The sequence below is a fragment of the Gemmatimonadota bacterium genome (genome assembly GCA_041390105.1).
GTDB lineage: Bacteria > Gemmatimonadota > Gemmatimonadetes > Longimicrobiales > Gaopeijiaceae > JAGQIF01.
Genome location: JAWKQO010000001.1, coordinates 346,029 through 403,699, shown reverse-complemented (window position 1 = coordinate 403,699; position 57,671 = coordinate 346,029). Strand labels below are relative to the sequence as shown.

Sequence of the window (57,671 nt, the reverse complement as noted above, 5' to 3'; positions counted from 1 at the left end):
TCGCCTCACTGGAGAACGCTCCGGTAGGCGGTGGTCGTCAGCCACCCTTGTGGGATGGTCATGCCGCCGAGCGCATCGTCGATGTCGTCAAGGCGTTTCTGCGCGAACGCTCCGGCGCCCCTGTCAGGACGTGAGGACGCGATAGAGCGCGAAGTCGCCGCTGCGCTCCACAAGCTGGAAGCGCTCCGGGTACTCCACCACCAATCGCTGCCACTGCTCCACCGCCAGGTGCGCTTCGCCATCCAGGCTCCCCACGATCACATGCGTAAGATCGAGCGCGGCGAGTTCCTGGAACACGGCCTCGTCCACACGGGATCCGGCGAGCGGAGCGGCAGGAACGCCCACCTCCCACGTCAAGGTGCGCGCCTTGTAGAAGGCGACGCGGACGGACCTCGCTCCGGCTTCGCGGCGCACGGCCGCGAACATGGCCGCCACGTCTGCGTTCTCTCGAATCGGCACGGGTCCGGGGTCCCGAACCACGCGGCCCAACGTGAGAGCCGCCAGCGCCATCACCAACACCACGACGCCGGTCCGTGCGCGCTCCGCCCTCTGCATGGCCCAGCCGAGGAGCGCGCGCGTCCCGGCCGCCAACCCGAAGGCGATCACTGGCGCCACGGGCCAGAGGTAGCGATCGGTGCGTAGCGAGAGAAGCAACAGCATGCACACGTAGGCGAACATCAACAGCACGCCAAAGCTGCGCCACCGGCGCATCCCCCAGCGGCCCGCCCCCACTGCGATGGGCAAGGACGCGGCCAGGTGATACGCCTGGTTCAGTCGCTTCCAGGGGAAGGGATAGGCCTCCAACTCGAAAGCGCTGCGGGTGTAGAGGGAGAGGTTCTCGGAGAGTCCCACGAAGGCGGGCCCGGTCTCCTTGGGCTCCGGCGCGCGGCTGCGCGCCGTGCGCAGCGCATCCAGAACGTACTGCGGGGGCGCCGGTACGCGACTGGCACCGAAGATCAGGAAGACCCAGGCGAAGGCGCCCCCCGTAGCGACACCGGCGAGCCAGGGCTTGACCCCTTGCTCGCGCCAATTGAGCAGACCGAACGCCAGGAAGGCCGGGACCAGCGGCAGAGCCGCGATCCGGTAGAGCACGGCCATGACCGCGAGCAGCGCCAGAAGGGTCGTCCTACCCCAGCTCCAACGGCCCTCGCGGTCCGCGATCCAGGCCACAGCCCACAGCAGCGCGCAGAAGATCAAATCGGGGCCCGGAGTGGCGATGGCGTGCACCTGCACCAAAGCGACCGCCGTGACCATCATGCTCAGCGCACCGGAGACGGGGTCGATCCGACCGAAGTACAGCCCGCCGAGCAGGACGAAGGCGATGGCACCCAAAAGGGACAGCGCATCCGGAATCCAGGCCTGCTCCCCCAGAAGGGCAAACGCCGGGGCCACCGTGAGCGGATACCCCGGCGACTGTACCGGCGGGCCCACCCCCCACTGGAGCGGGGAGAACAGGTAGCCGGTATCCGCGTAGGGCCGGCCCTCGACGAGGGCGCGGGCGTGCAGCAGGTACTGGGCGTAGTCGTCCGCTTTGGCGTCCGGACCCAGCGTGGCGTCCCGGAGCCCGAAGACGAGCAGGAGCACCAAGGCCAGGACCCCGATGCGCCGAGCCAGCGCCAGCCCCCCGCTCTCGCCCCCTTCACTCCAACTCATGTCGCCACCCACACGCTGAGATCGCCCTGGCCCGGATCCAACCGGGGTACGAGACTTGCCACACCTCCCGTCCGCAAGGAGCACGCCCACGCCTGCCCAGGACCATGAGCTCGATCACGGACGCTTCCGCCGCCCTTACCGTCGTCGTTCCCTTCGTGAACCGCTGGAGCGATTTGGAGGGCTGCCTGACCGCCCTGGCAGAGCAAGAGGGCGCCGCCGTCCATGTGATCGTCGCGGAGCGCCTGGGCGGTGACGTCGCAGCTCGCATCCGTGAGCGCTTCCCCGAGACGGAGGTGTTGTCCGCGCCGCCGGGGACCACGATTCCCGACCTGCGGGCGATGGCCTTCGACCGGGCCCACTCGCCGTCGGTTGCGGTGATCGAGGACCACGTTGTGGTTCCCAGGGATTGGGCGAAGCGCATGCTGGCCGCCCGCGAGACGGCTCGCGTCGTGGGGGGAGCCGTTGCCAACGCCGCCAGCGAGCGCTGGGTGGACGAAGCGGCTTTTCTCTGCGAGTACAGCCACCTCCTTCCCCCGATTCCCGCCGGGGTCGTCGACGGCATCACCGGCAACAACACCGTCTACGACCGCGCTTTGTTGGAGAAGCACCATGACGTGACCCACGCGGGTCTCTGGGAGAACCACCTTCACGACGCCATCCGTGCCGACGGCGTCGACCTGGTGTGTCACCCGGATATCGTCGTGGGCCACAAGATGCACTACACGGTTGGCCTCTACCTCTCGCAACGCTACCTCTACTCCCGCTCCTACGCCGGAGCGCGTGCGGCCGCCAGTCCGTTCCCCAAGCGGATGGCCCTGGCCCTGGCCTCCTTCGCGCTTCCGCCCTTGCTCTTGATGCGCATCGTGCGCCGTTGCCTCGACAAGGGCGTGGATCGCGGAGTCCTGCTGCGCTCTCTGCCCCTGCTCGCGCTGTTCGTGGGCGGCTGGGCCTGGGGCGAGGTCGTCGGATCCCTGCTCGGACCCGGCGACGCACTTTCCCGGATCCGCTGAGGGCGCGTTGCCTCGTCTCCCCCCGCTCCCGATATTGAGCGTAGGTGAGCCGTGATCCCACAGACTCAGGACCCCGTGACGAACGACGGCAATCAGATCCCTCGCACGCTGGCGATGGCCTTCGCGCCCCTCCACAAGCGGGCCCTCGGCACGGCAGTGGGCTTGGCCGTCGGCCTGGTGATCTTCCTGGTCACGGCGGTGTACCTGCTGCGCTCTCCCGACCCCGGCTTCGATCTCGGGCTCCTGAACCAGTACTTCTACGGCTACACCGTGAGTTGGGCGGGGGCGTTCATCGGGGCCGCCTGGGGCTTCCTGGTGGGCGCCGTCATCGGCTGGTTCATCGCCTTCGTCCGGAACCTCGTCCTGGCCGTGTCGGTCTTCGCGGCTCGAACCCGCGCCGAGTTGACCGCGACCCGCGACTTCCTCGACCACATCTGAGTCCCCTGCAGAGAGCGAACCCGGTGTCTACTGAGCAGGATGCGCAAGAGCTCGAGCTGGCGCTTCGGAAGCTGAATGAACGGGCCTGGGGATGGGCCTTCGGACTACTGTTGAGCTTCGGGCTCTTCTTCGCGACGGTCTTCCTGGTGCTGAAGGGCGGAGTCAACATGGGCCAGCACCTCAGCCTGCTCGGGATCTTCCTCCCGGGCTATCGCGTCTCGTGGGCGGGGGCCTTCATCGGCTTCGTGTACATGTTCGTGATCGGCTACGGTCTGGGTCGGCTCGTCGGCAGCGTCTACAACCGTCTGGTCGGCTGAGGACGGCCTCCTCGCCGCCGCCTCCCCTCACCCCTCGGTTACCCGCTCGGCGATCCGCACGGCATTCGCCATCAGCGTGAAGGTGCCGTTCTTGGCAGGTAGGAACGGGAACGTGATCCCGTCCACCAGATAGAGGTTGTCCACGTCGTGGCTCCGCCCGTCCGCGGAGGAGGTGAGCGGCTGCACCTCCCGCCGCATCGGCAGCAGGCCGGCGTAGTGCACGCTGGCCCCCATGGGCCGCACGTGCATCATCCGCGCAGGCGCCACGCATCCGAGCGCCCGCAAAGCCCGTCTCACCCGACCGAGTGCATCTCGCATGCGGTCCGGCTCGTCGGCCGGGGGCGCGTACTGTAGCTCCAGCGCTGGCAGGCCGGAGGCGTCCGGGGCACCCAGTCGAGCCCGATTCTCGGCGCGGCGCGTGTCGTGGAAGTTCACGTTGACAACGCCCAGCGCCGCGTGCAGCACGTTGGTGACACGCAGAGAATGCGCGAGTGCGAACGGTAGCTGTTGAGCCACGGGGTGCAGGAGCGCGGTCTTGAGCGTCGTGATCTGACAGTGCACGTAGTGGCGCGGGTCCTCCGACGTCAGTCCCATCCCGAGCAGATGGTATTGATAGGTCTGTGGATCGTACCGACGCCCCAACATCCCCAGGTTGACGAAGGGAACCAGGACCTGGCGGTTGTCCATCAAGCCCGTGAGCTCCGGAGCCGATCCGTCTCGTTGGAACAGCGATCTCAAGAAGATCCGAGCGCTCGACAACGTTCCGGCGGCGAGCGCGACACGCTCGGCGGGGAGCCGCCAGGGCCGGCCCGTCTCCACCTCGACCCCCACCACCGCGACGGCGCGGCGACCGTCCAGCTCCAGGGCATCCACGCGAATACCGGGTCGATACTCGAAGCCTTCATAGCGCCGGCACTCCGCGAGCGTGGTCGACGGTGTGTAGAGTGCGTGTGTTGGACATCCCCACAGGCAGCGGCCCAGCCGGCCACACGCCGGCCTCTCTCCGAGCGGGCGACTGAGCGTGGCCACCCGGGTGCGCCCCATGTAGCACCGCAAGCGCGCCTGCAAACGGCCGCGACGCCGACCGTACGCCGCCATGAGGCGCGTCGAGTGCTCATCCAGCGGCAAAGGCGGCTGCAGGTGTTCATGCACAGGGAAGAAGCGGGCCAGGTCGTCGGCCTCTCCGCTGACGCCGATGCGCCCCGCCACCTCGTCGTAGGCCGCGAACATGTCGTGGGGGGCCACCGGGAAGTCCGACAGCTCCGCCTCATTCAGCGGGTAGCACCCCGCCGTCCAGGTCTCGGCCAAGCCCCCAAGCGCATATGAAAACAGTGGGTCGAAGCCCTGGCTACGAACCTCGACGCCCGGCGGCTGTGCGAAGATGTACTGCTTTCCCGGCGGGAATCCGTAGAACTCGGAATCGTCGTCCGGGAGGACCACGCCTTCGAGCCGATCCCCCAGGAAGTATCCGGCCGGATCGGGAAGCTCCTCTTTGAGCTCGACCATTCCCCGCTGCGGGAGCGCAGGCGGCGGTGCGGTGAAGCCCACGTCGAGCAGCGTCACCCGCACCCCTCGCCGAAGCAGCGTCAGCGCGAAGTGGAGCCCGCTCGGTCCGGCGCCCACCACCACGACGCCGCTCATGGCGTCGTCGCCCGGGAGCGGAGATGCGAGGGCCCGAAGCGGACGACGCCGACCGACAAGCGGAAGAGCGCCGCGACGCCCGCCCCGACGAGCGTCAACGCGGCCGGCAGCCGCCCGAGCGGTGCCTGCTCGAACACCCGGTGATGAGGGGGAAGCGTCTCTGCCAGCGCGAAGAGGAGCACGAGCTTCCTACGGAGCAACCCCCGTCGGTCGAACAGAGCGGCATAGGCGTCGGCGACCCGGGCCCAGCCCGGCCCGCGACGAGCGGTACCCAACAACGCCTGGTCCAACGCTGTCCACGGCCGCTGAAAGGAAGGATGCCCGTGGCCCAGCCTGTACTTCTCGATCAGCACCGGAGTGGCCGGCTCCCCCGTAAGGGCGAGACACAGGATCCGGCACTCATCCTCGAGGGTCGCGGCATCCTCAGCGGGGGTCATGCGAGGGCGTCCCGCAGCGTCGTATCGAGGTCACGGAAGCCGGCCATGCGGTCGGCTACCCAGGGATGGGGCTCGGCCACGGCATCCTCCACGAAGGACGAAAGCTGGGCCGCCGTGACGGGCGAGCGGTCTCCCAGCACGGCACGCAGTAGTCCCGCCATCAGCCGCAGCGGGGCCAATGGGATGGGCAACCGAGGGGCTCCCCCCTTCCCTTTGACGACTCGAATGCGGCGGAACAGGTCGGCCATGCTGACCGTTTGCGGGCCTCCGACTTCCAGGACCTGGCCGGCCGGCATCTGCTCCGCCAACAACAGCACCGCTGCCAGATCCCGCACATCGACCGGCTGTAGGCGCACCTTGCCACCGCCCGGAAGCGGGACCATCGGCAGACAGGCCAGGCCGGCCAGCTTGTCCAGGTTGGGCGCACCGCGTCCGAGGATCAGCGTCGGGCGGACGATCACCCATTCCAGCGCCGAGGCACGGACGAGGCGCTCGGCCTCGAGCTTGGAGGCAGCGTACGGGTAGTCGGCGATGGAGCTGAAACGAACGGCGATGCTCGAGACGAAGACGAAGCGACGCACACCGGCTGTGCGGGCCGCCTCCAACAGCGCCCGCGTCCCCTCGACGTTCACCTCAGCGTAGGCCTCGGGTGCGGCAGCGCCGGTCTGGGCCGCGAGGTGCACCACGGTTTGAACGCCGGACAGGGCCGCCGCACCGACGCCGCGGCGAAGGTCACCTGTGACCCAGTCGACCCCGTCGCGGGCGGGGCCCCCGGCGCGGGAGAGCGCCCGCAGGGGCGTGTGAGCGGTGACCGCCTGATCGACCAGCGCCCGGCCCACGAGACCACGGGCGCCCGTCACGCAAAGAAGGCTCACGGGGGGCGTGTCAGAACGTCCGTGGAGGCGCACCCGCCGACGCGGACTCCGCCGTCAGGTTTACGCGATCGGCCACCACGTACATGGGGCGCGGCTTGATCTCATTGAAGATGCGACCGATGTATTCGCCGAGGATCCCCAGGCAGATCAGCTGCACTCCTCCGAGGAAAAGCATCGCCACCATGATGGTGGCCCAGCCCTCCACAGTGACTCCCACGGCTTTCTGCACGAAGACACTGACGAGATACACGAAGGCGAAGGCCGACGCGGCGTAGCCCAGCCAGGTGGCCAGCTTCAGGGGGACAGTCGAGAACGCGGTGATGCCGTCGAGCGCGAACTTCAACATCTTGCCCATCGGGTACTTGGTGGCACCGGCGAAGCGCGCTTCGCGCCGGTACGGTACGCCGGTCTGCCTGAACCCTACCCAGCTCACCAGTCCACGCACAAAGCGGTCCTTCTCGCGCATCAAGCGCAACTCCAGCACCGCTCGCCGACTCATCAGGCGGAAATCGCCGACGTCGACCGGGATCTCGATCTTCACCAGACGTTTGAGCAGCCGGTAGAACGCCGCGGCGGTCCACAGCTTCAACCGGGTCTCCCCCTGCCGATCCACCCGCTGGCCGTAGATCACGTCGTAGCCCTCCTCGAGCTTCGCGACCATGTCGGCAATGACCTCAGGCGGGTCCTGGAGATCGGAGTCGATCACTGCCACCGCATCCCCGCTCGCGTGATCGACTCCAGCGGTGATCGCGATCTGGTGACCGAAGTTGCGAGAGAACCTGAGCACCTTCACCCGCGTGTCGCGCCCGGCCAAGGCGTTCAACAGAGCGAAGCTCTGGTCCGCGCTGCCGTCGTCCACGAACACCAGCTCGAGGTCCCAGCCCGGGATGGTCGACAGCGCCGTGGTGGCCCGGTCGTAGAACGCCTGGATGACCTGCTCTTCGTTGAAGACCGGCACCACGACCGAGAGGAGGCGCCCAGCGCCCTCCCCTGCTTCGGTCCTGGTCTCGGTCCGCCCGGAGGCAACCTCGGTGTCCACGTTCATGGGCGTTCCTCTCGATAGGTCCGCATCACGTCCGACATCGGCTTCCCGACCCGCAGGATGGTGTAAGGAGCACGCACCTCGCTATACCTCGCCCCCGCCCGCCGTCGTGCTGGCGAGCCGCCGCCACATCCACCAGGTCGCCAGTCCCACAAGGGTCAGGAGCACCGGTGGGAGCCAGGCACTCGAAAGCACGGGAGTGCCCTCGGGCCGGGTCATGCGCAGCACTGTGAGCCAGGGTAGCTGCACTCCGTCCCTGAACAGGATCGCCCAGGAACTGAAAGCCTGCTCCCGAACGGAGGCGATGACCCAGGAATGGATCAACGCCGCCGCAGCCACCCCCCGGAGGAGGTTGCGGGGCAGCCGCTGCAGATGATCCACCGCCGTCATGAAGAGGAAGGGCACGATCGGCAGTAGATACCGGAACCCTGTGTTCCACTGCATGCGTGAGTACTGATTGGCAGCGCAGAAGACCAGGTAGGCCAGGACGAAGGCGGCGATGAACCACCGCTCCGGGCGCGGTATCACCAGCTTGTCCCGAGCATACCGCCAAGCAGGCAGCAATCCCAACGCCAAGAGAGGCGCGAAGGGCACCATCCCCCACCGCGGGGAGAACAGGTTGAGCAGGAAGAGATCGGGCGCGGGCCAGGCGAATCCCCGCCACCCCCGATCGGTGTAGCTGACGTCCGGCATCCAGTACTGCCCGGGAAGGAACGGATTGCGGAACATCGCCCACTGCGAGAACAGCAGAAAGGCGACGGGCGGGACGCTGCCGAGCACGAACGGGATCGACTCCCGGAAGGAGCGCAAGAACCCGACTTCCTTCCAGCGTACTCCCACCAGATACCCGTAGAGCGCCAGCAACGGCACCACACCGCTGTAGTCGGTAGCCAGGGCGATGCCCGCAAGGAGACCTGCCCAGGTCCTGCGGCCCAACGAAGCCGGCGCTCCGGCCTCACGCGGCCACAACAGCCAGAACGCCCCGAAGGTCGCGTACATCGTCACCATGTTGTGGCTCAACGCCGAGGTGCGAAAGAAGATCGGCGTGGCGAACCCGAGCAGGAACGCATACGTGGTGGCTCTGCCCTCGGACAGGCCGCGGCCTCGAAGCATCTGGAAGAACAGCACCAGCATCAGCGCCGACAGGGGAGCCATGAAGAGCCCCGTCGTGATGGCGGTGGCCCCGCCAAAGCGGAGGTCCAGACCCTGTTGCGTCACCCGCTCGAAGAAGGCCTTGCGGTTGGGGTGGTTGTCGTAGGTCCGGTACTCCCCGCTCGGCGCCTCTCCGGCGCCCAGGGTGCTCCGCCGCCGAATCTCCAGGAAGTCGAGCGGAGCATCCAGGAGATAGAGTGGCACCGCTGCGAACAGGGACGTGATGACGTTGTTGCCGACGTAGGCATGCCCGTCCGTGTGGACGAAGATGTCCGGGTGGAAGCCCGCGTACTCGTCCACGCGTAGATCGTGATGGTCCACCAGCGCGAATGCAGGGTAGTGCTCGCGCTCCACGTTCGTGGCGAAGAACGCGCTGAACAGAACCCAGGCAGCCACGAAGATCTGCACCGCCCGGCGCGATCCCAGATCGATTCGATTCACTGGCATCTCACACGCTCCGTCCGGTGACCGTGCCCGTCGCTTCCCCGGCGGCCCAGGCCACGAGAAAGACCAGGATGGCGGGAGTGGCCGCGAGGAACCGTCCCAGGGAACGGCCACGTCTCTGCAGGCGCTGCACGAGCAGCCGCGTCCAGACTACCAGGGGCAGCACTGGAGCTGCCGCCGCATGAACGAGCCTGGAGAAACCGGAGTCGGTGCGCGAGCGCGTGTACCCAAACACCCGTCCCCAGTGGAAGCGTTCGGCCACCGCGGCACGAAGGCCGATGTGCACGCGGCCGTGCTCGACCACCACACTGGGATCCAACACCAGGGGCTGCCCTTCCTGCTGAACGGCCCAATGGACGACGGTCTCGTGATAGCGCTCTTCCCACAGGGAGCGGGTGGACTCCAGGATGGGACGAGCATAGGAGACGTTCACGTCGCTGACGTGGGCTCGAGGCCCTGCCGCGAAGGGGAGCTGATACCGACCGTAGTCGCAGAAGTAGACCGCCCAACCGAGCAGACCCTCCACGCGAGGCTCGACTGCACCGCCCAACGCGCCCACGGGCGACCGCCGATGCGCGCTCACCAACTGCCGGGCCCAATCGGGGCGAGGCACGGATCGGTCTTCGATCAGTGCCACGTGCGCGCCCTGCGCATGTCTCAACCCGTGAGCCCGCCGACGGTCGTACAGCTCGTGCTGTCCGCCTTCGTGCCGAGCGCTCACGGGAATGGTCCCCATGGCCAAGGCACGCACGCCTTTCCATCCCTGTACCTGCTCTTCCACCCCGGGCAGGTTGGAGTCGTAGGGGACCAGCACCTCCATGGACGGTGCATCGGCCTGAGCGGCGAGCGCGGTCAGGCAACGCCGCAACGCTGCTCCTCCCTCGACGATGGTCACGATCACCGTAAGCTCCGGTCGGTCCATGGCTCCTCAGCGGCTGGCCGCTGCCATCATGCCCAACGCCGGCAGGTGCACCGCCTCACGCGTCTCGGTACTCGTCCGCACCGCCGCTGCCACCTCCACGGCCCGCAGACCGGCGTAGCCGTCCGCGAGCGCTTCCCCGCCGGAGCCGGCAACCCTGCGATGGAAGTCGTTCAGCTCGTCCTTGAACGACATGAGGGCGGTGGACGTCCAGCTCTTGAGCTTCTCACGGATCATGATCTCGGGGTAGAGCTTGCGGACCTTCTTGCGCGGCCCCCCCGGACGCTCGTGCGTGATGAGGAGATTCTGCATGGGTGCGTAGAAGCCCCGGACCATCCCCAGGTCCCCATAGGCCTCGACGTAAAAGCCGTATCCGCGCCACTCGTTCCAGGTGGCCAGGTACCAGACCGGGACTCCCTCCGGGCTGCGAAACACCGCCACGGCATCGTCCTCGGAGCCGTCCACCTTCCAGACCCGGTTGGACATCACGCCATAGACGTCGGTGATCTCACCGACTACATAGCGCGCCAGGTCCGTCATGTGGATGCCGACGTCCATCATGGCACCCCCTCCGGACTCCGGCGCCTTGTACTGCCAGTCGGCGCGAAAGTTGTGGAGCCCGTCGTGCCCTCCAAAGACGCGCACATGCTGCAGCGCGCCGATGGCGCCACGGTCGATGGCACTCTTCAGGAACTTCATGGACGGGTAGTAGCGGTGGTTGAAGCCGACGGCGAGAATGCGGCCCGACTTCTCCGCCGCTTCGACGATCCGCCGGCACGAGTCCACCGAGTTGGACATCGGCTTCTCGCAGAGGACGTGGACCCCCGCGGACAACGCCTCGACGCACGCCTCCTCGTGGAAGTGCACCGGCGAGGAGACGATCAGCGCATCGATCCCTTCGGACAGGAGCTGCGCGACCGAGTCGGCGACCCGCCCACCACTTCCCTGCAGGGCCGCCTGCGCAGCGGCGCGGTCCGGGTCGAACACGCCGACGAGGTCCGAGCCGGGATGCTCCCGCACCGACTGGGCTCGCAGTTGGCCGATGACGCCGGCTCCTACCACTCCAAAACGCATGTGTGCTCCTCGAGTTCGACGATCTCGGCTACGCGGCGCTCTCCGCGAGGGCCGCAACGGGGCGGCGTCTGCGCCCCAGGATGAATGCGATCAACCCTCCCACCAACCCACCACTCAGAATCACGGCCTGGAACACCAGGCCGGCCGCAAAGGCGAGGACCGGGGGAACCCCGAACGGGGCCAGCAATGCCGAGAGGGCGGCTTCACGGATGCCGATCCCTCCCTGGGTCACCGGAACCAACGCGGAGATCTTCGCCATGGGCCATGCGAAGAACCATGCGTTCAAGGCAATGTCGATGCCGCAGGCATGGCCCAACCAGGCATTCAACAGGACCAGTAGCCCCTGGAGCGTGAGCCCCAAGGAAAAGGCGACGGCGACCTGAATCGGGCGCTTGGCCAGCTCTCGGACCGCTGCCCGCACCCGAGCCAGAACCCTGCGCACTCGGAAGGGAAAGCGCCGGGCCGGAAGGAGCGCCACGAGCGCGAGTCCGGTCAGGCCCACAACGATCCCTGCTCCGGCCAGCCACCAGAAGACACGGCGCGACTCAGGAGTGAGGGCACCGGGAAGCAGCAAGCCACCGACCGCAGCCAGGACTGCCAACCCGGCCACATCGAGCATCCGGTCCAACACGCTGCCGAGCAGCAGGCCCGCCCGGCCTTTGGCCAGCTTCAGGGCCAGCCCCGCGCGCACGGCATCGCCTCCCACCAGGGACGGCAGGAAGGTGTTCCCGAACAACCCGTAGTAGTAGCACCGCACGGCATCGGGGAATCGGAAGCCGCCCCCGGCTGCGTTCACCATCAAATGCCACTTGGTCACACCCAGCAGATGCAGCGTCAGGTAGGCGCCGAGCGCGAGCGCCCAGGCAGCAGGCGGGATCCGTCCCAGCGCCTGCTTGAGCTCGTCGACGGGGAGCACCAGGAGCAGGACGGCGAGGATGACCGCGCTGCCGGTGACGCGGAACGCGAGGCGTCGCCACGCCCGCCGGGGCCGGGCTCCATCGGGGGGTGCTGAGGCCGTCACCCTAGTCCCCTTGGTCCGCCAGACCGTCACTGGCGGAGGTCTCCGTCTCGGGGCTCGCCATCTCCAACACCCGCACCCGGTACAGCAGCTCCTCGAGAATCTTGCGGCTGGAGCTGAGCAGATCGGCCAGGAGCCCGATCAGCAGCACCTGGAAACCGACGATGACGAGGATCGCCGTCAGGATCAGGGACTGGATGTGACCGGTGCGCTGTCCGGTTACGAAGAAGAAGTAGAGAAACCGAACTCCCGGGACCACGCCCAGCAGAATGAGCAGCGCGCCAGCCCACCCGAACACACGCATGGGCCGGTAGGTGGTGTAGGCGCGGACGATCGCGACCGTCGAGGTGCGGATGTACTGGCTCATGCTTTTCATGAGCCGGGACGGGCGCGTCTGCGGGTTGACGCGGATGGGCACGAACTCGACCGCACGTCGACGCGAGCCCGCCTGGATCAGGGTTTCCAACGTGTACGAGTAGCCGCCGTGCACGATGGTGTGCAGCGCGGCGTTCCGCGTGAAGGCCCGAAAGCCCGACGTGGCGTCCGGCGTGTGCAGTCCCGACGCCTTCCCGATCACCCAGCTTCCCAGGTTCTGGAGGCGGCGCTTGATCCAGGAGAAGTGCAGGAGCTCTCCGGGCCGCCGGTCGCCCACCACGATCTCCGCCCGGCCTGCGAGGATGGGGTCGATGAGCGTCTGCACGTCGCTGGCCTGATACTGGTTGTCGGCGTCGGTGTTGACGATGATGTCGGCGCCAGCTCGCAGGCTCGTCTCCAAACCCGCTCGAAACGCCGCGGCCAGGCCCAGGTTCGTGGGGAAGCTGACCACATGACGAACGCCGTGGGCGCGCGCCACCTCGGCGGTCGCGTCCCGGCTGCCATCGTCGATCACGACGACCTCGATCTCGTCCACTCCCCGCAGCTGGGTCGGGAGGTCCGCCAGCGTCGCGGGGAGCGTCTCCGCTTCGTTGAAGCAGGGGATCTGGATGACGAGCTTCATGGGGCCACGCCTCAGTCTTCCACCACGTGGGTCTTGAACACCTCACGGTACCGATCCCAGCGGGACCGGTCGAACCCGGTGCCGTCCAGGCAATCCACCGCCGCGTAGGCCATGTAGAGCGCATGGTGCGTGTTGTCGTGCGCGAACAGCCCCTGGCGTCCGTAGCTCAGGAGTCCTTCGACGCCATCGATCCAGCGGTGCAGTACGTCGAGCGGAACCTCGTACCCCAGCGGATAGATCGGATAGGCCTGACGCAGTCGCCGCGAGCGAACCGCGATCGGCGGTCGGGCAAGTCCGAGCCCGGCGATCTCCATGTCCTGCGCGACCTTCCTTCCGAGTGCCTCGTCGTCCATGCGCCAGACGTCGTCATCGGGTGTGCAGGGGATCTCCGCACAGAGGACCGTCCGGCCGCGCGGTTCGGTGGAGCGGAAGTAGTTCTTCGGCTCGGAGAGCCGGGTGAAGCAGACGTTCTCCTCGGGGAAGTAGTGGGCGTCGGTGGTCGTGAACTGATCGACATCAAGCGTCAGGTACGCCAAGACCATGGCACGATAGTCGATACGCCTTGTCGCCTCCAGTACTTCCGCAGGCGGCGGCGGGTCGATCATCCGGGCGGCCAGGCTGACCGGGATCGTGGACCACACCTGGTCGGCTTCGACGCGCGTCCGCTCCTCCCCGCGAGTGGCCTCCACCACCCATTTCGAGCCCTGCCGCGAGAGGCGGTCGACCTTCCAGCCCAGGCGTAGATCCGCCCCCAAACGCTCCGCCTCCGCCGCGTAGCCCTCACTGATCTGGCCGTACCCCCTGCGCATGTAGTAGTAGCCACCCTTTCCGGGCGGTTTGGCCAACCGCTTGATGAGCTTGGTGAAGGATCCGGCCGTGACCCGTTTGCGGGCCTGGATCCCCGAAAGCTCCTCCGGGGGCAGGCCCCACATCTTGCGGGCGTAGGGGAAGTAGAAGTGGTCACAGATGGTGGGCCCGAGATTCGCCTTGAGGACCGAAGCGAAGGTCTGGCCCTCGGGTGGACCGCCCGGCAGGGCCCGACGGACCATGTCACGGAACGCTCCCAGCGCAAAGGGCTTGTCCAGGCGGAGCAGGAGGTCGAGAGGCTTCAGTGGGAAATGAAGCCAGCGCCCACGCAAGCGGATCCGCCCGTGCCGCTCGAAGAAGCCGAAGTCGTCTCCCAGCATCGACTGGATGTCCGCCAGGATCTCACGGTCACAGGCGGCGTGTAGCCGATGGCTCCCGAAGTCCACGCGAACTCCGTCCACATCGAAGCTGCCGGCGTTGCCGCCTACGACATCGTTGGCCTCGAACAGCGTGGCGCGGCCCTTCCCGGCCCGGTGGATCTGGTAGGCGGCACCGACACCAGCCGGGCCTCCGCCCAGGATGACCACATGGGGTAGCGACACGCTGTCTCCTCTCGTTGGGTGCTGCCGTGGATCATGCTCGCCGGGCCATCCGGCCCAGCCCCGAGGTCTCTCTCGGAGGCCACTACCCGGAACGGCCCTGAGCCGCGCCAGGAAGTCGGTTCAGGGTGGCGACCTGGGTCGCCGGGCGGTGCAACCGATGTGCCGCCAGCGGCCTGGACTTCACTAACCGCGCGAGCCTCGGCACCCGGCGGCCACAGGATTTGACCGCACGCCCCGCCTGCCGACAGAATTACGGCACACCGAGGCGCGGCCCGAATGACCCCCGGGAGGCCCGCCCCCGAGTCGTCCCGCCTGTTGCGGCTGCGCACCCCTTGTCGCGGCCCCGCGACCCGATGGAGGCCCCGAGGGAGTGCCACCCTGACGGTCGAGTGACCGGTTTGACGGGGCTTTTCCGCGTTTCTGTCGAGACGCCCGGGTTGGTCCGGTCCTTGCCCCGAAGGGAGGCCCGTCGGCGATGGATCCGGCGGTTCGTCCCCTGCCCCGAAAGCGGAGAGTTCCAGCATCGATGGCCCGGCCAACTCCCACCCCCGAATCGAGTGTTGCGCCCTCGGGCGGTCCGCGCGCCGTGGCCCCCCACAAGCCAGGTGACCATACGGTGGTCATCGGCGGGGGTCCGGCGGGGCTGACGGCGGCCTACCTCCTTTCCAAGCGCGGTTGCAAGGTCACGGTTCTCGAGGGAGACAACATCCTCGGGGGCATCTCCCAGACGGCCGAATACAAGGGCTACCGATTCGATATCGGGGGACATCGCTTCTTCACCAAGATCGAACCCGTCGAAGAGATCTGGAAGGAGATCCTCGGCCCCGAGTTCATCTCCGTGCCGCGCCTCTCCCGGATCCACTACGACGGGAAGTTCTTCGACTACCCGCTCAAAGCGTCCAACGCGCTCCTGGGCCTGGGGCCCTTTCGCGCCTTCATGATGCTCGTGAGCTACCTCAAGTGGCACTTCCGGCCCTACGAGGTGGAGGAGAACTTCGAGCAGTGGGTGACGAACCGATTCGGGAAGAAGCTCTACGAGACGTTCTTCAAGACCTATACGGAGAAGGTGTGGGGATTGCCCTGCACCGAGATCCGCGCCGAGTGGGCCGCGCAGCGCATCCAGGGGCTGTCCCTGGCCAAAGCCATTCTCTCCGCCGCGTCGTTGAACAAGCGCTCCACCAAGATCAAGACGCTGATCAACGAGTTCCAATACCCGCGGCTGGGCCCGGGGCAGATGTGGGAGACCTGCGCGGAGCGCATCCGCGCGATGGGGAACGAGGTCCTGCTCGAACACCGGGCCACGCAGGTCGAAACGCAGGAGGACGAGGACGGAGTCCGGCGTGCCGTCGCTGTGCACGTGCGCTCTGCGGACGGCGAGCGTCGCATCGAATGCGACCACGTCATCAGCAGCATGCCGCTACGCAACCTGGTGTGGAGCCTGGACCCGATGGTCCCCACCGAGACGCGAGCGGCCGCCGATGGCCTGCGCTATCGGGACTTCCTGACTGTGGCTCTGATGCTGGACAAGGACGACCTGTTCCCCGACAACTGGATCTACATCCACACGCCGGGCGTGAAGGTCGGGCGCATCCAGAATTTCAACAACTGGAGCAAGCACCTGCTTCCCGTCGAGGGCAAGACCTGCCTGGGCCTCGAGTACTTCTGTTTCGAGGGCGACGGGCTGTGGGCATCATCGGATTCCGACCTGATCGAGCTGGCCACGCGCGAGCTGGGGGAGATCGGAGTTTCGAAGGGCGCCAGGGTCGAGGACGGAACCGTGATCCGCATGCCCAAGGCCTACCCCATCTACGACTCCACGTACAGCGATCACGTCGATACGCTGCGTGCCTACATCGACCCCATCGCCAACCTGCATACGGTGGGGCGGAACGGCATGCACAAGTACAACAATCAGGATCATTCCATGCTGACGGCCATGATGACCGTCTGGAACATGTTCGGCGCGGACCACGACATCTGGGCCGTGAACACCGACTTCGAATACCACGAAGAGCAGCGCCTGGAAGATCCCGAGGTCACGGCCTCTCGTGCGAGTGAGTCCGGTGCGGCCGTCCAGCGGCGTGGCGCGCGGCCATCTGCCAAGCGTCGCCACGACGGCTCGAGCGCCCACCTGGCGCACTCCTGATCCGACGGCACCCCAGCCGTGCGGATCGGCATCGACGCCACCTGTTGGGCCAATGCCCGCGGCTATGGACGGTTCACTCGTGAACTGCTGAAGCACCTCGTCGATCTTCCCAGCGATCACGAGTTCGTGTTCTTCCTGGATGCGGCTTCGGACGAACGCTTCGACCTGCAAGGGCCCCGGGTGCGCCGCAAGCGCGTGGGCCTGGCCGAGGCGCCCACCCAGGCCGCTTCGGCAGAGGGGTATCGCAGCCCCTTGGACTTGCTGCGCATGACCCACGCCGCGGCGACCGAGCCGCTGGACGTCTTCTTCTTTCCATCCGTCTACACGTATTTCCCCCTGCCGTTGGATCTCCCTGCGGTCGTCACCATCCACGACGCCATCGCCGAGCGCTTTCCGGATCTGACGTTCGCGACCCGGCGCGCCCGGCTCTTCTGGAACGCCAAGGTAGCCCTCGCCATTCGCCAGTCGCGCCGAGTACTGACCGTCTCTGACTTCTCCAGGAGGGACCTGGCCCAGCGGCTGGGCCTCGATCCGGACCGGATCGACGTCACCGAGGAGGGCGCTGCCGAAGCGTACCGGCCCGCGGACCCGAGAGACGTGGCCGACGCCGCGGCGCGTCTGGGTCTGGGCCCCTCCGACCGCTGGTTCACCTACGTGGGCGGATTCAATCCCCACAAGAACGTCGACGTGTTGGTGCGCGCCCACGCAGGGCTGTGTCGCCGCGAGGAGCATCCGCCCTTCCTCCTCTTGGTGGGCGGAGAAGCGTCCGATGTCTTCCACGGCGCCGGCGGACTGATCCGCAGCACCATCGAGCGCGAGGGTTCGGCCGCTTGGGTCCGCTGGACGGGATTCCTCCCGGACGAGGAGTTGGCCCTTCTGCATTCGGGTGCCGTTGCGGTGGTGTTGCCGTCGGCATGCGAGGGCTTCGGCCTACCCGCCGTGGAGGGAGCAGCCTGCGGATGCCCCGTCATCGCCACCACTGAGAGCCCGCTGCCGGAGTTGCTCTCCGGAGGGGGACGCTTCGTACACCCGGGGGACGAACGGTCCCTGCGTCTGGCGCTGCAGGAACTCTTCGAGGATCCGGGACTCCGCGATGAATTGGGACGAACGGCGCTACAGCGGGCCCAGGCGCTTTCGTGGCGCGAAGGCGCCCAGCGCGCGCTCGCCTCCTTGGAGGAGGCGGCAGCGTGAGCGCGCTCCGCTTCGCGTTCCTCACCACCTTCTACCCGCCGCACAACTTCGGTGGGGACGGCATCGGCATTCAGCGACTGGCGCGGGGGCTGGTGCGTCACGGGCACCATGTCACGGTGATCTACGACGCAGACGCGTTCGAGATGCTGAACCACGGTCCTCCAGGCCGGCCGGGCACTCCGGAGGACGGCGTGGAGGTCGTGCCGCTGCGTAGCCGTCTGGGCACGCTCTCCTGCCTGCTCACCCAACAGACCGGCCGTCCGGTCGTGAACGGGGGCCGCATTCGACAGCTGCTGGCCGCGGGTCGGTTCGATGTGGTCAACTTCCACAACGTATCGCTCATCGGGGGCCCGGGACTGCTGCACTATGGCGGCGACGCCCTGCGCCTCTACATGGCCCACGAGCACTGGCTCGTCTGCCCCATGCATGTGCTGTGGAGACACGGTCGGGAGCGCTGCACCGGGCGTCAGTGCCTCCGCTGCAGTCTGCACTACCGCCGACCTCCCCAGCTGTGGAGATACACGGGTGCGCTCGAGCGCGCCGCGCGTCATGTGGATGCCTTCATCGCCGTCTCGGACTTCAGTCGGGACAAGCACCACGAATTCGGGTTCTCCCAGGACATGGAGGTCCTGAACTACTTCCTCCCCGATCCCCAGCCGGATGACGCCCCCACTGGCGGTACGTCTCCCCACACCCGGCCCTATTTCCTGTTCGTGGGGCGCCTGGAGAAGATCAAAGGCCTCGACGACGTCATCCCGCTGTTCCAGTCCTACCCGGATGCGGATCTGGTCATCGCGGGCGACGGGGAGTATGGGGCCGAGTTGCGCTCCCTGGCGGAGGGGAACCCCCGGGTCCACTTCCTGGGGCGGCTGGCGCAGGACGAGTTGGAGCGGTACTACCGCAACGCCCTGGCACTGATCGTGCCTTCGGTGTGCTTCGAGACGTTCGGCATCATCATCATCGAGGCGTTCAAGTATCGGACCCCGGTACTGGCGCGCCGGCTTGGACCCTTTCCGGAGATCATCCAGCGCTCCGGGGGGGGAGAGGTGTTCGACACGCAGGACGAGCTCGTAGCGGCGATGGCCCGGGTGCAGGCGGATCCGGACCGTCGCAAGCAGCTCGGGGAGGCCGGGTACCAGGCCTATCTGGAACACTGGGTGGAGTCCGCTGCGGTTCCCCGGTACCTGGACATTGTCCGCCGGACGGCCCGGCGCACAGGGCACACGTCCATCGTCCGATCTCTGGAGGCAGGATGAGGGTCTTCATCACGGGAGGCGCGGGGTTCATCGGATCGCATCTCGCCCGCGCGTTGATCGCCCGCGGCGACGAGGTGTGGGTGCTGGACGACCTGTCCACCGGCTCGATGCGCAACATCGACGATCTCGTGCCCGCACCGAGGTTCCACTATCGGATCGGCTGCTGCACGGACGCCCCCCTGGTAAGGGAGTTGGTCGATCAGTCGGACGTGACCGTCCATCTGGCGGCCGCGGTCGGGGTGAGGCTGATCGTGGAGCGCCCGGTCCACACCATCGAGACCAACGTGCGCGGCACCGAAGTGGTTCTGGACGCCGCCAGCATCAAGCAGAAGCCGGTGGTGGTGGCATCCACGTCGGAGGTCTACGGGAAGAGCACACTGATCCCCTTCCAGGAGGACGCCGACATCACCCTGGGACCGACCACGCACTCGCGCTGGGCCTACGCCTGCTCCAAGGCGCTGGACGAGTGGCTCGCCCTCGCCTACTACCGCGAGCGCAAGGTGCCCGTCATCCTCTGTCGCTTCTTCAATACCGTGGGCCCCGGACAGACCGGCCGCTACGGGATGGTGCTCCCCAACTTCGCGCAGCAGGCGCTGCGCGGTGAACCACTGACCGTGTACGGAACCGGAGAGCAGTCGCGCTGCTTCGGGCACGTGCGTGACACGGTCGAGGCCGTTCTGCGACTCATGGAGGCACCGTCGGCGATCGGTCAGATCTTCAACATCGGCGCGGCCGAGGAGATCACGATCCGCAGCTTGGCCGAGCGGGTCCGCGAGGAGGCGGCCTCCGGATCGGAGATCCGACTCGTCCCCTACTCCGAAGCCTACGCGGAGGGCTTCGAGGACATGCTGCGTCGGGTGCCGGACACAACGAAGCTGGAGCGCACCATCGGGTTCCGGCCCTCCACTCCGCTCGCCACCATCATCCGCGACGTGGTCGCCTACGAACGCTCCCGAATGGCCTCGGCTTGAGCCACGATGCGCGCGATCCTTACGTATCACTCATTGGATGAGACAGGATCGCCTATCTCTTTGTCTCCTGAGGTCTTTCGATATCACTGCCAGTGGCTGCAGGGTGGGCCGGTGAGAGTGGTGCCCCTGGAGGAGATCCCCGCGCTGGGCGACGACGAGGACGCGGTGGCCCTCACCTTCGACGACGCCTTCGCGAACTTCACGACCGAAGCGCTTCCGGTGCTGCGGGACCTGGACTTGCCCTCCACCCTCTTCGTGCCCACCGGCCACGTCGGCGCAACGAACGATTGGGGAGGACACGCCCAGCCGGGCATTCCCTCGCTTCCCCTGCTCGACTGGGACGGATTGGAGGCCGCAGTCAGCAGCGGCGTGACCCTGGGCGCGCACACCGTCACCCACCCCCACCTGACGCGGTGCGGCGCGGCGCAAGTCGAGGACGAGCTGCTCGAGGCCCGGGAGGAGCTTGCGGCCCGAACCGGGGCGCGGCCGCTCGCGCTCGCCTATCCGTACGGTGACGCCGACGAGCGGGTGCGCGACCAAGCCCGCCGCCTCTACCGGCTGGCCTGCACCACACGCTTCGCCGTGCTCGAAGGGACGCCGGATCCTATGGACCTCCCGCGCCTGGACGCCTTCTACTTCCGGGACGCGCGCCGACTGCAGTCCTTCGGCTCCCGCAGCTTCCTCGCCTGGGTGCGCTGGCGTGACCGGTTGCGCTCGCTGCGGCGCGTGGTGGGGGGCCGGGGATGAGCGGCCCCCGCCTCAGCGTCGTCGTGCCGGCCCACCGAGCCGAGACGGTGCTTCCTCAGTGTGCCGAGGCCCTGCTGGCCAGCGACCTGCCCCGGGAGGCCTGGGAGCTGATCGTGGTGGACGACGCCAGCCCCGACGGCACGGCCGAGCTGGCCGGCCGCTGGGCGGACGACGTCATCCGGCTGGGACCCCGCCCGGGCGGTCCAGGCCTGGCCCGGAACCGCGGGGTGGAGCGGGCGCGGGCACCCGTGGTCCTTTTCGTCGACTCCGACGTGTGTGTCTCGCCGCACACGCTCGCTCGTGTCGTGGAGGACTTCGAGCGCGATCCCGCCCTGGTCGCCCTCTTCGGATCCTATGACGAGGAACCGGCCGCCCAGGGGTTCCTGTCCGAATACCGCAACCTGCTCCATCGCTATCACCACGTCCGCACGGCCGGGGAGGCCGAGACCTTCTGGGCCGGCTGCGGCGCGGTGCGCACGGAGGCATTCCGCGCCGTGGGCGGCTTCGACGCGCGCCGCTTCCCGCGACCGCAGATCGAGGACATCGAGCTGGGCTATCGCCTGCGGGATGCCGGCGGGAAGATCCGGCTGGATCCGGCGGTCGAGTGCAAGCACCTGAAGCATTGGACCTGGTCCGGGATGCTGCGGACGGACCTGCGGGACCGGGGCATTCCCTGGATGCGGCTGCTTCTGGAGAGAGGGAACTCCAGTCGCGCGACCCTGAACGTGGACGCCACCGAAAAGACGCGCACGGCGCTGGCCGCCGGTTCCTTACTGGCGCTGGTGCTGGGCACGATCCTCCGCCTGTGGCCCCTGGCGGCCACCGGGCTCGCTGGCCTGGCCGCCCTGACCCTCTGGAACCACGCGCTCCTGCGGTGGTTCGCCGGCGTGCGCGGCTGGGGGTTCGCGATGCGGGTGATCCCCATGCAGATCCTCTACTATCTCCTCAACGCGGTGGCGGCTGCCCTCGGAATCCTGGGCCATCTGCGCCATCGCTCCGCCGCCCAGCGGGAAGCCGACCGACCCACCCCCGCCTGAGGCCGGCGCTTCTGGCATGGAGTCTGCCCCATCAACGGGGAGTGCGTGCCCAGGGCGGGCGCGCCCAACGTCGTGGGGAGACCATCCCCGACTCGGGGTAGGATGCGAAACAACGGAGATGAAGCGCCGCGGGCGGCGGGTTTCGTCGTCCTGTCACTGCTCGCATTCTTGCTCCCCCCGGCGCTCGGAGCGCTTTCTCGGCGAGGCGTGCCTGACCTGGAGCCGATCAGCGGCGCGCTGGTCATTCTCCCCGCCCTGCTGCTCGGGTACCTTAGGGGGCCCCGCGGCACGCTCCTGGGGGTGTTCGCCGCCCTTCTCTCCGGTACCGCCACCAACGTCGCCTCCGGCGGCGCCCTGTTTTCCGAAGCTGCAGCCTGGCTGGTATCGCTGGCCACCCTGACGGCGGTGCTCACGGTCCTGGGCGCCCGCTTCCGGCAGGACCTGGTCCGAGCCGAGACCATGGCCCTCACGGACAACCTGACGCGCCTGCCCAACCGGCGGCACGCGCTGACCTTCCTGGAGAGCCACTTCGCCGCGGCCGAGCGCGGCGCGGTGCTCTGCGTGGTCCTCTTCGACCTCGACCACTTCAAGCAGTTCAACGACGAGTTGGGGCACGGCACTGGAGACCTGGCGTTGAGGGCCTTTGCCGACGTGCTGCGCGACAACACGCGCCGGATGAACCTCAGCGCCCGGATGGGCGGCGAGGAGTTCCTGTGCGTCCTCTGCGATTCCTCCGCCGAGGGCGCCTCCACCTTCGCGCATCGCGTGCGACGAGCGCTGGGGTCGGTGCGCTTCTCGGACCATCCGCTGACGGCGTCAGCCGGCGTGGCCGTCTACCATCCGGCCATGAAGGACGTCGACGACCTGTTGGCGGCCGCCGACCATGCCCTGTACCGAGCCAAACGGGACGGACGGGACTGCGTACGGGTCTTCGGATCGGAGGTCGAGCCGACCCGGACCGGCGAGGATGCCCCCAACGTACCGCCGCCGACGTTGGGCCCCGTGGGCGCCGACCGCTCGGTCCTGGTCGTCCACACCGAAGGCGAGCGGCGGCGCGCCCTTCTGGAGATGCTGAGAGAGGACGGGTTCACGGCCCTCCCGGCGGAGACCCGGACCGACGCCATCGGCGTCATCGACGCCCCGCCGGATCTGGCGATCGTGGACCTCAAGCTCGGTGAAGGGAGCGGGGCCCGGCTCTGCCAGACCCTCAAGGCCCGCTGGCCACACGTGCAGGTGCTCGCCCTCTCGGAGCCGCTGGACGAGCACTCGATCGTCATGGCAGTCGAAGCCCAGGCCGACCGCTACCTGATCCAGCCCGTTGCCGCCGTGGCTCTGCGGCAGGCCCTCTCCGAGATGCTCGCGGCCCGTCGCCCGCTCCATGGGCGTCGGCAAGGCGAACGTCTCGGAGCCCGGCAAGGCCTCCTCCTCCAGATGGCGGACGAGATCGAGGCCCGGGAGGAGTACGGGTGGGGGCATGGGCGCCGCGTTGAGACCGCCGCGAAGATCCTGGGAGACCACTGGGTCGAGGGCGGCGCCCCCCCTCCCGACCCCGACGCCCTGGGCCTGGGCAGTCGACTGCACGATCTGGGGCGCGCCTCCGTGCCAGCGGCCCTCCTGAACAAGGTCCTGCCCCTCACCGTCGAGGAGGTTCGACTGATCCACCGCCATCCAGTCGTGGGCCAGAGCCTGGTGGCGACCTTGCTCCCGGGTTCGCCTGCAGCTGCCGTGGTCCGCTGGCACGCCGAACGCTGGGACGGCAGCGGGTACCCGGATGGCCTGGTGGGCCGCTCGATCCCCCTGGAGGCCCGCATCTGTGCGGTGGCGGACGCCCTGGACGCCATGACCACCTATCGGCGCTACCGGCCGCCGCTGACGTTCGCCGAAGCTGTCCAGACGATCCGGGAAGAGGCCGGCCGCCATTTCGACCCGGCCGTCGTAGCGCTGTTGGAGCGGGCCGCCCCTGAGATCGAGAGGCGTTTCGAGGCCCTCCGCGAGCCCGCCGTGGCGCTCCCCGCCGGCTGAGCACCGGGCCCGGTTTCCCCAAACCGTTGACACAGCGTCATTTTCGCCGTATCAATGGTTCGTCGTCGTAGTTTTCCTGGTTTCGTCGATCCGCCCCGGCGCCGATGCCCCGAACGGGGCCGACCACGGGCCGGATCGTCGTGTCTCCCCCGAAGTGAGTTCGGCTCGTGCTGAGCGCCCAAGAACGGACCCTCGAGCCCCGCCCCCGTGGCGGTTGGTTCCCAGAGCGCCCTCCGATCGTCCTTCCCCGGCCCCGGGAGAAGGACCGTGTGGCGCGTAGCGCACGGGAGTCCCGCCGTCGCGCTGCGTTCCGCGAGCGCGCTCGGCGAGTCCTGAACGTCGCCGCTGCGAGCACCCTCCTCCTGCTGACCGCGCCGCTCATGGTGCTGGTGGCGGTGCTGGTCAAGCTCACCTCCCCGGGACCGATCATCTTCACGCAACTCCGGGTCGGCCTCGACCGCAGAGAGCGCGAGCGCGACTGGCATACCGTCGTGGACGGACCCGGTCGGGCTCGACGGCGCGTCGACTACGGTGGGAGGCTGTTCCGGATCTACAAGTTCCGGACGATGCGCGTGGCGGAGGCCGCTCCACAGGTGTGGGCCACACCGGACGACCCGCGCATCACCCCCGTTGGCCGGATCCTGCGGAAATACCGGCTCGACGAGTTGCCGCAGCTGTTCAACGTCTTGCGTGGCGACATGAACCTCGTGGGCCCGAGGCCCGAGCAGCCGGACATCGCGGTGGCCCTGCGCGCACGCTTGCCACGCTACAACGGCCGCCACCGCGTGCTCCCGGGCATCACTGGATGGGCGCAGGTCAACCACTCGTACGATCAGTCCCTGGACGACGTACGACGCAAGATCCACCTCGATCTCGAATACATCGAGCAGCGCTCCGCAGGCCAAGATCTCCGGATCATGCTGCGGACGATCCCGGTCATGCTCCTGCGGCGAGGCAGTATCTGAGCGTCGGCCTTCCGCTTGGATCAAGGGGCCGTGGCGCCCTCATCGCAGGGTGACACCCTCCACCTGAGAGCCACCAGCCAGCACATCGATGACCCGTCCCCCGACCTCCCTCCGCACGCGGGATTTCACGGAGTCCGTCATCCGAGAGATGACCCGCGTCGCCCGCGAGCACGACGCGATCAACCTGGCCCAGGGGTTCCCGGACTTTCCGGCGCCTCAACTCCTCAAGGACGCGGCCTGCGCAGCGATCCAGGCGGACGAGAACCAGTATGCCATCACCTGGGGAACTCCCCGGCTGCGACAGGCCCTCAGCCGCAAGTACGCCGAGTCCTACGGCATGGAGGTCGACCCCGAGCGCGAATTGACCGTGACCTGCGGCGCCACTGAAGCGATGGTCGCGGTGCTCCTCGCCGTGGTCGACCCCGGGGACGAAGTCATCGTGCTGGAGCCGTTCTACGAGAACTACGCCCCGGACGCCATGATCGCCGGAGCAAAGGCCGTGATGGTTCCGCTGGAGCCGCCGGACTTCCCACTCGACCTGGAACGACTCGGCGCGGCCTTTTCCGAACGGACCCGGGCCATCGTGCTCAACACGCCGAACAACCCGACCGGACGAGTATTCACGCGCGCGGAGCTGGAGGGCGTGGCCGAGCTCTGCCAGCGATGGGACGCGCTCGCCATCACTGACGAGATCTACGAGTACATCCTGTATGAGGGCGAGCACATTCCCATGGCCACGTTGCCGGGGATGAGGGAGCGCACCATCACCATCAGCGGTCTGTCGAAGACGTTCGCTGTGACCGGGTGGCGAATCGGATCGATCGTGTCCCCGCCGGCGATCAGCCCTGCCGTCCGCAAGGTGCACGACTTCCTCACGGTCGGAGCCCCGGCCCCGCTTCAGGAGGCGTGCGCGGTGGGCCTCGAGTCCCTGGGGCCCGACTACTACGCCGAGATGGTGTCCGGCTACCGCGCGAGGCGGGACGCTTTCGTTCCGGCGCTGCGCGCCGCGGGCTTCAGGTGCAGCGTACCGCAGGGCGCCTATTACGTACTGGCTGACTTCTCCGGTCTCTCCGACGAGGACGACGACACCTTCGCGCGCCGCCTGACGCGTGAGGCGGGCGTGGCACCGGTCCCGGGGTCCAGCTTCTTCTCGGATCCGGCTATGGGCCGGTCGCTGGTGCGGTTCGCGTTCTGCAAGCGCCTGGAGACCCTGGTACAGGCGGGAGAGCGCTTGGCTCGCTTCGAGCCCTGACCTGCAACGCGCACCTACTCGCGTAGCACGTCCGTCTCGGAACGCAGCTCCACGATTCGCGACTCCCATCGGCGGAGCATGGTCACGAATGCGCGCGTGAGCTCCGCATCGAACTCCGACCCGGCCCCTTCTTCGAGGTAAGCCAGGACGCGCTCGTTCGGCCATGCGGCTCGGTAGGGTCGGTGCGTCCGCAGGGCGTCGTAGACATCGCAGATGTGCACCAGATTGCTGGCGGCGTGACAATCGCGCACATACGTACGGCGCGGATACCCCCCGCCGTCGATGCGGATGTGATGCTCATAGGCGACGACGGCAGCCATATCCAGCGACGCTTCTCTCTGGATGAGGATCTTGGCGCCCTCCACCGGGTGGCGGTTCATGACCTCGCGCTCCCGATCCGACAGCTTGCCCGGCTTGTTCAGCACATCCTTGGGAATACGGATCTTCCCGATGTCGTGCATCAGACCCGAAACGCCGAAGCGGCGCACATCGGCGGCGCCCAGGCCAATGAACTCGGCAAGGGCCATGCTGAGAACCGACACATTGAGCGAGTGCGTGGTCGTGTACTGATCGAAGTCCTTGAGCTTGAGCAGCGGGATCACCACGTCGCGGTCGCCATGCATGGCCACGGCCAACGAGCGCACGATGGTGTCGGCCTCGAACATCTGGAGTCGGCCGCGGTCGCGCAGCTCCTCGTGGAGCCAGCGTACCGTCTCCGCTTCCTCTCGCAGGGAAAACCGGAGCCTCCCGGTGGCGAGGCTCTCGCTGGCGGTCGAATCGACCCCGCCCCTGAGCCCCACCGGCCCCCAGCGAATGCTGGTCGCCGCCATCTGTCGGGCCTCGGCGCTCGGATGCCCAAGTCCGGCCATCGCCCGGTACACGTCGATCAGGAACGCCTCGAACTCCGGTCGGGTCGCCGGACCCGTGAACTCCAGACGCTCGACTCCGGCCTCCGCCAGACGAGAACTCCACTCCCAGTTCCGGAGGGTCTGCAGCGGTCGGTTCTGGAACACGACCTCCTCCCCCAGGAAGGTCAGCACCGGGCGAGGCTCGGACTCCTGGAGACGAAAGAGGGCCTCGTAGGCCGTATCGATCGACCGTTGGACGGCCGGGTGCTCTTCGTTGTAGAGCGAGAGCGCCGAGATGGCCTGCGCGAGCCCCGTCAGGAACTTGGCGGCTTGGACTTGATCGCTCATCCAGCGCTCTCCGCCACGACAGCAGACCGTACCTGCGCGCTTCTCGAGCGGCGCGCCGCCTGTACCAGTTGTCCGACTTCCCCGTCTTCCGGCCAGCGCCGCGCCAGTACGGCCAGCGCCTCCAACATCTCTGGTGTCGCCTCACGGAGCTTTCGGCGTCCGAACCATCCGCGTCCTCCGTCGACCAGCTCCCGGAGTGCCCGTTTGGCCAGCGGAGATCGCGACGTGCCCAGCAAGCGGACGGCGCTGACCCGGTGGGCACCCTCTTCGGGGCGAACGAGATGCTCGACCAGGACCGGGAGCACTGTCTCCGGGATACCCTTCTGGAGGTCCACCAAGGCGACGTTGAGCATGCGCTCGTCCCCGCTGCTCAGGGCCACGATCAGTGCCCGCGGTCGCAGGGCATCATCCGCCAGTGCCAGGGGCAGCGCCTCGCGCTGCACGCGCACGTCCGGATGACGAAGAAACGGGTCAGCCGAGAACCCCGGGGGAGCGCCGCCCACCCGGGCGAGGAGACTGAGGAGGTTGCGCACGACGTACCAGCGCTGGTCCTCCAGGTAGGGTCCGACGAAGCGCCCGACCTGGGAGCCCAGATCGATCAACCGACCCAGGACCTTCCTTCGGATGGAGCGGGACGGAGCATCGGCGAGGACACGCAACAGCGCGGGGATGGCCTGCTCAGGCCCGGCCAGGTTCACCAGCAACGCCAGGGACTCCTCACCGACATCCTCCAGGCCCACCATCGCCTCGATCTGCTTCACGTCCCCGAGCCGGGCCCGAAGCAACCGCCCCGTCTCGGTCATGTGCGCGCCCTCGATCAAGGGGATGATCTCGGGCAGATCGCCTTCGGCGATGACCGCGTCCAGCGCCTGCTCGACCATGGGACCGAAGGCATCGACCTCCAGAGCCATCTGCAGGATGGCCAGGCTGGTGAGGGACGCCTCCTCTTCCCCGAACTGCAGCAAGGGCTGGGAGCGCGAAAGCTCGTCGAGGATGCGGGTGTGAGCGATGGCGTTGGCGTCGGGGAGCGTCCAATCCGACATCAACTCATCCACTTTGGCCCGCAGGTGATCAAGCGCCACCGGCCGCAGTCGCTCCTCACCCTCTCTAGCGTGGAACGCGAGCTTGGTGAGCAAACGGACGAGCCCGTGGGAGATCTCCTGTCCAGAGGCCTCCGCAGCGGCTCGCAGCAACTTCATGATCGCGTCCTCGCCCAGGGTCTCGATCGACTGTGAGATGAAGGTGTGCCGCTGCGCGAGGTCTCCGCCCATTTCCAACAACCGGCGGAGCGTCGGGTCGTCCAGCTCTTTGATCAACCGCGAGATGTTCTCTCGGACCTTGAGCAGGTCGGAGCTCTCGCCGGTCCGCATGTTGTCCGCGAGTTGGAGGAGATAGCCCACGATCACCTGGTCGTAGGCCGCCTCGCGTTGGTGCTGCCGGATGGAATCGGCGACGTCCTCTGGCTGCGGTGCGCTCTCCCCACTGAACGCCCGCTGCGAGGCGGTGGCGGCCTGGGCCAACTGAAGCCAGAGCCGCATCGCCTTTCCCGTGCTCTCCTGCCCGCCGGCGTTTTCGAGCTGCAGCGCGTCATAGCCCACCGGAACGAGGCGGACTCCCGTGATCTTCGGTGCCTCCTCCGCAGAGCGCAGTCCGATCGGTATCGACCCACCGCGTTCGGCCTCGGCTGCCAATGCGGCGAAGAGATCCTGGAGCGAACCCACGCTGATCTCGCGATCAAAGACCAGCGCCCCGAGTTGGTGCATGTGCAGACGGCGCGCGAGATCCTGAAGGACTGGATTGCGTTGGTCGGTCGCGACGCCGTCGATGACCAACTGGCGATTGGCGATTCCCAGGGACACCGTGGGACGCTTCTCGAGCAGCCGCCGAAGGATGCGGAACAGAGCATCCGCCATGGGCGCCAGCGAGGGGTGGTCGGGCGGGTACATCGCGTAGCGATGGACCGCAATCGACAGTTCGACCAGGAAGTTGCTGACCTCCCTGGAGAGCTCCACCTCCGCGCCGGTCTTGTCGGGTCTGGCCATTCAGTGCAGGAGGAGACCTCTGGGGTCAAGGCCCGTTGACGGCAGGACGCAGGAGGACGAACCTGGAGGCCTGTCCGCGGTCTAGTCGCCTCAATCTCTTACGAAGTCGTGACTTCCACCACCCACCCTGAACCGGATAACGACCGGGCTCCGCACAGGTTGCGCGCGCCCCTTCGGTTGGCGTGGGCAGTCGTAGGCGGGCTGGCGCTCGCCGGGACCGCGTTCCTCGTGATCGGCCTTCTTCTCCCCCGACGGTGGGAGGTTCAGCGCAGCCGTGCGTTGGCCGCCACACCGGAACAGGTGTTCCCTTTCGTCTCCGATCTCGACGAGTGGCCCCGCTGGATGCCCTGGGACGACCTGGACGGCATGGGGGCCACCGACCCCCAGGTACGCACGTGGGACGACCCACGTATCGGCCAGGGCGCGCTCCGACTGACCGAGGTCCACCCCGACACCGTCGTGCGCTACGAGGTGGAGGTCGAGGGCGGACTGTCGACCGCCGGCAGCCTGCGATTGCAGGCGACGCCGGACGGGTCCGTGCTCACGTGGAGCGAAACCGGTGAGTTCGGCCGGAACCCGCTGCTCGGGTACGTGGCGCTCGGAATGGACCGTCTACAGGGCGCCGAAATGGAGAAATCCCTCGATCGGCTCGCCCAGCTGTTGCGCTGAAGGTGCCAGCGACAGCGCCGTTCGCCCCCGGCTGAGGGTCGTCAGGCTCCTGCCCGCGCCAGTGCCAGGAGGTCCCGGTTGGTCTCGGTCCGGCGCATCGCCCCCAACAACTCGCTCATCGCGTCCGAGGCGTTCGCCCCGCCGAACTGGCGGCGGAACGCGTGCGAAAGCGCCAGGGCAGCCTCATCGAGAAGGAGCTCCTCCTTCCGAGTCGCGGAGGCCTGCAAGTCGATCGCCGGGAAGATCCGTCGGTCCGCGAGCTCTCTGCTCAAGACGAGCTCACTGTTCCCGGTGCCCTTGAACTCCTCGAAGATCACCTGATCCATACGGGACCCCGTATCGATCAAGGCGGTGGCAACGATGGTGAGGGACCCGCCACCCTGTCGCGGATCGATCTTGCGGGCGCTTCCCAACAGGCGCTTGGGCTTCTCCAGCGAACCAGCATCCAAGCCACCCGACAGCGTGCGCCCGCTTCCGTCGTGCAGGGTGTTGTAGGCACGCGCCAACCGCGTGATGGAGTCGAGGATGATCACCACATCCTCCCCCATCTCGACCTGCCGGCGGGCGCGCTCGAAGATCATCTCGGCCACGGCCGCATGCCGCTCGGCGGGCTGGTCGAAGGACGAGGCGACCACTTCTCCAAAGCCACACATTTCCATCTCGGTCACCTCTTCCGGTCGCTCGTCGACCAGGAGGATGACCAGCCGGCATTCCGGGTGGTTCTTGGTGATGCCTTCGGCGATCGCCTGGAGGACCATCGTCTTCCCGGCTTTCGCCGGGGCGACGATCATGGCCCGCTGGCCTTTGCCCAGCGGGCAGAACAAATCGATGATGCGGTTGGTGGGATCGGCTTTGCCCAAACGCTTCATCCCACACTCGAGTCGCAACTGTTCGTCCGGGTGGACGGCGCTGAGGCGGTTGAAGTCCGGGCGCCCCTTCGCTTCCTCGGGCGGCCGTCCGTTGACGAGCGCGAGGTGGGTCAAGGGCGGGCTCTTGCCGTTCTTGGGGCGCTTGCCCACCGCGCCCCACAGCTCGTCGCCCGTGCGCAGGCCGAACTTCTGAATCAGTCGGCCACCGACATAGATGTCTTCTTTTCCTGGGATGTACCCGGCTTCGGCGCGGCGAATGAAACCCGACCCGCTGCCGAGGACCTCTAGGATCCCGAGCGGTTTCTCACTACTCACGTTCGCATGGGGGCTGATCCATGAAAGCTCTGCGTCCGAACGCAGCATGCGCCGTGACGCGACTCGAACCTCGATTCATTGGGGAAGACGAAACCGCGGATGGTCCGTGTGGTGCGACCGTGCGCGGGAGCCTCCGGCTGCGCGTCCGCCCGGCCAGCCTGAGCACCCGAGGAAGTGCAAATATGGGGTGCACCGAAACAACCGTCCCTGGGCTCGGACGCTTCCTAAAGAAACCGCAACCGCTGTCCTGGGGCAAGGGGCACGCGATCGTGATCCGAACGCCCCCCCGGCGCCGGTGTCCGCTCCGGGTGACCGGGGGTGTCTCCCCTCCCGGACAGCGGCGAGGGCGGGCCGTGAGGAAAACGCCGGTTTTCCGGGGATTCAGCGCCCTGGTCGCATGGCATGTGCCCTGCCCTTACATTGGCCGAACCCGAGCTTTTCAGGAGGTCGTCCCGTGCCCACGAAGTCCAAGGCCGTTGCCGCCCTGGCCGCCCTCGCGCTCGCTCCGCTCGGCCTCGGAGCCCAGTCCTACTCCACCACCGATGTCTCCTTCTCCGCCGGGATCGGATCGCTTTGGTCCGGAGTGGGCTTCGGACTCGCCCATCGCAGCGTACAGACCGGGTCGTTGTTCCAACCCGGCGATGGCGTCGGGAGCGTGTACGGCGACAGCTACTACGGGGATGGATACCAGGACCGCGGCTACTACGACGATGGGTACGACGACGACCAGTACTACGACGACGACCAGTACTACGACGACGGCTATTACGACGACGGCTACTACGACGACGGGTACGACGACAACGGCTACTACGGCGGTGCCTATCGCCACACGACCAGCTACTACGGCGGATACCTGGGCTCGTGGTTGAACTTCTCGCGCCGCTATCCCTGGTTCATTCGCGGCTTCTCCTCCTGCTGGCAGGTCCCCTGGTACGATCGCGACTGGTGCTATTCGGTCGCGTGGCGGCCCTACGGCTTCCGGTCGTATGGCTACGACCCCTACTGGAGCCTGGCCTGGTCCCCGGGCTTCAGCTTCTCGATCGGTTTCGGTAGCTACTGGGGCAGCAGCTGGTGGGGTGGCGGCTACTGGGGCAGGACCTGCTGTCGCTATGGCTCCTACTGGGGCGCTCCCCGCACCGCCATCCTCTACCCATCGCGCCTCTACCTACGCCCCCGCACGGTCTACGTAGGCGGTACGCGCTATGCAAGCGGGACGCGCTATACCTACTTCCCACGCCGCACGAGCCTCCTGGGAACCCGGTACAAGGAGTCCCCGCTCGATGCGCGGGTTGGACGCTCGGCACAGCGCCCGCAAGGCCGCGTGACGACGCGTGTACAGCCACGTGCTTCCGACGCCCGCGGCGCGGTTCGCTCTCCGCGCTCCGACGCCCGTCTACGCGACTCGTCGCCGCGCGTCGAGCCGCGTCGCGCCCGCACGTCACCGAACGTGGTTCGTTCGACGCCGGCTCCCGGCTCGCGCGTTCGCACGCCCGCGGCCGATTCCGGTCGGCCCACGGATCGGTTGCGGGGCCGTGGGGAGGCAGGCGCGGCCCCACGCGCGTCCCGTGCCGATGGCCCCCGTCTGCGGCAGGGGGATGCACGCGGCCAGGTGCGCGCACCCCGCGCCTCGACTCCGCAACGTACCCCCCCGGCCGCAGCGCCTCCATCCAGCGCCCGCAACCGAGCCGCACCCCGGTCGCAGCAGCGGCCATCCCTGGATCGGTCGCAGCCCTCTCAGCGCTCGCGACCCAGCGCAGGCGAGCCGCAGAATAGGGTTCGTTCGCAGAGCCGCAGCGATGCGCCGAGGAGCGCTCGGCCGGCGCCCCGAGCCAGTACGCCGGCGCCGCGCTCCAGCCAGCCACGGGCAAGCCAACCCCGGCCCAGTTCGCCGCGGGCCAGCCAACCGCGTACCAGCCAGCCACGCGCCAGCCAGCCACGCGCCAGCCAACCGCGTGCCAGCCAGCCACGCGCCAATCAGCCGCGTGCCAGCCAGCCACGCGCCAATCAGCCACGGGCCAGCCAGCCGCGGGCCAGCCAGCCGCGGGCGGCGCCGTCCCGCTCGTCGACGCCCAGCGCCCGTCCTTCTGCCCAGCGCGCGCCCACGCGAAGCGCCCCCTCGCGCGGGACGGCCCGCAAGCCTTCGAGGGGAGGGCGCGGTGGAGGCTCCTGACGAGCATCTCGCCCCGGTGGTCCATGCCGACAGCGACTACCGGGTCCCCTACCGTGGATCCTTTCGTGTTGCGGATTGTCCGACGCGCCCGCCTCCCGAGGCTCCGGGGGAGCGGGCGCTCGAGCGTGCACAGGCGGAGATGGTCGAGGAGCTGAGCAAGTTGCAGCGCATCCTCTACGCCCATGACCATCACGCCGTCTTGCTCGTCTTCCAGGCGCTCGACGCCGCCGGGAAGGACTCCACCATCCGCCACGTCATGAGTGGCGTGGATCCCGCCGGTTGTCAGGTCTTCTCCTTCAAGCAGCCGTCCAAGGAAGAGCTGGATCACGACTTCCTCTGGCGCACCGCCAAGTGCCTGCCCGAGCGGGGCCGCATCGGCATCTTCAATCGGAGCTACTACGAGGAGGTTCTCGTGGTGCGCGTGCACCCCAACTACCTGGGAGCACAGAATCTCCCGCCGCACCCACCGCTCGGGGAGCTCTGGCAGCAGCGCTTCCAGTCGATACGCGATCACGAGCTCCATCTGGCGCGCAATGGCACGCTCATCCTCAAGTTCTGGTTGAACGTGTCGAAGGACGAGCAGAGGAAACGCTTCCTCAGCCGGCTCAAGGAACCCGAGAAGAACTGGAAGTTCGCCGAAGGCGACCTGGAGGAGCGTCGTCACTGGGACGAGTACATGGAGGCCTACCAGGACGCCCTCGCCGCCACCTCGCGACCTTGGGCGCCCTGGTTCGCCATCCCGGCAGACGACAAGCCCTTCATGCGCTGGGAGGTCACTCGCATCATCATCGACGCACTCCGGGGGCTCGATCTCCAGTATCCGCAGGTGTCGGAGGCCGACGCCCAGCGCTTCGCGGAGTTGCGCCGCACACTCGAACGCTGATCGGGGCTCGCGCCAGCAGGGCGCCACCCACGCGATCGGACTCACGCCCCCGCGCTCATCCCTCCACGATCTCGCCTTCGACGACGCGACCGGCGCAGCGGGAGCCGCCCAGCCAATAGACCAGATCGCGAGGGTGGTCGACCGTCCACAGCGCGAAGTCGGCCCGCGCCCCGGAATCGAGGGTCCCTCGATCCGTCAGTCCCAACGCTCGGGCCGCGTTGAGCGTCACGCCGCGAAATGCCTCGAGCGGTGTGAGCCCGAACAGCGTGCAGGCAAGGTGCGCGGCCGTACGCAACGACCGCAGCGGCGACGTCCCGGGATTGAGGTCGGTGGCCACGGCCAGGGGAACGGCGCCCCCACGCAGGGCGGCAACCGGGGGCTTCTGTACCTCACCCAAGGTCTGGAAGGCACCGGGGAGCAGCACCGCCACCGTGCCCGTCCTCGCCAGCGCCTCGACCCCCTCCGAGGACGTGTATTCAAGATGATCTGCAGAGTCCGCACCAAGTCGGGCCGCCAAGGCGGCGCCCCCTCCATCGCTCAGTTGGTCGGCATGGAGTCGTAGGCCCAGACCGTGGCCGGACGCCGCGCGCAGGAAGCGTTCGCACTCCTCCACGGAGAAAGCGATGCCCTCGCAGAACGCATCCGCCTGGTCCGCGAGGCCTTCGGCCACCACACGCGGCAGCGTCTCTCGGATCACATCGTCGAGGTACTCCCCCCTCCCCTGTCCTGAAGGGAGCGCGTGCAGGCCGAGAAAGGTGGTACGCACGGAAACGGGGATGTCCAACGCGAGAGACCGCGCTACCTGCAGCTGCTTCACCTCGGTGTCCGTGTCGAGACCATACCCCGACTTGATCTCGACCGTGGTGACACCTTCCGCCGTGAGGTCCCGCAGACGCTCACGGGCCGACCGCCGCAGCTCGGCCTCGGAGGCAGCGCGCGTCGCGCGCACCGAGGCTCGGATCCCACCCCCACTCGCCGCGATCTCGGCGTAGCTCTCCCCCGCCAGCCTCCGCTCGAACTCATCGGCGCGATCGCCGCCGAACACCAGGTGGGTGTGACAATCGATCAGCCCCGGCGTGAGGCACAGACCTCCCCCGTCCACCCGCTCGGCTCCGGGGAGCGAGGGTAACTCCGCCTGGGGGCCGCTCCAGAGGATGCGCCCTCCCCGAACCGCGATCGCCCCGCGCTGCACCCGTCCCCACCCGTCGTCACCGCCGACGAGACGACACAGGTGGACATCCGTCCAGATCCGGGTCCTGCCGTCCAAGAGCCCTCCCGATTGACGTTGGCCTCCGAGCCAATCTAGTGTTGGCCCCCGTGCATACGCTCTTCTCCGAGTCCGCGCTCCTCCCGTCGGGGTGGCGCCGCGACGTGCTGTTCACGTTCGACGATACCGGCACCTTGGTGGCCGTGCAGCCCGATGCTGCCGGGGATGACCACGAACGGGCCGGCGGCCCGGTCGTTCCCGGTATTCCCAACCTGCACTCGCACGCGTTCCAATGGGCCCTGGCCGGCCGCGCCGAACGGGGCCACCCCGACGGCGACAGCTTCTGGACGTGGCGCACGCTACTGTACGACTTCCTGAACCGGCTGGACCCCGACGCTGTCGAGGCCATCGCCACCGCCCTCTACCTGGAGATGTTGGAGGCGGGCTATACCTCGGTGGTCGAGTTCCATTACCTCCATCACGGTCCCGCTGGCCGCGCGTACGAGGACCGCGCCGAGATGGCGCTGCGCCTGGGGCGCGCAGCGGACGCAACGGGCATCCGGCTGACGCTGCTGCCCGTGGTGTACGAAGCCGGCGGCTTCGGTGTCGACCTGGCCCCCGAACAGGCGCGGCTGCGACTGTCCTTGTACGATGCGCTCACGGTGCTGGAGCGCCTGGAGGCCTCGGATTTCGGGCATCGGCTGGGACTGGCCCTGCACAGCCTGCGCGCCGTGCGGAGCGAAACCATCCGTGACCTGGTCGAGGACCGGACGCTCCTGGCCCGTCCGCACACGATCCACATCCACGTCGCCGAGCAGCTCCGCGAGGTCGAGGAGTGCCAGGCACGCCTGGGGGCACGGCCGGTGCGCTGGTTGCTGGACGCCGCCGACGTGGACGAACGCTGGTGTCTGGTGCACTGCACGCACGTCGACGAGGACGAGTTGCACGGGGTGATCCGCTCGGGCGCCGTGGTGGCGCTCTGCCCCACGACCGAGGCCAACCTCGGAGACGGCGTGTTTCCTTTCGCGAACTACGAGCGCGGTGGTGGCCGCTGGGGCGTCGGCTCGGACAGTCAGGTGTCCGTCAACCCCTTCGAGGAGTTGCGTTGGCTGGAGTACGAGCAACGACTCGTTCAGCAGAAGCGCAATGTCATCACGGCAGGTACGGCCAGATCCACGGGACGCGCGCTGTTCGAAGGGGTGCTCTCCGGCGCCTGGTCGGCGGTGGCCGACAATGTAGGACGCCTGGAGCCGGGGAGTCGGGCCGACCTCCTGGTCTTCGACCGGGACCAGCCACGGCGCTGGGGGCGGGATGAAGATGCGCTGCTCGACACGCTGGTTTTCTCCGGCTCGGACAGCGCGCCCTTGCACGTGATGGTCGGAGGCCGCTGGGTGGTCCGCGACCGCGCGCACACGGCGCGGGCCTCACTGTTGCCCGCCCTCCGCGAAGCGCTACGCCGCCTGGACTGACGCGCCGGCCTGGCCCCCCGACACGACCGTCAGCGCTCCCTCATCGGAATCCGGATGTCGCACGTCTCGGCGGTACGAAGTGCCTCGTCGTAGCCGGCGTCCACATGTCGGGCAACGCCGATCCCCGGGTCGTTGGTGAGCACCCGTTCGATCCGGCGGGCCATCTCCGGAGTACCGTCCGCGACCAACACCTGCCCCGCATGCAGCGAGTTGCCGATTCCCACGCCACCGCCGTGATGAACGGATACCCAACTGGCACCCGAGGCGGTGTTGAGGAGGGCATTGAGAATGGGCCAGTCCGCCACCGCGTCGGTTCCGTCTTTCATGCCTTCGGTCTCGCGGTACGGTGAGGCGACCGAGCCCGTGTCCAGATGGTCGCGTCCGATCACGATGGGAGCCTCCACCTCCCCGTTCGCTACCAGCTCGTTGAGCGCTACCCCAAAACGAGCCCGGGCTCCCTGCCCCAACCAGCAGATGCGCGCCGGCAACCCCTGGAACTGCACCTTCTCGCGCGCCAGCGAGATCCAGCGCGTCAAGTGCTCGTCTTCCGGAAACAGCTCCAGTGCCAGCTCATCCGTTCGGGCGATGTCCGCCGGGTTCCCGGACAGCGCGACCCACCGGAAGGGTCCCTTTCCTTCGCAGAACAGCGGTCGGATATAGGCCGGCACGAACCCCGGATAGGCAAAGGCGTCCGAAAAGCCCGCGCCGAGGGCTTCGCCGCGTAGGTTGTTGCCGTAGTCCACCGCGATCGCGCCCTGCCGCTGCAACTCGACGATGGCCTCGCAGTGCGAGCGCATGGCGACCCGGGCCCGGGCGATGTACGCCTCGGGGTCCCGCTCGCGGAGCTCCAGGGCCGCCGCCAAGCTCATGCCGTTGGGCACGTATCCTCCCAGGGGATCATGCGCGGACGTCTGATCCGTGACGATGTCCGGAACCACGTTCCTGCGAGCGAGCTCGGGCAGGACGTCCGCACAATTCCCCACGAGTCCAACGGACAGCGCCTCCCCGCGCGCAGTGGCGTCCTGTACCCAGTGCAGTGCCTCCTCGAGATCGTCCGAGGCTCGATCACAGTACCCGGTGCGGACGCGTCGTTCGATCCGTGACCCGTCGACCTCCACCACCAGGATGGCTCCGCCATTCATGGTGGCCGCCAGTGGTTGCGCCCCCCCCATGCCACCCATGCCGCCCGTCAGAATCCAGCGCCCCTGCAGCGAGCCGCCGAAGTGACGCGCAGCCATCGCTCCGAAGGTCTCGTAGGTGCCTTGCAGGATGCCCTGGGTCCCGATGTAGATCCACGACCCCGCCGTCATCTGCCCGTACATCATCAGGCCCTTGCGCTCGAGCTCGTCGAAGTGCGCCCAGGTGGCCCAGCGTCCCACCAGATTCGAGTTCGCCAAGAGAACCCGGGGCGCGTACGGATGGGTGCGGAACACAGCCACGGGCTTGCCCGATTGGATCAGCAAGGTCTCGTCATTCGCGAGGGTCTCCAGCGTGCGCACGATGGCATCGAAGGCTTCCCAGTTCCGTGCAGCCCGTCCGCGCCCGCCGTAGACGACCAGTTCCTCGGGACGCTCGGCCACCTCCGGGTCGAGGTTGTTCATCAGCATCCGCAGCGCGGCTTCCTGGGTCCATCCGCGGCAGCGCAATTGTGCTCCCCGAGGCGCTGCGATCGTGCGGGTGTGAGATGTCATGCGGCTTCTCCTCCCGATGGGGATGGGTGCTCGGAACCGTCCAGGTGTCCGTCGTGAATGAGTGCGCGCAGTGCCTCGAGATCGGGGGAGAGCGGACGATCGCCCGCGAGCGCTGGAACCGCGCCTCGGATCACCGCGTGCGCGCGCTCCAGGGGGGCGGACGAGCGCAACGGCCGTCGGTGCTCGAGCGCCTCCGCGGCACTCATGAGCTCGATGGCCAACACATACTCCAGCAGCTCCACGGCCCGCGCTGCTTTGCGTGCCGCGGTCAGGCCCATGGACACATGATCTTCACGGGCCGCGCTGGTCGAGACGGAATCCACCGAAGCCGGGTGAGACAACACGCGCAACTCCGCCCCCAGGTCTGCGGACGTGACCTGAGCGATCATGAAGCCAGACTCGATCCCCGGCCTGCTGGCCAGGAAGGCAGGAAGCTCGGACAGGTCGGGATTCAGCAGACGCTCCAGGCGCCGCTCGCTGATGCTCGCGAGATCGGCCAGGGCCAGGGCCACGAAGTCCAGCGCCTGCGCAACGACTTGCGCGTGGAAGTTTCCACCGCTCACCACCAGATCCTGTTCGGGAAAGACGAGCGGGTTGTCCGTGGCGCTGTTGGCCTCGATCTCGATCACCCGTCGAGCATGACTGAAGGCGTCGCGCGCCGCTCCGTGGACCTGCGGGATGCAACGGAGACAGTAAGCGTCTTGCACCCGCGCGTCTCCGTGCCGATGCGACTCGCGAATCTCGGAATCGTGCAAGAGCGCGTACATGCGCGCGGCCGTCTCGATCTGGCCCGCGTGCGGGCGCACCTGGTGGATCTCCGGACGGAAGGCCTCGGGAGTGCCTCTCAATGCCTCCAAGGACATCGCTCCGGCCAGGTCGGCCACCGCGACCGCGCGCCGGGCGCCAAGAAGCGCGACGGCACCCATCCCCGTGGTCGCCTGGGTCCCGTTGATGAGAGAAAGCCCTTCCTTCGCCTCCAGCACCAGCGGCGGGAGACCCGCCCGCGCAAGCGCCTCCGCGGCCGGGAGGATCGCACCGTCGACCTCCATCTGCCCCTCACCCAGCAACGCCAGCGCCACATGGGCCAGGGGCCCGAGGTCACCGCTGGCTCCCACCGATCCGAATGAGGGCACCACAGGCGTGAGCCCCCGCTCGAGGAACAGCAGTAGCCGCTCGATCACCTCGGGGCGACACCCGGAGTGGCCAAGCGCCAGAGCATTGGCCCGGAGCAGCATCATCGCGCGCACCGTCGCCCGTGCCATCGGGGGTCCCACACCGGACGCATGGCTGCGAACCAGGTTCCGCTGAAGCTCCCCTCGCTGGTCCGCCGAGATGACCACGTCGGCCAGACGGCCGAAGCCCGTGGTCACCCCATAGACCTTGTCGCCGCGTCCGATGATCTCGAGCAGATAGGCTCGGCTACGCTCGACCCGGACACGCGCGCTCGGGCTCAGCCGCACCGGCGCCCCGGACGCATCGGCCACCCGACCGATCGCCTCCACCGTGAGGTCGCGACCGCTCACCTCAAGCACCGGCCTCTCCTCCCCGCTGCATGAGCCCCTGGAAGTGTTCGAAGTCCGCCCGGGGTAGGGTCAGATCCTCCTCCCTCCACGTCCGCTCCAGTTCCACTGCCAGACCCTCCGCCAGTCGATTCACGTAGTTGTAGTAGGCCGTCACATGGCAGATGTCGAGGATGGCGCGATCGTCGAAGCCCACGTTCCGTAGCTCCACCACCCCGGCCGCCGCGGAGGCCGCGGGAGACCGCGTCAAGCGCAGGCACCAATTCAGCATCGCCCGGTGACGCGCGGGTAGATCGAGCCGGCTCGCGTCCAGCGCCAACGCCCGCACCCAGGAGCGTTCCTTGCCCAGCCTACGGAGTCCCGCCCCGTGATGGTTGATTCAGTAGAAGCAGTCGTTGGCGGCCGAGACCACCACGGCGATCATCTCCCGCTCCACCCGACTGAGGGGGGACGGCCCCCGCATGGCGTGCTCGTAGAGCCGATAGTGGTGCTCGAGGCTCGGGGGATCCAGGGCGTGGATGCGGAGGATGTGATCCGACGGGGGCTCCGACCATCCGAGCCGGTCCAGGGTGGGGCCGAAGCCGGGATCGTCCGGCTCCGGATCGTAGGGGACATGGGCCATGGAGCCACTCCGATGGAGCCAGGGTACGGGGAGGAGCCCCAGTTTTCCGCCGTTTCTCCTCGGTGGCAAGACGCGCGCGGTGGCTCTGGCGCGCGGAGAGGGTCCGCTCCTTGCGTAGCTCCCACGGAGACCGTAAACGTTCTGTCAGTCCCGTAAACATCCAACGTCACGAGCGGCCTCGGCTCGCTCGCAGGGTCGGAAGGAGTCACTCGTGTACGCCCAGGCCCCCAGCCCCCCCCGGGCTGCCGCGTCTATTCCCCCCCATGGGGTGTCTCGCCGTCTGGAAGAGGTCCGCATCCGCACGGGCCGCCGAACGCTCAGGGACTTCTGGCGTGAGGTCACGGGAGACGGCGAGTTCCGGGTGAGCTACGAAGCGGTCCGGAACTACCACACGGACCGGGATCCGCCGGTCGACTACCTGGTGCGGGTCGCGGATCGCTTCGGGGCCAGCCTGGACTGGCTGGCGACCGGCCGCGGGCAGCCCTGGCCCTCCGATCCCCAGATCCGCAAGACCGCCGAGTCCGCCCCGGAAGGGGCCGGAATCGCGGAGTTCGAGGGGGCGCTCCGGGAGGTGTTCTGGCACTACGCCAACCTCCCCCCGCTGGCGATGGCCATGGTGCTCAAGACCTGTGAGCGGCTGCATCGGGACGCCGAACTCCGGGCCCGACTCAACGGCAAGGGCGGTCCCACGCGCGCCTACATCGGTCGCTTCGTCGGCAAGGCCCTCGCTGGCCCGTTGGTCAACGCCGTCGCCGGCACGGTGCGTACCTCCGAGCTGCATCAATGGCAGATGGAGAGCTACGTGCTGGGCATCTGCCAGGCGCTCCATTCGTTGATGCCCAACCCCAACTGGTCGGAGCCGCTGGTCCAGAACCCGCTCCACTGAGACCGGAGCGGCATGCGCACCGGCCCGTCCCAGGACCACGTGCCTGGCGGCCGGGTACGGGGGTTGCTGGAACACGAGCCGAGGAGTTCCTGCTTCGGATGCTTCCGTCCCCGGTGCGAGCATGAACAGCGAAGAGCGGTCGACCCATCCTATCGCGCGCGATCCCGATCCTGCCCCTGAAACGGCAGTCATCGGCTTGCGCCTGGTCCGTCCCGAGGAGTCGACGACCGACCGGCCCGCCACGCCTCCCGAACTCGACCCGGAAACGGCCACGGCTCCGGTTCCAGCGGATCTCGCCTCCAGCCACCTCTACCTGAATCGGGAGCTCACCCTCCTCAACTTCTACTTCCGGGTGCTGCACGAAGCCGAGGACCCGCGAACCCCACCGCTCGAGCGCATCCGGTTTGCCGCCATCGTCGGGTCGAACATCGACGACTTCGTGATGAAGCGGATCGGCGGTCTGAAGCAGCAGCTGGGCGCCGGCGTGACCGAGCGCACGGTCGACGGCCGCAGCCCGGAGGAGCAGATCCATCAGTGCTTTGCCCTGATCCGTCTTCTCGACGCGCGCCTGCGCGCCGTCGTCTCCGCCCTGGAGGCGCTCCTGGCGGAGAACGGGATCCGATTCCTCAAGCCCATCGATCTTCCGGCGGCCGAGCGCAAGGCGCTGCGGAAGCAGTACCTGACGCACATCCACCCCCTGGTGACGCCGCAGGCGACCGATCCGGCCCATCCCTTCCCGTTCATCTCCAACCTGTCGTTGAACCTCGTCCTCAGCCTCCGCGATCCTCAGAGCCAGGAAACCGCCCTGGCCCGGGTCAAGGTCCCGGTCGGAGCCGGCGTTCCGCGATTCCTGCGGTTGGGCAGCTCGCTGGACTTCGTACCGCTCGAGCAGGTGCTCATCGACAACCTCGACGTGCTGTTCCCCGGCATGGAGGTCATGTCCTGTTCCGTATTCCGCGTCACGCGCAACGCCAACACCGAACGGGAGGAGGAGAGCGCCGAGGATCTGTTGGAGTTGATCGAGTCCGAACTGCGTGATCGCAAGTTCGCACCGGTGGTCCGCCTGCAATGCAGCAAGGGGATGGACGCGGCGCATCTGCGCCTGCTCACCCACGAGTTGGGCTTGCGCCCCTCGGAGGTCTTCGAGATCGGTGGGCTGCTGGGCCTGCGCGACCTGATGGAGGTCGCCGAGCTGGACCTGCCTCACTTGCGCGAGCCGGCCCACCACCCTGTCGATCATCCGGCCATCAAGCCAGACCGGTCCATCTTCCAGGTCATCCGCGAAGCCGGTCCGCTCCTCCTGGAGCATCCGTATCACTCCTATGCCACCTCGGTGGAGCGTTTCTTGAGGGAGGCGAGTCGCGATCCCGAGGTCCGCGCGATCAAGATGACCCTGTACCGCACGTCGGAAGACTCGAAAGCGGTAGAGCACCTGATCGAAGCTGCGCGGAACGGGAAGCAGGTGGCGGTCGCCGTGGAGCTCAAGGCCAGCTTCGACGAAGCAGCCAATATTCGCTGGGCCAACCGTCTGGAGGAGGTCGGCATCCACGTCACCTACGGCGTGATGGGCTTGAAGACCCACTGCAAAGTGATCCTGGTGGTACGTCAGGATCAGGACGGGCTGCGCCGCTACGCCCATATCGGAACCGGGAACTACCACGCGGGCACGGCACGCCGCTACACGGACTACGGATTGCTGACCGCGAGCCGACGGATCGGCCAGGATCTCACCGAGCTCTTCAACTATCTGACCACGGGCTTCAAGCCCAAGCGTCGCTTCCGCCGCGTGCTTCCCGCTCCCAAGATCCTGAAGAGCGCCCTCCTGGAAAAGATCGAACGAGAGATCGAAGCCCACCGCATCGGCGATCCCGCACGGATCCAGATGAAGATGAACGGCCTCGAGGATCCCGACGTCGTGCGGGCCCTCTACAAGGCTTCCATGGCAGGCGTGCCGATCGACCTCATCGTTCGGGACACCTGCCGGCTGCGACCCCGCGTGCCGGGTCTCAGCGAGACGACCCGCGTGGTCAGTGTCATCGGGCGCTTCTTGGAGCACGGACGCATCTACTACTTCCACAACGGTGGAGACGAGGAGTATTACATCGGCTCCGCGGACTGCATGAGCCGCAATCTGCAGGGGCGCGTCGAGGTCCTGGTGCCCGTCGAAGACCCGGAACTCCGCTCGGAGCTGCGCTTCGTCCTCGACTCGCAGCTGGAGGACCGTCGCGGGGGTTGGGAGATGCAGTCCGACGGCAGCTACGTCTTGAAGGCGCCGGTGGCGGACGCGGAGGCGAGAAGCTCGCAGGCGCTGATGATCGAGCGCGCCGGCTCACAGCGGCGGGAGGCGTCCCGCTTGAAACGCCGACGGCCCCGTTCCCTCGGGGGCCGCAACCGTCGTTGAGGCCAGCGCCCCGCTCCGTATATGCCCTGCGCCACGATCCATATGATGTTGAGCGGACGAGCGCTCCGTGCCTGGGAGGCTCGTCCCTCGACCGCGCCTTTTCCACTTCGCGCCCAGACCGTACGGGCCTTCCTTCACGGAAGCATGGCGCCCGATACGGGGTTCGTCCCTGGAGCGGAGCGTTTCCCTTCCGTGCTTGCCCACTACGTACAGCCGGCCGATCTGGTCCGGGAGTTGGCGCACGGTGCCAGGAGTGACGAGGAACGCGCGTTCGCGTGGGGCTGGGCCGCTCACGTCGTGGGCGATGTCGTGCTTCACCCGCAAGTGGGCCATGCCTGCGGCGAAGCAGTGCGAGGTGATCGTTCGCAGCGCTTGAACGCCATGGATGACCTCGAGACCCACGTCGGGATGGAGGTGGGCCTCGACATCCTCGTCCTTGCGTCAGACCCCGACATTCCACGGCCCGAGCGTCGGCCCTTCTTCTCGGCCACGTCCATCGAGTTCCTCCGGGGTGCCTATGCCCGCGCCTATGGGATCGATCTGGATGCCCATCGGATGTGGCTAAGCCACCGTCGGGCCACGCAACGAACGGCCCGGTGGCCCAACCTGCTGCGTGTGCTCGACCGGGCGCACGGAGTCAGCGCACGCGGACGCTCCTCGGCGGCAGCAGGCGGGTTGGTGTCGGTCGCCCGCAGGTTCGCACGAGCGGGAAGTGCGTTCCGTGGGCTGCTGCGGCCGCGACGGCCTCCCGCCTGGTTGGTGGAGTTGGCGCAGACGGAGGGAGACCGCTTCCCCGCTCGCCTGGCCACTGTGATCGACGCGGGCCTCGAGCAGTTGGAGAACCGCAATCTCGAGAGTGGCGAGCTCACGGGCCCCCACGACCCGCACCCCGAGAGCCGAGCGGCCTACGAGCAGCTACGAGCGTTGCGAGGAGAGTCGAGGGTCTCCGACTAGCGGCCGCCCTTCGTGAAGACCTGGATCAAGCCGCCCGTGTACCCCGTGCCGTAGCGGGTGGTGGCATCGCTGGCACTCATGTAGACGATCGAGTCCACGTCCTGCACCACGACGCGGCGCAGCGCTTCCAGACTTCCGGATGGGGCGTTGTCGATGAAGACCTGCGCGTAGTCCGGCGACCCCGACTGGACGCTGGACATTCCACGCGTCCGTAGCCACCGGGGGCGCAACCGCTGAATGGCGTCGTAGGCACTCCCGTTGGGGATCTCCGACAGATCGCCGGACCGGATGACGTTCGGACTCCGGCTCGATCCCCCGCCCCCACCGCTCGCGCATCCGAGCAGCAGGAGGGAGAAGAGGGCGAAGGTGGTGGTCCAAAGGGACACCTTCTGCGGACGGAACATGGCTCGTCTCCTCTCTGCCGTAGACCTGCGTGAGTCTAGCGGTTCAGCACCGGTGCCGGCACCCCGGGACCCTTACGGCCCGAGGACTCCTCGCCCCCCCTCCCTCGCCCGTCCCCGCCCCGGGGGCCGGCAAGCCGTTGTCACTCCGGTGGTCGGTCGTCTATCGTACGACGGGCTGTTCTCGACTACGGTGGAAAGGTGGGATTATGACAGGCATCCGGTACGTCCGTTCGGCGACCCTCGGAGTGGCGCTGGCAGTCTCCCTCGGCGGCTGCGCGGTAGGGCGCCCCTGGGGGTTCGCTCCACTCGGCGGCATCAACGTCGACGCGGAGGAGTTGTTCGTCGGTGCGGATGCCTGGGTGCCGCTCCAGCAGGGCCTCGGAACCGGAGAGCTCTTCTTCGTGCCGGGCTTCGATTGGTATCCGTTCGCGGGCGAGGACGTGGCCGGCGCCAACTACGACGCGTCCCGGTGGGGAGTGAATGGCGACCTGGTCTGGGCCTTCGACGGAAGCTCCTTCGCGCCCTTCGTACGGGGCGGCCTGGCGCTGAGCCGTGTTTCGTCGGAAGTGGGCGGTGGCCCGAAGGTCAGCGACACCGACCTGGCGTTCGACATGGGGGCCGGAGGATTCTTCGGTGGGAGTGGCAGCGGCAACCGCCCCTACGCCCAGTTGGGCGTGCTGCTCGGGAACGGCTCGGACCTGTATCTGTCTGCGGGCTACCGCTTCATGGTCGGCGGCACGCCCTGAGGGCGGCCGTCGGCTCCCACCGCGAGCGGGAGGAGGGGGAGCAACGCGTCGGTGAACCCGACGCTGGGGGATGACGCGGACAGCGACAGAGGGTCGGCCGCTCCGGCGTTGACGCTGTATCCGAGGTCTGCGAGCGATCCCACGGTGATGGCGCTCAGCGGATTCGCTCCCGTGGAGAGCACCGAGGTCATCAGCTCGGTGCCCAGCACGGCCTCGCGCCAGTGCACGTCCCGCACCGAAGGACCGCCCACGTTCTCGACCGGTGGAAGTCCGCCTCCGCCGTGCGCCGCCCACGCGACGCCCGCGGCTGAACCGAGGAAGCGCGGATCGGGCCCTCCCCCACCTTGCAGGAGTCCCGCCGCCGACCAGAACACGCCGACACCGAGGGTGTGCGCGAGCTCGTGCTCGAAGACGGCTCCCAGCAGACCGAGTGCCGCCAGCGTGCCCAAGTCCGCGGCATCGATGCGCAGCACCCCCACGGCCGGGATCAGCGTCCCCGCTCGAACGCGGCACACCCCTGCGTTCGCTACGCTCCCACCGGGGCCGTCGATGGCCGCTGCCTCCACGAACACCACGAGGTCGTCGACGACCTCCTGCAGGGCCGGGTGGTTCACCCCGCAGGCACCGGCGGGCAGAGACCCGGGGCCGATGAACGAGACGTCGGGCAGGTCGCCGACCACCACGCCCTGCCATCGATCGCGGGCTGCGCTCAAGGACGCCAGCTCCGCGCCGCTGAACCCACCCAGCACGCGTGTATCGATCTGGAAGCCGGGGGTGGACGCGACCGCGGTCGCAGTCAGTTCCACCACGGCCCCAACGCCGGACACCTGCGCCTGCAGCCGCTGGGGTCCCGGAGCGCCCAGGGTCCAGATTCCCGGCGACGCGCGCCCATCGGCATCGCTGGGATCGCTGGTGTGTTGCACGCTGCCCCCCCCCTCGGCCACCGTGAACGTCACGGTGACGGATGGAATCCCATTGTCCCAGTCATCGCGCACCTGGACCAGCGGTGCCTGGGGGAGCGGCGCGCCCGGCGCCCCGGTCTGCCCCTGTCCGCTGAGCACAGCCAGGCGGCGGGGTGGGCCCGGTACACCGACGAGTTGGAAACGCGCGGTATCGGTGGTGGCCGCATAGACCAGCACTGTCTGCTCGCCTGCGCTCACCCCGAGCGTCCACGCCACCTGCGCCTGCCCCTGCACGTCGGTCGGCACCTCCACCTGAATACCGGTCGCCTCGTCCCGGAAGGTCACCTGCGCCGAGGAGGGGTTGCCGTGGACGTCGACCACGTCCACCACGAGTGGGCTCCCCAGCGGTTGCGCCACCTCCCGCGACTGCCCGTCGCCCGCCACCACCCGTACGGAGTGGGGTCGGCCAGAAAGGGCGGAGGCCGCGACCACGACCGTGTCCGCCCCGGCGAGGATGAGCTCGGCGGACTGTTCACCTGCGACCGGGCCCAGGCTCCACTGGAAGCGCGCGTGTCCGTCGGCGTCTGCGCGTACGCTGTCGGGCTGTATCCGTCCACCGTCGGGGGTGCGCGCCACGACCCAGGTGCCCGGAGCGGCGTTGTCGAACACGTCGCCCACCCACACCTGGAGCGAGTCCGAAAGAATCGCCCCCACCGTATCCGCCTGCCCGCCGCCCACGACCAACCCCAACTGCCGCCCTGGTCCCGGAAGGACCGTCCCCTCCCAGGTGGCGGAGAACTCCCCGGCCCGCGCCTCGACGCGGAGCGGACCACTCTGTGGCCCCGCTCGCCAGGGGAGCAGCGCTCGCCCGAATGCGTCAGTGGTCTCCACGTCCCGGTCGAGCGCCGCCGCACCGGTGACGACGTGGAACGCCACGGGCACGCCGGGCAACGGATCTCGACCCGAGAACGCCTTGGCTTCGAGGACAGCGGGCTCGCCAGCCCGCACGGAGTCTCCCGGCACCAGCGCGTGCAGGTCGAGGGAATCGACCTGGGCCAGGGGTGCGGGGAGCGGGGACTCACAGGCGGATAGCAGCACGAGTGCAGCAACGGCGTAGCGGGGACCCGACAGATTGCCGGATCCCGACCGCCACCCGCGTGCACCGCTCGCTCGCGACCACGGGAATGGAACCCGCATGGCCGCGCCATTTCGACGACCTTCGACCAACGCCCGCGCCTTTCTCCGACCCAAACAGAGAGGGCGAAACGGACAAGAACGGTGCCAGCCGGGCTCGGGCGAAAAGCGAACGCCCGAGTCCGCGTTGCGTCCGCAGAGGTAGGGCTTGCCTAGATCCCCGCCGGCCGCAGTCGCCCGGACGCGTCGCGGAAGGCGGACACCGCCGCCTTCAACTCGGAGACGCCCGTCACGGCGCAGGTGAGATCACCCTTGGCGAACCGCGGCTCCAAGTCACCGGCGATCCGGTGGATGGCGCGAGCGCCGACGTTGGCCGCGCTTCCGCGCAGGCGATGGGCCACGGCGCGCAGCTCACCCGCATCGGCTTCTTCCAGGCCCCGGTCCAGCCGCTGCTCGAGCTCGTCCCAACCGGACAGGAAGAGATCCACGATGGTCCAAAGCAACTCTTCGTCCTCGCCGACCGTCGCGAAGGCAGCGTCCCGATCGAAGGCGGGGTCGACCGCCTCCTCCGGTGTGGTCAGAGGGGTCGTCTCGTCCGGCGTCCAGCCGACCCAGCGCGCCACCGTCTGATTCAGGTCCTCGAGTCGGATCGGCTTGGCGAGGAAGTCGTCCATCCCACTGGCCAGACACTTCTCCCGGTCGCTCTCCAGCGCACTCGCAGTCAACGCCACGATGATCTGGTGGGGCCGGTGCCCCGCTTCCGCCTTGCGGATGCGGCGCGTCGCCTCATATCCGTCCAACACGGGCATCTGGCAGTCCATCAGCACCAGGTCGAAGTGCCCGGGCTCACACGCGAGCAGGCGCTCCACGGCCTCTTCGCCGTTGGCGGCGATCTCGACACGGTGTCCAAGCCGCTCCAGCATGCGTCCCGCGACCTTCTGGTTCACGGGCTCATCCTCCACCAGAAGTACGCGGGCCAGCACGGTCTCCACGTCGGCGTCGGCCTCGACCGGCACCGGCGCGCCCCGCTGCAGTGGGGCCGTATCCAGCAAGGTGAAGAGCCGACGCTCGCGAACCGGCTTGGCGAAGACGCCTTCATACCCATCTCCCAGCAGCAGCGAAGCGTCGTCCTTGGCCATCATGGGGGCCATGACGTTCAGCCGCACCTGAGCGCCCCGTGACGTCGACCGGAGCCAGATCGCGATCTCGCGGAGGGCGTCTTCGCCCAGCGCATAGTCGACCAGGGCATGATCATACCGGGTCGCATCTTCGTATCCCATTCGCTCGCGCAGTGCCCGTCCGTCCGCTGCGGCCAGCACCACTGCTCCCATGCCCTCCAATCGCTCGCGCAGGCTCTCGCGCAGGGCGCGGGTCGGTGACACCACCAGCACGGCGCGAGCCTCGCTGACCTCGGGCGCCACCCCGATCTCGGGGGCCAGGCGCGCGGGCAGGGTCACGATGAAGGTGGAGCCCAGACCGAGCTCGCTCTCGGCCTCCAAAGCGCCACCCATCATGGAAGACAGCTCGCGGCTGATGGAGAGCCCCAACCCCGTGCCGCCGTAGTTGCGGGTGGTGGAGGAATCGGCCTGGGTGAACTTCTCGAACACGCGGTCCAGCTTGTCCTTGGCTATGCCGATGCCGGTGTCCTCCACAGCGATGCGGAACCGGCCCGCGCCCCGCTCGCTGGCGCTCCAGGAGACGTCCACGAGCACGTGTCCCTTCGCCGTGAACTTGATGGCGTTCCCCACCAGATTCACCAGCACCTGGCGCAGGCGCCCCGGATCGCCGAACACACCGCGGGGCGCGTCGGCAGCGTAGCGCAACGCCAACTCGAGCCCCTTCTCAAAGGCGCGCGGGGCGAGCAGCTCGATGACATCCTCGATGGCCTGATGCAGATCGTAGGCGACCTCTTCCAAGGTCAGGCGCCCGGCTTCGATCTTGGAGAAGTCGAGGATGTCGTTGATGATCGTGAGCAGGTTGTCGGCCGAACGCTGGATCGTCTCGGCTTGCTCGCGCTGCTCGTCGTCGAGACCACCCGCCAGCATGAGGGAGTTCATGCCCACGATGCCGTTGATCGGAGTGCGGATCTCGTGACTCATGTTTGCCAGGAACTCGCTCTTGGCCTGGCTGGCCGCCAGGGCCGCCTCCTGCGACCGCCGCAACTCGTGGGTGCGCTCCTCGACCAGCGCCTCGAGGTTCTGCGTGTGACGGCTCAGCTCCCGATACAGCTGCCCGCTTTCCATGACGCTGGCCGCATTGAACAACACCACGGAGAGGATCTTCTGCGCCGCGTCGGGCACGAAGGAGGCGTGCGAGGGAAGCGCGCCGAAGAACATGCCCAACACGCGGTTCGGCGTCGCCATCACGTGCAGCAAGACCCAGGGCCCCACGAAGCGCCCCGGGACCAGCACGGGCCGATTCTGGTAGAGCGACCAGGCGAAGGTCCCGTCCGCGACCAGATGATCCAGCTCGCGGCGCACGAGCTCGGTGGCCCCACCGGGATCGACGTCCTGGACGTCGAAGCTCACGCCATCCGGATCGAGGCTGAGAAAGGCGATGGTCTGAAAGTCGGCGAGGCGGCGTAGTACCGGCTTGGTCGCCGCGAATACGTCGACCGGCGAGTAGTCGCTACGCGCGTCGCCGGCGAGCGAGCGGCTGAGCTCGACGACAGCGTCCAGTGCGTCGGAGAGCCAGGCCTGCTCTCGGGAGGTCCGGTCGCTGGGCGCCAGCGCACCCACGACGGCTCCGCCGTGCTCCGAGCTCATGCGGCCATGCCGAGTTGGATGTGAGCCGCGTCGGCGAACTGCCGTTCGATCTCCTCCAGCATGGTGGGAACCATCGCAGCGTCCACACCGAGGGTGTCCCACGCGCTCGCGACCAGTTCCGGCACGTCGTGCGTGCCGCTGGAGCCGAACGAGAGGGCGTTGGCCATGAGATCCGCGATGTGCACCACCGCAGTCTCCACCGGAAAGCGGCTCGCCTGGGCAGGGCGGTGATGGAACGCCACGGCCTCCTGGAACGCGCCCGGGAAGTTCCACTGCGACATGAGCGCACCGCCCACCTGCGCGTGGTCGAAGCCGAGCACGTCGCGCTCCGTGCGGTGGAGCGCGTCGCCGCTCGCGGCCGCGCGCTCGATCGCTTCCCTCGCCTCCTGCCCCTTCTCCTGGAAGATCACGAGGCGCCCGAGATCGTGCAGCATTCCGGCTACGAAGAAGCGCTCGACGTTGAACTCCCGGCGATGACTGGCCAGCACCCGGGCGGCGATCCCACAGGCAAGGCTGTGTCGCCAGAAGGAGTCCATGTCCACGAGGTCCGCGGGCACGTTCTTGAAAGCGGTCATGATGGACGTGGCCAGCGCCAGGTCCCTGACCTGGGCCGTCCCGACCACACGCACGGCATGGGTGACGGTCCCGATCCGCTGCGGAAAGGAGAAGAGCGCGGAGTTGACCAACCTCAGCAAGCGAGCGGTCAGTCCCGTGTCCTCGGAGAGCACACGCGCCACGTCGGCCGCGCCCGAGCGAGGGTGGTTGATGACCGCCACCAGTCGCTGGTAGATGATGGGGGGCGACGCCAGGTTGGTCGCGTTCTTGAGAAGCTCCTGGGGATCAAGAGGCATGAGCTTCGACCTCCTCCACCGACTCCGGCGCTGGTCCCATGCGGGCCGCCGCTTCACGCAACACGGCGCGCTCGAAGAGCAGGGCGATGAGTGGATGGTCCAGGGAATTGCGCGCGAAGCGCGCCGTCATCTCCGCCTTGGCCGCCGCGAGCACCTCGGGCGGCAGATCGGCGAAGGGGTCGACGGAACCCTCCGCCTCCCCCTCGATCTCGATCTGGGGCACGCCCCACATCTTCAGCGCCTTGAGGAACTTGTCGTCCAGTTCCTTCCCCGCAGGGATCAGGAGACGTCCGCGGCGGTCGGTGACCGGCGCCGCGAGTACCATGCCGAGCTCGGCATGCTCGACCGGGATCACAGCCATGGTCCAGATGGTCCGGGAGCAGGCGGCCGGGTGCCCCCTCTCGGGGCCCCCACTGTGGTGGAGTATCGGGGCGGAAGTGCCGGATGTTGAACGAATTCCGAGGGAAGAGCCGGTGGCCCGGAAGCAGCATCCGAGGGGGGCCGGGAGCCCCCACCCCCTACTGGTTGGGCTGCAGTGACTTCCCGTCCGGACCAATGTCCGGGAACATCCCACGGAGCCGGCCGAGCGCCCGCTCCCGTACCTCGGGCTGCTGGGCCGTCAGGTCGGTCGCCTCGTAGCGGTCTCGCCACACGTCGAAGAGACCCTCGCCCCCCTGGGCGATCCACACATAGCGGTAGTCGCCCTCCACGATGCCGCGGGTTTGACCGAGCTCGCTGAGGATCAGCTCTCCACGCAGGGAGTCCGTGGCAGCCGGAGCGCCGAAGAAGCGGGCCAGGGATTCACCGGGAACCGCGGCCGGCACTTCGGCCAGGTCCAGCACGGTGCTGGCCAGGTCGCGCAGAGAGACCGGCTCGGACACGCGCTCCCCGGCGTGGGCGCCGTCCGGCAAGCGAATGAGCAGGGGCACGTGGGTGGTGGTCGCGTAGACGGTGTGGATGTGGTCCAACCACCCGTGCTCCCCGAACTCGTCCCCGTGGTCGGACGTCAGGACGAGAATCGTGTTGTCCAGCAGCCCGCGGGCCGTCAACTCCGCGTACAGGTTCGCGAACGCCTGGTCGACGGTCGCGACGTCCTCGTCGTAGTGATCCACGAGCTGCTGCATCTCGTCCGCCGAATAGTTCTTCGACTCCGAGCCGTGCTTGAGCCAGGTCAGTCCGTCTCCCCCTCCGAAACGGCCCCGGAACTCCGTGGGCGGATCGTAGGGCTCGTGTGGCTCGATGTAGTTGACGAAGGCGAAGAAGGGGCGGTCACTGTCCCGCCTTTGCCACTCGAGAAACCACTCGTTGACCTTCCAGGCGGGCGTGGAGATGAGGTACCCCGACAGACCCAGCTTGCGACGGATCTGGCGCCACGGCTCCCGGATCAGCCATGACTGCTTGAGCATCATGTTGGGGTAGACGCGCTGGTTGTCGAAGTGCTGGAAGCCGCGCGCCAGACCGTACATGCGGGTCACGAAGGCGAGGTTCCCGGCGAAGCCGCCGGTACGGTAGCCCTGTGCCGCGAACAGCTCCGACAACACCGGATAGGTGTCGTCCAGCGGGTCCAGGAAGCCCACGCCCAGCTCGTGCGGCCAACGACCCGTGAACATGGTGGCGTGCGAAGGAAGGGTCCACGGGGCCGATGAGAACGCCCGGTCGAACACCACGCTCTCTTTGGCCAGGGCGTCCACGTGGGGCGTGGTGTCCCGCTCATAGCCATAGAGCCCCATGTTCAACGCACGCTGCGTATCGAAGACCACGAGGACCACGTTGGGCGCGCCCGCCGGAGCCTGAGGGAGCGCCCGCAGCGCCGCCCATTCGCTCCCCACCCGGAACAGCGGTAGCGCCCCCCCAAGCACCACCACCAGGGCGAACCCCCAGGGAAGCGTCTTCCGGACCAGGGCGTCGAACGCGGGAGCACTGAACGGCTCGCGGCGAACCCACTGCACCGCGAGTCCAGCCGAGAGGAGCGCGGCGGCCCAGGGGGCGATCCGCCCCGCGGTGCCGAACCAGCTGAGCCAGCCCAGCGCCGGAAGCAAGAACGCGAAGACCTGGGGTCGACGCAGGGCCGCGACCCGGGCGCCCAGCGCGACCAGGATCCCCCATACCGCCAGCGCCACCAGCAGGTGGTCGACGGAGGTCATCCAGATGGCGTGTTCGCTGACCTCCGGGAGGTTGGCCGGAAACTTCCGGAACAGGAGGTACTTGGCGATCAGGTAGCTGCCCTCGCCCAGCCCCGCGACGAGCGCGAACCAGAGTGCGTAGCGCAGCGTGCTGGAACGAGAGGGATCGTCCGCAGGCGTCTCGGCCTCGGGGCGTCGGCTGGGAGCCGTGTGCCAAAGGAGCACGAAGGCCAGGAAGCCCAGCAGCACCGCCAGCGCCAGGAAGAAGGCCAGCTCGCCTTCCAGCCCGGCCCAGAGGTCGAGGTAGGTTTGCACCGGGACGGAGTCTCGGCCCGGGATGAGTCTGCCCACCAGCGGCACCCGACCGGCGTGCACCATCCGGATGCCCCAGGGCGCCACCCAGCGCATGCCCACGAAGGCCAGCAGCCCCAGGAGGGCCGCGCCCAGCCAATAGCGGCGCGCCGCCACTTTGAACGACGTGGCCATATCCCCCCGAGGTGCAGATCCATCCGACATCCGGCTCACACACTAAGCCTGCGGGCGGCTTCCAGGGAGGGGCCGGCCGGGATGGCCATCATGAGGCTCCCTCGCAGCGGGGCCACCGCCCCTCAGCCTGACAGAGCCGCGCCTCCCGCTCGCTCAGAGGACCCGCGGCCACCAGGAAGCCGTCGCCCGTGATCGTGGGACCCTCCAGGATCCAGACGGAGCGGCCCGGAAAGGCGCCCAGCACCCCAGGCACCAGGGCCGGATCGCGGTCCCACACGTAGACAGGGTCAGCGCCGCTGAAGTCGTAGGAGTTGTAGATGGCAGCGGAGGCATAGTCCGGGTGGCGGTCCCCGCGGACGAACACCAGCCCGCCTTCCAGGGGCAGCGCGGCGGCCAGGGTTCGGACGTCGGGGCGCATATTCCGGTAGTGCCAGTACTTGTCGGAGGCCCGCCAGGGGAGGAAGGTCCCCAGCGAGATTACGGACAGCGCCAGGACCGCCGCGGGCAGGCGGGGCAGCGCGGTGCGCAGGTCGAGTACCGCTCGCGCCGTCAGGAGCACCAGCGGCAGGAGAATCGGATACCAATAGCGGGCCCCGAAGTCGGGCCCCCCGCTGAAGTAGTAGAGGGCGTGCACCCCGATGACCATCACCAGCACGGCCGCCATCCACCCATCCAGCTTGGTCCAACGCCGTCGGGCCAGCAGCACCCACACGAAGAACAGCGAGCCGATCCCCCACCCGAACAGCTCGACGTTGGTCGCGGTCAGGTTGAGGTTGGTGTTGACGACGACGTCCCTAAGTCCGTGCCCCGGATAGGGATCCAGCGCCCAGCCCACCCCGCGATCCGGTCCGAATCCCAGGTCGTTGACGCCGGGACCGTAGACACGGTCGAAGTACTGCATCAGCGGGAACGTGCGGGCCTCGCCCGTGAGCACCCGGTTGTACCAGAGCTGCAGAAAAGCCACCGCCGCCGTGGCCACCGTGAGCACTGCGGAGGGGGCGAAGCGGAAACCCCGGCCGCGCGCCCCCAGGGACCAGAGCCCCATGAGCAGGGCCACGGCCAGCCCTTCCAGGGGCCGGATCAGGCTGATCATGCCGATGGCGGCTCCGCCCCACAGCCCCCAGTGCAGCGTACCCGTGGTTCTGAGGCGTTCTACCGAGACCCCGGCCAGCAGCAGGCAGGTGAAGGCCCAGGTATGGGTCATGAACGACATGGCCAGGAACGCCGGCCAGGGCGAGAGCGCCAGCAGAACCGTGGAGAACCGCGCCGTGGGCCTGTCGGTCAGACGCCAGACCAGCAGATGAGCCAGCAGGATGTTGAGCCCGGCCAGGACCGGATTCACCAGCCACGGCACACCCAACCGTACGCCGATCGAGAGCACGGCGGGCCAGCCGGGCGGCACCGGCGAATACCACCGGTCCGGCTCGAACGTCATGAGATCGACGTTGAAGCTCTCGGCCACCGGCAGCGGCGGCAGGTAGAGCAACCCACGCGCGAAATAGCGCGCGTGGAAGAGGTAGCCCAGCTCGTCCGGCACGTGCGGGTGGGCTTGGTAGACGCCCAGCCCCAGCCCCAGGGCCAGGAGTGCCACGAACGCCGCCCATCCCAGCGCGAAGCGGTCCCACAGACGGGGTGCGCCCTCGTCAGGCTCGAGGAGCCCGGTGACCCACTGCGGCACGGCCTGCGGGGTGGCTGTGGCGAGGACCAGCCCCAGGTTGAGGAGCTGCAGCGCCAGGATCGGCGCCGCGGTCATCAGCTCGCGCAGGAAGACCCCCACTTCGCGGGACACGGTGGCCCCCAGCAGCACCGACAGCAGGGCCACCACCACCCACTGCCCGAGACTCAGCGCGGAGGCCTTGGCGGCCAGATCGGACCGATGCCGCAGCGCGCCGGCCAGCACCACCGCCCCGTAGAGGGCCAGCAGCCCCCAGCGGACCCCGAGGCCCGCCGAGCTACCCAGAGGGTCCGCCAGGTGTTGATAGCCGACGAAGCGGCCCGCCTCCGTGAGGGAAAGCGTGATCCAGCGCCCGAGGGCCAGGACCGCCAGCCAGGCGTAGGGCGCCAGGGCTCGCCTCCGGGCTCCCGCTGCCAGCAGCAGGGCGCCCAGGAGTAGCGTCGGAATCAGCACCAAGGGTTCGGGAACGAGAGCGGGCAAACGGACCTTCCGATCGGGGGTTGTGCGGGGCGGCGTGGGAAGATTCGGGCCAGGGGGGTCGAGGGACCAGGGGGACGCCGGGTCCGGGTCCCGGGAGCGGCGCCCGATGCGGGCCCCGCTTCCCCTTGCTTGCGGGCGGCGGCCGAGGACTCCACCCTCACGGATCGTCCGCTCGCAACCCCGCGGGGTAGCTTATGCGCGCTTGGTGGTGTCTGGCGCTCGTCCTTGCCGCTCTGGCGGCGTCCGGTCGAGCACTCGACGCCCAGGTGGTCCACGGGGTGGTCCTCTACGCGGAGGACGACACCCCGGTGGCCTTCGCCGTCGTTCGCCTGCTGGCGGCCGATGGACGCGTGGTCGCGACCGAGTTCACGACCGGAGAGGGCCGCTTCCAGGTGACGGTCCCCGACGCCGGCACCTATGCGCTTCATGTCGAGCACACCAGCGCCTATTCGATGGTCGACGGCCCGCTCGAGCTGGGGACCGACTTCAACACCTTCGTCACGTTCCACCTGCGCGCCCGTCCGATCGAGTTGGAGGGCTTCGAGGTCACCGCCTCTCCCAACGAGTGGAGGCTGCAGTCCGCCGGATTCTACGAGCGCGAGCGCGACGGTCTCGGGTACTTCCTGGACCCGACGGACCTCGCACGGCGTCCCCTCGTGCGAAGCAGTGATGTGTTCCGCGGAGTGCCGGGCGTGCAGATGGTCCAGTCGTCCACCGCAGGCGTGCCGTCCTTCCCGCTGATGTCTTTCGCGCTGCGGGGCCAGTTCTGGACGGAGGGCAACGGGAGTGGGTCGCCACCCTGCTTCCCGCGCGTGTATGTCGACGGGCAGCTCGTGGAGTTGGGCGGGAGGTCGAGTCCGCCCGCACAGAGCTTCGACCATCTGGTGCCGGCCCAGGACCTGGTCGGCGTGGAGGTCTACCGCAGTCCGGCGGAGATGCCGGCGCAGTTCGGTGGGCTGACCGAGTGCGGAGTGATTCTGCTGTGGACGCGGGCTGCGCGGTAGCGTCCGCGCGCCCCGTGAAGCACGCCGTCCCGGATGGTCACGGTGGGAAAAGCCAGAGGCGCCGGGCGGAGTCGAACCGCCGAATGGAGGTTTTGCAGACCTCTGCCTTACCACTTGGCTACGGCGCCGGAAAAACGGACGAGGGAGCGGTCGGTGACACCGACACCGCTCCCTCGTCGAGAGCGGGAAAC

Annotated in this window: 48 protein-coding genes and 2 tRNA genes (2 of these 50 cut by a window edge); 22 read left to right on the top strand and 28 right to left on the bottom strand. The window is 68.2% G+C overall.

Translation table 11 applies throughout. The features are described from left to right. On the top strand, positions 1–134 hold the 3' portion of the coding sequence (wecB, locus tag R3E10_01800) for a UDP-N-acetylglucosamine 2-epimerase (non-hydrolyzing) (protein ID MEZ4414465.1). The gene continues 982 nt to the left of window position 1, outside the view; the window shows 134 of its 1,116 coding nt (coding positions 983–1,116); its start codon lies beyond the left edge, outside the window; the stop codon is at positions 132–134. Here wecB and R3E10_01795 read toward each other — a convergent pair. Continuing rightward, positions 124–1,653, bottom strand: coding sequence for a hypothetical protein (locus R3E10_01795; GenBank protein MEZ4414464.1), 1,530 nt, complete (start codon positions 1,651–1,653; stop codon positions 124–126). The genes wecB and R3E10_01795 overlap by 11 nt on opposite strands. 104 nt (positions 1,654–1,757) lie before the next feature. Between R3E10_01795 and R3E10_01790 the strand changes: the two genes are divergently transcribed. The 3 genes from R3E10_01790 to R3E10_01780 are packed head-to-tail and all read left to right on the top strand — an operon-like array spanning position 1,758 to position 3,418. Then, a complete protein-coding gene (locus tag R3E10_01790) occupies positions 1,758–2,663 on the top strand; it encodes a glycosyltransferase (GenBank protein MEZ4414463.1) in 906 nt (301 codons plus the stop codon). 51 nt (positions 2,664–2,714) lie between these two features. Further along, entirely contained in the window at positions 2,715–3,101 is a 387-nt protein-coding gene (locus R3E10_01785; GenBank protein ID MEZ4414462.1) for a hypothetical protein, read from the top strand. Between the two features lie 23 nt (positions 3,102–3,124). Continuing rightward, positions 3,125–3,418, top strand: coding sequence for a hypothetical protein (locus R3E10_01780; protein ID MEZ4414461.1), 294 nt, complete (start codon positions 3,125–3,127; stop codon positions 3,416–3,418). 27 nt (positions 3,419–3,445) lie between these two features. On the opposite strand, the gene R3E10_01775 is transcribed toward R3E10_01780, so the two are convergent. The 10 genes from R3E10_01775 to R3E10_01730 form a co-directional block, all read right to left on the bottom strand. Beyond that, positions 3,446–5,059, bottom strand: a complete 1,614-nt coding sequence (locus R3E10_01775) for a GMC oxidoreductase (GenBank protein ID MEZ4414460.1) — start codon at positions 5,057–5,059, stop codon at positions 3,446–3,448. Beyond that, positions 5,056–5,496, bottom strand: a complete 441-nt coding sequence (locus R3E10_01770; protein MEZ4414459.1) for a hypothetical protein — start codon at positions 5,494–5,496, stop codon at positions 5,056–5,058. Before R3E10_01770 ends, R3E10_01775 begins: the two co-directional genes overlap by 4 nt. Next, positions 5,493–6,371, bottom strand: coding sequence for an NAD-dependent epimerase/dehydratase family protein (locus tag R3E10_01765; GenBank protein MEZ4414458.1), 879 nt, complete (start codon positions 6,369–6,371; stop codon positions 5,493–5,495). The genes R3E10_01770 and R3E10_01765 overlap by 4 nt, the downstream gene beginning before the upstream one ends. A 10-nt stretch (positions 6,372–6,381) precedes the next feature. Then, positions 6,382–7,416, bottom strand: a complete 1,035-nt coding sequence (locus tag R3E10_01760; protein ID MEZ4414457.1) for a glycosyltransferase family 2 protein — start codon at positions 7,414–7,416, stop codon at positions 6,382–6,384. Positions 7,417–7,497: 81 nt separating this feature from the next. Continuing rightward, positions 7,498–9,012, bottom strand: coding sequence for a hypothetical protein (locus R3E10_01755; protein MEZ4414456.1), 1,515 nt, complete (start codon positions 9,010–9,012; stop codon positions 7,498–7,500). Between the two features lies 1 nt (position 9,013). Beyond that, the gene (locus tag R3E10_01750; GenBank protein MEZ4414455.1) at positions 9,014–9,931 is read right to left on the bottom strand and encodes a glycosyltransferase; all 918 of its coding nucleotides are present in this window, start codon (positions 9,929–9,931) and stop codon (positions 9,014–9,016) included. A gap of 6 nt (positions 9,932–9,937) precedes the next feature. Next, on the bottom strand, positions 9,938–11,002 hold the full coding sequence (locus R3E10_01745; protein MEZ4414454.1) for a Gfo/Idh/MocA family oxidoreductase: 1,065 nt from the start codon (positions 11,000–11,002) through the stop codon (positions 9,938–9,940). Between the two features lie 28 nt (positions 11,003–11,030). Continuing rightward, on the bottom strand, positions 11,031–12,023 hold the full coding sequence (locus tag R3E10_01740; protein ID MEZ4414453.1) for a lysylphosphatidylglycerol synthase transmembrane domain-containing protein: 993 nt from the start codon (positions 12,021–12,023) through the stop codon (positions 11,031–11,033). Between the two features lies 1 nt (position 12,024). Beyond that, complete coding sequence (locus tag R3E10_01735; GenBank protein ID MEZ4414452.1) at positions 12,025–13,017, bottom strand: glycosyltransferase family 2 protein; 993 nt, start codon at positions 13,015–13,017, stop codon at positions 12,025–12,027. 11 nt (positions 13,018–13,028) lie between these two features. Then, entirely contained in the window at positions 13,029–14,426 is a 1,398-nt protein-coding gene (locus R3E10_01730; GenBank protein MEZ4414451.1) for an FAD-dependent oxidoreductase, read from the bottom strand. Positions 14,427–15,042: 616 nt separating this feature from the next. Between R3E10_01730 and R3E10_01725 the strand changes: the two genes are divergently transcribed. The 9 genes from R3E10_01725 to R3E10_01685 all read left to right on the top strand — a co-directional run bounded on the left by R3E10_01725 (position 15,043) and on the right by R3E10_01685 (position 26,013). Continuing rightward, positions 15,043–16,572 carry an NAD(P)/FAD-dependent oxidoreductase gene (locus R3E10_01725; GenBank protein ID MEZ4414450.1) on the top strand — a complete coding sequence of 510 codons (1,530 nt, stop codon included), beginning with the start codon at positions 15,043–15,045 and terminating at the stop codon, positions 16,570–16,572. A gap of 18 nt (positions 16,573–16,590) precedes the next feature. Further along, on the top strand, positions 16,591–17,763 hold the full coding sequence (locus R3E10_01720; GenBank protein MEZ4414449.1) for a glycosyltransferase family 1 protein: 1,173 nt from the start codon (positions 16,591–16,593) through the stop codon (positions 17,761–17,763). Further along, positions 17,760–19,019, top strand: a complete 1,260-nt coding sequence (locus tag R3E10_01715) for a glycosyltransferase family 4 protein (protein ID MEZ4414448.1) — start codon at positions 17,760–17,762, stop codon at positions 19,017–19,019. Before R3E10_01720 ends, R3E10_01715 begins: the two co-directional genes overlap by 4 nt. Next, positions 19,016–19,990 carry a GDP-mannose 4,6-dehydratase gene (locus R3E10_01710; protein MEZ4414447.1) on the top strand — a complete coding sequence of 325 codons (975 nt, stop codon included), beginning with the start codon at positions 19,016–19,018 and terminating at the stop codon, positions 19,988–19,990. The genes R3E10_01715 and R3E10_01710 overlap by 4 nt, the downstream gene beginning before the upstream one ends. A 111-nt stretch (positions 19,991–20,101) precedes the next feature. Beyond that, positions 20,102–20,737 (top strand): polysaccharide deacetylase family protein, encoded by a 636-nt coding sequence (locus R3E10_01705; GenBank protein MEZ4414446.1) that lies wholly within the window; start codon positions 20,102–20,104, stop codon positions 20,735–20,737. Then, positions 20,734–21,774 carry a glycosyltransferase gene (locus R3E10_01700; protein MEZ4414445.1) on the top strand — a complete coding sequence of 347 codons (1,041 nt, stop codon included), beginning with the start codon at positions 20,734–20,736 and terminating at the stop codon, positions 21,772–21,774. Before R3E10_01705 ends, R3E10_01700 begins: the two co-directional genes overlap by 4 nt. A gap of 207 nt (positions 21,775–21,981) precedes the next feature. Next, positions 21,982–23,796, top strand: a complete 1,815-nt coding sequence (locus R3E10_01695) for a diguanylate cyclase (GenBank protein MEZ4414444.1) — start codon at positions 21,982–21,984, stop codon at positions 23,794–23,796. Positions 23,797–24,065: 269 nt separating this feature from the next. Beyond that, positions 24,066–24,761: a sugar transferase gene (locus tag R3E10_01690; protein ID MEZ4414443.1), complete on the top strand. Its 696-nt coding sequence runs from the start codon at positions 24,066–24,068 to the stop codon at positions 24,759–24,761. A 148-nt stretch (positions 24,762–24,909) separates the two neighbouring features. Beyond that, complete coding sequence (locus tag R3E10_01685; GenBank protein MEZ4414442.1) at positions 24,910–26,013, top strand: aminotransferase class I/II-fold pyridoxal phosphate-dependent enzyme; 1,104 nt, start codon at positions 24,910–24,912, stop codon at positions 26,011–26,013. A 14-nt stretch (positions 26,014–26,027) separates the two neighbouring features. Here R3E10_01685 and R3E10_01680 read toward each other — a convergent pair whose 3' ends face one another. Next, positions 26,028–27,209 carry an HD domain-containing protein gene (locus R3E10_01680; GenBank protein MEZ4414441.1) on the bottom strand — a complete coding sequence of 394 codons (1,182 nt, stop codon included), beginning with the start codon at positions 27,207–27,209 and terminating at the stop codon, positions 26,028–26,030. Continuing rightward, positions 27,206–29,251 carry a hypothetical protein gene (locus tag R3E10_01675; GenBank protein MEZ4414440.1) on the bottom strand — a complete coding sequence of 682 codons (2,046 nt, stop codon included), beginning with the start codon at positions 29,249–29,251 and terminating at the stop codon, positions 27,206–27,208. Before R3E10_01675 ends, R3E10_01680 begins: the two co-directional genes overlap by 4 nt. Before the next feature lie 159 nt (positions 29,252–29,410). Here R3E10_01675 and R3E10_01670 point away from each other — a divergent pair, with 159 nt between their 5' ends. Beyond that, positions 29,411–29,920, top strand: a complete 510-nt coding sequence (locus tag R3E10_01670) for an SRPBCC family protein (GenBank protein ID MEZ4414439.1) — start codon at positions 29,411–29,413, stop codon at positions 29,918–29,920. A gap of 41 nt (positions 29,921–29,961) precedes the next feature. Here R3E10_01670 and rho read toward each other — a convergent pair whose 3' ends face one another. Then, the gene (gene rho / locus R3E10_01665; GenBank protein ID MEZ4414438.1) at positions 29,962–31,104 is read right to left on the bottom strand and encodes a transcription termination factor Rho; all 1,143 of its coding nucleotides are present in this window, start codon (positions 31,102–31,104) and stop codon (positions 29,962–29,964) included. A 454-nt stretch (positions 31,105–31,558) separates the two neighbouring features. On the opposite strand from rho, the gene R3E10_01660 reads away from it, so the two are divergent. After that, on the top strand, positions 31,559–33,277 hold the full coding sequence (locus R3E10_01660; GenBank protein MEZ4414437.1) for a hypothetical protein: 1,719 nt from the start codon (positions 31,559–31,561) through the stop codon (positions 33,275–33,277). Beyond that, on the top strand, positions 33,264–34,160 hold the full coding sequence (locus tag R3E10_01655; GenBank protein ID MEZ4414436.1) for a polyphosphate kinase 2 family protein: 897 nt from the start codon (positions 33,264–33,266) through the stop codon (positions 34,158–34,160). Before R3E10_01660 ends, R3E10_01655 begins: the two co-directional genes overlap by 14 nt. 55 nt (positions 34,161–34,215) lie before the next feature. Here the strand turns inward: R3E10_01655 and hutI are convergent, their stop codons facing one another. Continuing rightward, complete coding sequence (gene hutI, locus R3E10_01650; GenBank protein ID MEZ4414435.1) at positions 34,216–35,427, bottom strand: imidazolonepropionase; 1,212 nt, start codon at positions 35,425–35,427, stop codon at positions 34,216–34,218. 38 nt (positions 35,428–35,465) lie between these two features. Between hutI and R3E10_01645 the strand changes: the two genes are divergently transcribed. Next, on the top strand, positions 35,466–36,836 hold the full coding sequence (locus tag R3E10_01645) for a formimidoylglutamate deiminase (GenBank protein MEZ4414434.1): 1,371 nt from the start codon (positions 35,466–35,468) through the stop codon (positions 36,834–36,836). A gap of 29 nt (positions 36,837–36,865) precedes the next feature. On the opposite strand, the gene hutU is transcribed toward R3E10_01645, so the two are convergent. From hutU to R3E10_01625, 4 genes are read right to left on the bottom strand one after another with little or no spacing between them, the layout of a single operon-like run. After that, a complete protein-coding gene (gene hutU / locus R3E10_01640; protein MEZ4414433.1) occupies positions 36,866–38,527 on the bottom strand; it encodes a urocanate hydratase in 1,662 nt (553 codons plus the stop codon). Then, complete coding sequence (gene hutH / locus R3E10_01635) at positions 38,524–40,059, bottom strand: histidine ammonia-lyase (GenBank protein MEZ4414432.1); 1,536 nt, start codon at positions 40,057–40,059, stop codon at positions 38,524–38,526. The genes hutU and hutH overlap by 4 nt, the downstream gene beginning before the upstream one ends. Continuing rightward, complete coding sequence (locus tag R3E10_01630) at positions 40,052–40,375, bottom strand: peroxidase (GenBank protein ID MEZ4414431.1); 324 nt, start codon at positions 40,373–40,375, stop codon at positions 40,052–40,054. The genes hutH and R3E10_01630 overlap by 8 nt, the downstream gene beginning before the upstream one ends. 51 nt (positions 40,376–40,426) lie before the next feature. Continuing rightward, positions 40,427–40,669, bottom strand: coding sequence for a carboxymuconolactone decarboxylase family protein (locus R3E10_01625; protein ID MEZ4414430.1), 243 nt, complete (start codon positions 40,667–40,669; stop codon positions 40,427–40,429). 268 nt (positions 40,670–40,937) lie between these two features. Between R3E10_01625 and R3E10_01620 the strand changes: the two genes are divergently transcribed. The 3 genes from R3E10_01620 to R3E10_01610 all read left to right on the top strand — a co-directional run bounded on the left by R3E10_01620 (position 40,938) and on the right by R3E10_01610 (position 44,910). Continuing rightward, positions 40,938–41,555, top strand: coding sequence for a hypothetical protein (locus R3E10_01620; GenBank protein MEZ4414429.1), 618 nt, complete (start codon positions 40,938–40,940; stop codon positions 41,553–41,555). Between the two features lie 121 nt (positions 41,556–41,676). Continuing rightward, positions 41,677–43,956 (top strand): polyphosphate kinase 1, encoded by a 2,280-nt coding sequence (ppk1, locus tag R3E10_01615; GenBank protein ID MEZ4414428.1) that lies wholly within the window; start codon positions 41,677–41,679, stop codon positions 43,954–43,956. 21 nt (positions 43,957–43,977) lie between these two features. Continuing rightward, positions 43,978–44,910: a zinc dependent phospholipase C family protein gene (locus R3E10_01610; protein ID MEZ4414427.1), complete on the top strand. Its 933-nt coding sequence runs from the start codon at positions 43,978–43,980 to the stop codon at positions 44,908–44,910. On the opposite strand, the gene R3E10_01605 is transcribed toward R3E10_01610, so the two are convergent. Beyond that, entirely contained in the window at positions 44,907–45,314 is a 408-nt protein-coding gene (locus R3E10_01605) for a hypothetical protein (GenBank protein MEZ4414426.1), read from the bottom strand. The two genes, R3E10_01610 and R3E10_01605, sit on opposite strands and share 4 nt — an antisense overlap. A gap of 206 nt (positions 45,315–45,520) precedes the next feature. Here R3E10_01605 and R3E10_01600 point away from each other — a divergent pair, with 206 nt between their 5' ends. Next, on the top strand, positions 45,521–46,060 hold the full coding sequence (locus R3E10_01600; protein MEZ4414425.1) for a hypothetical protein: 540 nt from the start codon (positions 45,521–45,523) through the stop codon (positions 46,058–46,060). Here R3E10_01600 and R3E10_01595 read toward each other — a convergent pair. The 6 genes from R3E10_01595 to R3E10_01570 all read right to left on the bottom strand — a co-directional run bounded on the left by R3E10_01595 (position 46,030) and on the right by R3E10_01570 (position 56,476). Further along, positions 46,030–48,159: a leishmanolysin-related zinc metalloendopeptidase gene (locus R3E10_01595; protein MEZ4414424.1), complete on the bottom strand. Its 2,130-nt coding sequence runs from the start codon at positions 48,157–48,159 to the stop codon at positions 46,030–46,032. The two genes, R3E10_01600 and R3E10_01595, sit on opposite strands and share 31 nt — an antisense overlap. A 149-nt stretch (positions 48,160–48,308) precedes the next feature. Next, complete coding sequence (locus R3E10_01590; GenBank protein MEZ4414423.1) at positions 48,309–50,861, bottom strand: ATP-binding protein; 2,553 nt, start codon at positions 50,859–50,861, stop codon at positions 48,309–48,311. Continuing rightward, complete coding sequence (locus R3E10_01585) at positions 50,858–51,712, bottom strand: HDOD domain-containing protein (GenBank protein ID MEZ4414422.1); 855 nt, start codon at positions 51,710–51,712, stop codon at positions 50,858–50,860. Before R3E10_01585 ends, R3E10_01590 begins: the two co-directional genes overlap by 4 nt. Next, positions 51,702–52,073, bottom strand: a complete 372-nt coding sequence (locus R3E10_01580) for a hypothetical protein (protein MEZ4414421.1) — start codon at positions 52,071–52,073, stop codon at positions 51,702–51,704. Before R3E10_01580 ends, R3E10_01585 begins: the two co-directional genes overlap by 11 nt. A gap of 157 nt (positions 52,074–52,230) precedes the next feature. Continuing rightward, positions 52,231–54,321 (bottom strand): sulfatase, encoded by a 2,091-nt coding sequence (locus R3E10_01575; protein ID MEZ4414420.1) that lies wholly within the window; start codon positions 54,319–54,321, stop codon positions 52,231–52,233. Positions 54,322–54,409: 88 nt separating this feature from the next. Further along, positions 54,410–56,476: a hypothetical protein gene (locus R3E10_01570; protein ID MEZ4414419.1), complete on the bottom strand. Its 2,067-nt coding sequence runs from the start codon at positions 56,474–56,476 to the stop codon at positions 54,410–54,412. Between the two features lie 194 nt (positions 56,477–56,670). Between R3E10_01570 and R3E10_01565 the strand changes: the two genes are divergently transcribed. After that, the gene (locus R3E10_01565) at positions 56,671–57,480 is read left to right on the top strand and encodes a hypothetical protein (protein ID MEZ4414418.1); all 810 of its coding nucleotides are present in this window, start codon (positions 56,671–56,673) and stop codon (positions 57,478–57,480) included. A gap of 56 nt (positions 57,481–57,536) precedes the next feature. On the opposite strand, the gene R3E10_01560 is transcribed toward R3E10_01565, so the two are convergent. Next, positions 57,537–57,608, bottom strand: a tRNA-Cys gene (locus R3E10_01560). Between the two features lie 53 nt (positions 57,609–57,661). Further along, positions 57,662–57,671 (bottom strand) — tRNA-Gly (locus R3E10_01555) (it continues 63 nt past the right edge of the window).

Coding starts and splice junctions, on each gene's coding strand:
- R3E10_01585 (MEZ4414422.1), bottom strand. CDS start 51,712: ATGCCTCTTGATCCCCAGGAGCTTCTCAAGAACGCGACCAACCTGGCG.
- R3E10_01680 (MEZ4414441.1), bottom strand. CDS start 27,209: ATGAGCGATCAAGTCCAAGCCGCCAAGTTCCTGACGGGGCTCGCGCAG.
- R3E10_01605 (MEZ4414426.1), bottom strand. CDS start 45,314: ATGTTCCGTCCGCAGAAGGTGTCCCTTTGGACCACCACCTTCGCCCTC.
- R3E10_01610 (MEZ4414427.1), top strand. CDS start 43,978: ATGCCCTGCGCCACGATCCATATGATGTTGAGCGGACGAGCGCTCCGT.
- R3E10_01575 (MEZ4414420.1), bottom strand. CDS start 54,321: ATGGCCACGTCGTTCAAAGTGGCGGCGCGCCGCTATTGGCTGGGCGCG.
- R3E10_01770 (MEZ4414459.1), bottom strand. CDS start 5,496: ATGACCCCCGCTGAGGATGCCGCGACCCTCGAGGATGAGTGCCGGATC.
- R3E10_01565 (MEZ4414418.1), top strand. CDS start 56,671: ATGCGCGCTTGGTGGTGTCTGGCGCTCGTCCTTGCCGCTCTGGCGGCG.
- R3E10_01775 (MEZ4414460.1), bottom strand. CDS start 5,059: ATGAGCGGCGTCGTGGTGGTGGGCGCCGGACCGAGCGGGCTCCACTTC.
- R3E10_01735 (MEZ4414452.1), bottom strand. CDS start 13,017: ATGAAGCTCGTCATCCAGATCCCCTGCTTCAACGAAGCGGAGACGCTC.
- R3E10_01625 (MEZ4414430.1), bottom strand. CDS start 40,669: ATGGCCCATGTCCCCTACGATCCGGAGCCGGACGATCCCGGCTTCGGC.
- R3E10_01590 (MEZ4414423.1), bottom strand. CDS start 50,861: ATGAGCTCGGAGCACGGCGGAGCCGTCGTGGGTGCGCTGGCGCCCAGC.
- R3E10_01750 (MEZ4414455.1), bottom strand. CDS start 9,931: ATGGACCGACCGGAGCTTACGGTGATCGTGACCATCGTCGAGGGAGGA.
- R3E10_01760 (MEZ4414457.1), bottom strand. CDS start 7,416: ATGAACGTGGACACCGAGGTTGCCTCCGGGCGGACCGAGACCAGGACC.
- R3E10_01710 (MEZ4414447.1), top strand. CDS start 19,016: ATGAGGGTCTTCATCACGGGAGGCGCGGGGTTCATCGGATCGCATCTC.
- hutU (MEZ4414433.1), bottom strand. CDS start 38,527: ATGACATCTCACACCCGCACGATCGCAGCGCCTCGGGGAGCACAATTG.
- R3E10_01700 (MEZ4414445.1), top strand. CDS start 20,734: ATGAGCGGCCCCCGCCTCAGCGTCGTCGTGCCGGCCCACCGAGCCGAG.
- R3E10_01795 (MEZ4414464.1), bottom strand. CDS start 1,653: ATGAGTTGGAGTGAAGGGGGCGAGAGCGGGGGGCTGGCGCTGGCTCGG.
- R3E10_01755 (MEZ4414456.1), bottom strand. CDS start 9,012: ATGCCAGTGAATCGAATCGATCTGGGATCGCGCCGGGCGGTGCAGATC.
- R3E10_01790 (MEZ4414463.1), top strand. CDS start 1,758: ATGAGCTCGATCACGGACGCTTCCGCCGCCCTTACCGTCGTCGTTCCC.
- R3E10_01600 (MEZ4414425.1), top strand. CDS start 45,521: ATGACAGGCATCCGGTACGTCCGTTCGGCGACCCTCGGAGTGGCGCTG.
- ppk1 (MEZ4414428.1), top strand. CDS start 41,677: ATGAACAGCGAAGAGCGGTCGACCCATCCTATCGCGCGCGATCCCGAT.
- R3E10_01675 (MEZ4414440.1), bottom strand. CDS start 29,251: ATGGCCAGACCCGACAAGACCGGCGCGGAGGTGGAGCTCTCCAGGGAG.
- R3E10_01685 (MEZ4414442.1), top strand. CDS start 24,910: ATGACCCGCGTCGCCCGCGAGCACGACGCGATCAACCTGGCCCAGGGG.
- R3E10_01745 (MEZ4414454.1), bottom strand. CDS start 11,002: ATGCGTTTTGGAGTGGTAGGAGCCGGCGTCATCGGCCAACTGCGAGCC.
- R3E10_01595 (MEZ4414424.1), bottom strand. CDS start 48,159: ATGCGGGTTCCATTCCCGTGGTCGCGAGCGAGCGGTGCACGCGGGTGG.
- R3E10_01580 (MEZ4414421.1), bottom strand. CDS start 52,073: ATGGCTGTGATCCCGGTCGAGCATGCCGAGCTCGGCATGGTACTCGCG.